Annotated in this window: 50 protein-coding genes (1 of these 50 cut by a window edge); 23 read left to right on the forward strand and 27 right to left on the reverse strand. The window is 37.7% G+C overall.

Annotated features, from left to right (window positions below; all coding sequences use genetic code 11):
• The 4 genes in view from PSH50_RS12545 to PSH50_RS12560 are tightly spaced (at most 25 nt apart) and all read left to right on the forward strand, a layout consistent with a single transcriptional unit that may run on beyond the window.
• On the forward strand, window positions 1-80 hold the end of the coding sequence (locus PSH50_RS12545) for an aminotransferase class III-fold pyridoxal phosphate-dependent enzyme (protein WP_273587627.1). It extends 1141 nt beyond the left edge of the window; the window shows 80 of its 1221 coding nt (coding positions 1142-1221); its start codon lies beyond the left edge, outside the window; the stop codon is at window positions 78-80.
• A 25-nt stretch (window positions 81-105) separates the two neighbouring features.
• Window positions 106-672 carry an NUDIX hydrolase gene (locus PSH50_RS12550; RefSeq protein ID WP_273587628.1) on the forward strand — a complete coding sequence of 189 codons (567 nt, stop codon included), beginning with the start codon at window positions 106-108 and terminating at the stop codon, window positions 670-672.
• Between the two features lie 14 nt (window positions 673-686).
• Entirely contained in the window at window positions 687-1517 is an 831-nt protein-coding gene (locus PSH50_RS12555; RefSeq protein ID WP_273587629.1) for a hypothetical protein, read from the forward strand.
• On the forward strand, window positions 1510-2319 hold the full coding sequence (locus PSH50_RS12560; RefSeq protein ID WP_273587630.1) for an inositol monophosphatase family protein: 810 nt from the start codon (window positions 1510-1512) through the stop codon (window positions 2317-2319). The genes PSH50_RS12555 and PSH50_RS12560 overlap by 8 nt, the downstream gene beginning before the upstream one ends.
• Window positions 2320-2637: 318 nt before the next feature.
• On the opposite strand, the gene PSH50_RS12565 is transcribed toward PSH50_RS12560, so the two are convergent.
• The gene (locus PSH50_RS12565; protein ID WP_273587631.1) at window positions 2638-2799 is read right to left on the reverse strand and encodes a hypothetical protein; all 162 of its coding nucleotides are present in this window, start codon (window positions 2797-2799) and stop codon (window positions 2638-2640) included.
• Between the two features lie 276 nt (window positions 2800-3075).
• On the opposite strand from PSH50_RS12565, the gene PSH50_RS12570 reads away from it, so the two are divergent.
• The 4 genes from PSH50_RS12570 to PSH50_RS12585 all read left to right on the forward strand — a co-directional run bounded on the left by PSH50_RS12570 (window position 3076) and on the right by PSH50_RS12585 (window position 4276).
• Window positions 3076-3342 (forward strand): helix-turn-helix domain-containing protein, encoded by a 267-nt coding sequence (locus PSH50_RS12570; RefSeq protein ID WP_273587632.1) that lies wholly within the window; start codon window positions 3076-3078, stop codon window positions 3340-3342.
• 40 nt (window positions 3343-3382) lie between these two features.
• Window positions 3383-3613, forward strand: a complete 231-nt coding sequence (locus PSH50_RS12575; RefSeq protein ID WP_273587633.1) for a hypothetical protein — start codon at window positions 3383-3385, stop codon at window positions 3611-3613.
• A 73-nt stretch (window positions 3614-3686) separates the two neighbouring features.
• Entirely contained in the window at window positions 3687-4028 is a 342-nt protein-coding gene (locus PSH50_RS12580) for a hypothetical protein (RefSeq protein ID WP_273587634.1), read from the forward strand.
• Between the two features lie 23 nt (window positions 4029-4051).
• Complete coding sequence (locus PSH50_RS12585) at window positions 4052-4276, forward strand: hypothetical protein (RefSeq protein ID WP_273587635.1); 225 nt, start codon at window positions 4052-4054, stop codon at window positions 4274-4276.
• Window positions 4277-4880: 604 nt separating this feature from the next.
• Here PSH50_RS12585 and PSH50_RS12590 read toward each other — a convergent pair.
• Together PSH50_RS12590 and PSH50_RS12595 are read right to left on the reverse strand one after the other, a co-directional pair.
• Window positions 4881-5180 (reverse strand): hypothetical protein, encoded by a 300-nt coding sequence (locus PSH50_RS12590; RefSeq protein ID WP_273587636.1) that lies wholly within the window; start codon window positions 5178-5180, stop codon window positions 4881-4883.
• A gap of 8 nt (window positions 5181-5188) precedes the next feature.
• Window positions 5189-6376 carry a DGQHR domain-containing protein gene (locus PSH50_RS12595; RefSeq protein ID WP_273587637.1) on the reverse strand — a complete coding sequence of 396 codons (1188 nt, stop codon included), beginning with the start codon at window positions 6374-6376 and terminating at the stop codon, window positions 5189-5191.
• A gap of 255 nt (window positions 6377-6631) precedes the next feature.
• Between PSH50_RS12595 and PSH50_RS12600 the strand changes: the two genes are divergently transcribed.
• Together PSH50_RS12600 and PSH50_RS12605 are read left to right on the forward strand one after the other, a co-directional pair.
• A complete protein-coding gene (locus PSH50_RS12600) occupies window positions 6632-9973 on the forward strand; it encodes a hypothetical protein (RefSeq protein ID WP_273587638.1) in 3342 nt (1113 codons plus the stop codon).
• A gap of 23 nt (window positions 9974-9996) precedes the next feature.
• Window positions 9997-10455: a hypothetical protein gene (locus PSH50_RS12605; RefSeq protein ID WP_273587639.1), complete on the forward strand. Its 459-nt coding sequence runs from the start codon at window positions 9997-9999 to the stop codon at window positions 10453-10455.
• On the opposite strand, the gene PSH50_RS12610 is transcribed toward PSH50_RS12605, so the two are convergent.
• The 6 genes from PSH50_RS12610 to PSH50_RS12635 all read right to left on the reverse strand — a co-directional run bounded on the left by PSH50_RS12610 (window position 10447) and on the right by PSH50_RS12635 (window position 14055).
• Window positions 10447-10854, reverse strand: coding sequence for a hypothetical protein (locus PSH50_RS12610; RefSeq protein WP_273587640.1), 408 nt, complete (start codon window positions 10852-10854; stop codon window positions 10447-10449). The genes PSH50_RS12605 and PSH50_RS12610 overlap by 9 nt on opposite strands.
• Window positions 10855-10947: 93 nt before the next feature.
• Window positions 10948-11142: a hypothetical protein gene (locus tag PSH50_RS12615; RefSeq protein ID WP_273587641.1), complete on the reverse strand. Its 195-nt coding sequence runs from the start codon at window positions 11140-11142 to the stop codon at window positions 10948-10950.
• A gap of 105 nt (window positions 11143-11247) precedes the next feature.
• A complete protein-coding gene (locus PSH50_RS12620) occupies window positions 11248-11496 on the reverse strand; it encodes a hypothetical protein (RefSeq protein WP_273587642.1) in 249 nt (82 codons plus the stop codon).
• Window positions 11497-11521: 25 nt separating this feature from the next.
• A complete protein-coding gene (locus PSH50_RS12625; protein ID WP_273587643.1) occupies window positions 11522-11860 on the reverse strand; it encodes a hypothetical protein in 339 nt (112 codons plus the stop codon).
• 57 nt (window positions 11861-11917) lie between these two features.
• Window positions 11918-12451, reverse strand: a complete 534-nt coding sequence (locus tag PSH50_RS12630) for a DUF1566 domain-containing protein (protein ID WP_273587644.1) — start codon at window positions 12449-12451, stop codon at window positions 11918-11920.
• Window positions 12448-14055 (reverse strand): DUF1566 domain-containing protein, encoded by a 1608-nt coding sequence (locus PSH50_RS12635; protein WP_273587645.1) that lies wholly within the window; start codon window positions 14053-14055, stop codon window positions 12448-12450. Before PSH50_RS12635 ends, PSH50_RS12630 begins: the two co-directional genes overlap by 4 nt.
• 164 nt (window positions 14056-14219) lie before the next feature.
• On the opposite strand from PSH50_RS12635, the gene PSH50_RS12640 reads away from it, so the two are divergent.
• Entirely contained in the window at window positions 14220-14654 is a 435-nt protein-coding gene (locus PSH50_RS12640; RefSeq protein ID WP_273587646.1) for a hypothetical protein, read from the forward strand.
• Between the two features lie 862 nt (window positions 14655-15516).
• Here PSH50_RS12640 and PSH50_RS12645 read toward each other — a convergent pair.
• The 3 genes from PSH50_RS12645 to PSH50_RS12655 all read right to left on the reverse strand — a co-directional run bounded on the left by PSH50_RS12645 (window position 15517) and on the right by PSH50_RS12655 (window position 18783).
• A complete protein-coding gene (locus tag PSH50_RS12645) occupies window positions 15517-17799 on the reverse strand; it encodes an EAL domain-containing protein (protein ID WP_273587647.1) in 2283 nt (760 codons plus the stop codon).
• A 134-nt stretch (window positions 17800-17933) separates the two neighbouring features.
• Window positions 17934-18359 (reverse strand): OmpA family protein, encoded by a 426-nt coding sequence (locus tag PSH50_RS12650; RefSeq protein WP_273587648.1) that lies wholly within the window; start codon window positions 18357-18359, stop codon window positions 17934-17936.
• A gap of 10 nt (window positions 18360-18369) precedes the next feature.
• A complete protein-coding gene (locus PSH50_RS12655; protein ID WP_273587649.1) occupies window positions 18370-18783 on the reverse strand; it encodes a protein-disulfide reductase DsbD domain-containing protein in 414 nt (137 codons plus the stop codon).
• 172 nt (window positions 18784-18955) lie between these two features.
• Here PSH50_RS12655 and PSH50_RS12660 point away from each other — a divergent pair, with 172 nt between their 5' ends.
• Both PSH50_RS12660 and PSH50_RS12665 read left to right on the forward strand, forming a co-directional pair.
• Window positions 18956-19153, forward strand: a complete 198-nt coding sequence (locus tag PSH50_RS12660; RefSeq protein ID WP_273587650.1) for a hypothetical protein — start codon at window positions 18956-18958, stop codon at window positions 19151-19153.
• Between the two features lie 55 nt (window positions 19154-19208).
• Complete coding sequence (locus PSH50_RS12665) at window positions 19209-20219, forward strand: DNA replication terminus site-binding protein (RefSeq protein ID WP_273587651.1); 1011 nt, start codon at window positions 19209-19211, stop codon at window positions 20217-20219.
• Between the two features lie 86 nt (window positions 20220-20305).
• Here PSH50_RS12665 and PSH50_RS12670 read toward each other — a convergent pair whose 3' ends face one another.
• Window positions 20306-21115, reverse strand: a complete 810-nt coding sequence (locus PSH50_RS12670; protein WP_273587652.1) for a toll/interleukin-1 receptor domain-containing protein — start codon at window positions 21113-21115, stop codon at window positions 20306-20308.
• A gap of 510 nt (window positions 21116-21625) precedes the next feature.
• Here PSH50_RS12670 and PSH50_RS12675 point away from each other — a divergent pair.
• The 6 genes from PSH50_RS12675 (at window position 21626) to PSH50_RS12700 (ending at window position 28487) form a co-directional block, all read left to right on the forward strand.
• Window positions 21626-22861 carry a hypothetical protein gene (locus PSH50_RS12675; RefSeq protein ID WP_273587653.1) on the forward strand — a complete coding sequence of 412 codons (1236 nt, stop codon included), beginning with the start codon at window positions 21626-21628 and terminating at the stop codon, window positions 22859-22861.
• An 85-nt stretch (window positions 22862-22946) separates the two neighbouring features.
• Window positions 22947-24734 (forward strand): hypothetical protein, encoded by a 1788-nt coding sequence (locus PSH50_RS12680; protein WP_273587654.1) that lies wholly within the window; start codon window positions 22947-22949, stop codon window positions 24732-24734.
• A gap of 127 nt (window positions 24735-24861) precedes the next feature.
• Entirely contained in the window at window positions 24862-26355 is a 1494-nt protein-coding gene (locus tag PSH50_RS12685; RefSeq protein ID WP_273587655.1) for a hypothetical protein, read from the forward strand.
• 306 nt (window positions 26356-26661) lie between these two features.
• Window positions 26662-27279, forward strand: a complete 618-nt coding sequence (locus PSH50_RS12690) for a hypothetical protein (RefSeq protein ID WP_064668585.1) — start codon at window positions 26662-26664, stop codon at window positions 27277-27279.
• An 87-nt stretch (window positions 27280-27366) separates the two neighbouring features.
• Window positions 27367-27822, forward strand: a complete 456-nt coding sequence (locus tag PSH50_RS12695; protein ID WP_273587656.1) for a hypothetical protein — start codon at window positions 27367-27369, stop codon at window positions 27820-27822.
• 38 nt (window positions 27823-27860) lie between these two features.
• The gene (locus tag PSH50_RS12700; protein WP_273587657.1) at window positions 27861-28487 is read left to right on the forward strand and encodes a hypothetical protein; all 627 of its coding nucleotides are present in this window, start codon (window positions 27861-27863) and stop codon (window positions 28485-28487) included.
• 433 nt (window positions 28488-28920) lie between these two features.
• On the opposite strand, the gene PSH50_RS12705 is transcribed toward PSH50_RS12700, so the two are convergent.
• The 8 genes from PSH50_RS12705 to PSH50_RS12740 form a co-directional block, all read right to left on the reverse strand.
• Window positions 28921-29280, reverse strand: coding sequence for a DUF6488 family protein (locus PSH50_RS12705; protein ID WP_256845803.1), 360 nt, complete (start codon window positions 29278-29280; stop codon window positions 28921-28923).
• A 19-nt stretch (window positions 29281-29299) separates the two neighbouring features.
• Complete coding sequence (locus tag PSH50_RS12710) at window positions 29300-29812, reverse strand: hypothetical protein (RefSeq protein WP_029774405.1); 513 nt, start codon at window positions 29810-29812, stop codon at window positions 29300-29302.
• Between the two features lie 20 nt (window positions 29813-29832).
• On the reverse strand, window positions 29833-30531 hold the full coding sequence (locus tag PSH50_RS12715) for a HupE/UreJ family protein (protein WP_029774404.1): 699 nt from the start codon (window positions 30529-30531) through the stop codon (window positions 29833-29835).
• Between the two features lie 4 nt (window positions 30532-30535).
• Complete coding sequence (locus PSH50_RS12720; protein ID WP_273587658.1) at window positions 30536-33682, reverse strand: efflux RND transporter permease subunit; 3147 nt, start codon at window positions 33680-33682, stop codon at window positions 30536-30538.
• A 12-nt stretch (window positions 33683-33694) separates the two neighbouring features.
• Entirely contained in the window at window positions 33695-34930 is a 1236-nt protein-coding gene (locus PSH50_RS12725) for an efflux RND transporter periplasmic adaptor subunit (RefSeq protein WP_273587720.1), read from the reverse strand.
• 11 nt (window positions 34931-34941) lie between these two features.
• A complete protein-coding gene (locus PSH50_RS12730) occupies window positions 34942-36210 on the reverse strand; it encodes a TolC family protein (RefSeq protein ID WP_273587659.1) in 1269 nt (422 codons plus the stop codon).
• A gap of 73 nt (window positions 36211-36283) precedes the next feature.
• Entirely contained in the window at window positions 36284-37228 is a 945-nt protein-coding gene (locus PSH50_RS12735) for a M56 family metallopeptidase (protein ID WP_273587660.1), read from the reverse strand.
• 9 nt (window positions 37229-37237) lie between these two features.
• Complete coding sequence (locus PSH50_RS12740) at window positions 37238-37624, reverse strand: BlaI/MecI/CopY family transcriptional regulator (protein WP_004588401.1); 387 nt, start codon at window positions 37622-37624, stop codon at window positions 37238-37240.
• 711 nt (window positions 37625-38335) lie between these two features.
• Between PSH50_RS12740 and PSH50_RS12745 the strand changes: the two genes are divergently transcribed.
• Together PSH50_RS12745 and PSH50_RS12750 are read left to right on the forward strand one after the other, a co-directional pair.
• Window positions 38336-39322: a DNA-processing protein DprA gene (locus PSH50_RS12745; RefSeq protein ID WP_273587661.1), complete on the forward strand. Its 987-nt coding sequence runs from the start codon at window positions 38336-38338 to the stop codon at window positions 39320-39322.
• Between the two features lie 9 nt (window positions 39323-39331).
• Window positions 39332-40576, forward strand: coding sequence for a hypothetical protein (locus PSH50_RS12750; RefSeq protein ID WP_273587662.1), 1245 nt, complete (start codon window positions 39332-39334; stop codon window positions 40574-40576).
• A 539-nt stretch (window positions 40577-41115) separates the two neighbouring features.
• Here PSH50_RS12750 and PSH50_RS12755 read toward each other — a convergent pair.
• The 4 genes from PSH50_RS12755 to PSH50_RS12770 form a co-directional block, all read right to left on the reverse strand.
• The gene (locus PSH50_RS12755) at window positions 41116-41553 is read right to left on the reverse strand and encodes an N-acetyltransferase (protein ID WP_273587663.1); all 438 of its coding nucleotides are present in this window, start codon (window positions 41551-41553) and stop codon (window positions 41116-41118) included.
• Window positions 41554-41568: 15 nt separating this feature from the next.
• On the reverse strand, window positions 41569-42063 hold the full coding sequence (locus PSH50_RS12760; RefSeq protein WP_273587664.1) for a GNAT family N-acetyltransferase: 495 nt from the start codon (window positions 42061-42063) through the stop codon (window positions 41569-41571).
• 312 nt (window positions 42064-42375) lie between these two features.
• The gene (locus PSH50_RS12765) at window positions 42376-43161 is read right to left on the reverse strand and encodes a hypothetical protein (protein WP_273587665.1); all 786 of its coding nucleotides are present in this window, start codon (window positions 43159-43161) and stop codon (window positions 42376-42378) included.
• Between the two features lie 864 nt (window positions 43162-44025).
• Complete coding sequence (locus PSH50_RS12770; protein WP_273587666.1) at window positions 44026-44658, reverse strand: hypothetical protein; 633 nt, start codon at window positions 44656-44658, stop codon at window positions 44026-44028.
• A 325-nt stretch (window positions 44659-44983) separates the two neighbouring features.
• On the opposite strand from PSH50_RS12770, the gene PSH50_RS12775 reads away from it, so the two are divergent.
• Both PSH50_RS12775 and PSH50_RS12780 read left to right on the forward strand, forming a co-directional pair.
• A complete protein-coding gene (locus PSH50_RS12775; RefSeq protein WP_273587667.1) occupies window positions 44984-45367 on the forward strand; it encodes a hypothetical protein in 384 nt (127 codons plus the stop codon).
• Complete coding sequence (locus PSH50_RS12780; protein ID WP_273587668.1) at window positions 45360-46022, forward strand: EAL domain-containing protein; 663 nt, start codon at window positions 45360-45362, stop codon at window positions 46020-46022. Before PSH50_RS12775 ends, PSH50_RS12780 begins: the two co-directional genes overlap by 8 nt.
• 126 nt (window positions 46023-46148) lie before the next feature.
• Here PSH50_RS12780 and PSH50_RS12785 read toward each other — a convergent pair whose 3' ends face one another.
• Window positions 46149-47111, reverse strand: a complete 963-nt coding sequence (locus PSH50_RS12785) for a hypothetical protein (protein WP_273587669.1) — start codon at window positions 47109-47111, stop codon at window positions 46149-46151.
• Between the two features lie 102 nt (window positions 47112-47213).
• Window positions 47214-48492 (reverse strand): hypothetical protein (locus PSH50_RS12790; RefSeq protein ID WP_273609706.1); only part of this gene is annotated, 1279 nt, incomplete at its 5' end.

Here is a 48492-nt window from a genome sequence, read left to right on the forward strand (position 1 = left end):
TGGCTCATGAATCAATTGATTTTGAATTATTAGAAAGTAAATTGCACTCAGCGTTATCAAGCTGGAAAAGTACCCTTTAATTAAAATATTTATTGGATTAACACGATGAACTCATTAACTGTTAAAAATGACCTTGAAGAAATACTTTTAAATTATTCCACTGAAAGTTCGGTAGAAATTCAGTATAAGCAGAAAATGCTGAATTTTTTAAGATCTAACGAAAACCCAATATATCTAACTAATACAGCTGGCCATTTTACAGCATCTGCTTGGGTGGTATCTCATGACGGGAAATCTGTTTTACTAACCGAGCATGCTAAATTAGGTAAGTGGTTTCAGTTAGGTGGCCATATAGAAGAACAAGATAGTAGTTTTTTAAATGCTTGTTTGCGTGAGGCCATAGAGGAAAGCGGTATCGTAGGTTTGACTCTGGATGGCTCTTTCATAATTGATTTAGATATACATGAAATTCCAGAATACAAAGGTATTAAAAGTCATCCACACTTTGATGTGACCTGCTATATCGTAGCTCCTGAAGATGCCAAAGTAACAATCAGTCAAGAATCAAAAAATTTAAAGTGGGTTCCCTTAACGGAAGTAAAAGCTTTAACTGACGACGAAGCTATACACAGAATGGTAGATAAAACTTGTTGCATTGAGTGCGCCTACTGATGTTCAAAGGTCACTTGAAAGCAATTATTGCTAACGTGATTTGGGGGTCTTTGCCGATATACTTTTATTTTATTGGCAGGTACCCACCCTTAATTTTACTGTCTGTTCAAATGATTTCTACCTTTTTAGTTGTCTTATTATTCTTATTAATAAGCAAAAGAAATGTATTTTCGTTTTTAGATCTAAAACGCAGCATTGTACCGGCATGTTTATTGGCAATTAATTGGGGAGGGTATGCGGTAGCAGTTAAATCTGGCTATGTTATCGAAGCAAGTTTTGCATACTTAATATTACCAGTACTTCTCATTACTGTTGGGCATATGTTGAGTCGAGTAGTTCATAGAAGTTCAATTATTTGCATACTATTATGCTTGGCAATTATTGCATTCGAGTGCTATCTCAAAGGCGTTTTCCCGATTATAGGGTTTGCTATAGCAGCACCATTTGCGGCCTACATACTGTGGCACTCTAAGTATAACTTAGAGCCTATAAAAGCATTATTCTATGAAACAAGCTTAATGCTCCCTATTGGAATAATTATACTTCCAACTGTTGATTTTGCGCTTATTTCAGATTGGGAGTTAATAGAAATGTTATACCTATCAATTTTAGGGATACTTACTCTGCTTCCTTTATTATTGTTTGTAAGTTCTACCAAGGAGGTAAGCTTTGACATACTTTCAATATACCAATTACTCTCACCTGTTCTTGGGATATCAATAGGTATAGTTTTATATAATCAAAGCATCGAAGGACATACATATATATCGTACTCAGCATTAATATTAATATTAACTTTATATAATTTATATTTATTCAGCACAAAGGCTAAAAATCATGTATGAAGACCTAATGTTTAAAGTTCTTAAAATAGCAAAAGATGCATCTAAAATGATTGAAGCATCTAAAAATAATGCTAAGTTCTCTCTTAAAAATGATAGTTCATACGTAAGTGAAGTTGATATTAGTGTTGAAAAGTTTATAAGCCTAAATTTAAAATCAATTGACCCTAACACGCCAGTTTATGGTGAAGAACTTGGCTCTGAAGGGGTTGAGTCAGAGGAAACTTATTGGCTGATCGATCCAATTGATGGTACTGCTTGGTACAAAATGGGTATACCCGTTTATGGTTCGCTTATAAGCCTTATTAAAAATGGTGAGCCGGTTATAGGTTGTATTAGCTTACCAGGTATTAACAAGGTCTGTTATGCATTCGAAGGAGGTGGGTGCTTTATTGAAGAATATAATAAAAGTGTAAAAGTACCTACAAAGTCCTCTTTAGTTAACCATATTAAAGATGCAACTATTTCAGCGTCTGGGATACATGGGACCTCAACTTGGCTAGAAAATGGCTCTACCCCATGGGAATTGCAAAGAATATTTAGAGATGCAAAGTTATTCAAATTTACAGGGGATTGCATACAGCATGTACAAGTAATTCAAGGGCAAGTTGATGCGGCGATAGATACAATAATGAAGCCTTGGGATAGTGCAGCACTAATCATTTGTCTAAGAGAGTCTGGTTCAGTGGTAATGAATTTACAAGGTTGTACGAATAACCTGCTATTCAGCGAAACTTTATTATCTGCATCTTCAGAAGAGCTAGCTCTGGAGATTGTCAAAAAAATAAAACCCTTGGCTCGTTAAATAGCTTAAACATAATAAACCCGCTGGTAATCAAATATTATAAATATTTTAATCCCTAAAAGTATTAATAATCACTGGAGTACACAGATGACTGCAATAAAAGTTGATATGGAGCAGAGTACTCTAATTTTGGTTACGCAGTTCTAAAATGTCTCCCAGTACACCGTGTAGGTATTTATAAAGATTTTATATTGTTCACGTTGATCCCGATAGCGGAGTGCTAACATTAGGCTATATATCAAAGCACTTTAGTTAAGCTGCACTTCGCCACCACAAGATTATTAAAATAAATACTGCATTAAATATAAAAATTAAAAATTAAAGAATATTATATTTTTTAAGGTAAACTTGAATTGCTTGAGGTGTTCCAAACGCCCCTAGTAGCATCTTTTCAGCACGCTGCTTACTTGATTCATTTTCTGCGTTTGAAAGCAGTTCATACCATGTTTTAACTAAAACTAAAGGTGGCTCTTTTATCATAATATACCTATTAAGTTAACGCTTATTTTAAAGACGTACTTTCTGTAGATAACTGTAGGCGTCTACAGAAAGGTTATAATTCACTATGAATTTTAATGAACTGTAGCAGCTAATTCAATTAGGGCTACCCGACAAATAGTTATGACCCCATACGCTTATATTGCGTAGCTTCAAATATCACTCAACGCATGCCATTATTGTTGTGCTATTATCCACATTATTTATTTTTAGGTGATGCCTTCTAAAATAAGCGCTTAAAATTTAATGAGTTAATAAATGAAACATAGTAAAACAAAAACCAGTTTATACAGGCGAGCTTATGTGACTTGGCTCATAAGTACAGGGATAAATACAGTACCCACTATTATTGAAGTCACTGGTATGCCGCGTCGAACGGTTCAAGACACGTTAACTGCTATAACGGAGATTTCAGTTGTGCTTGAAAATGATGGTGGCACGTTTAAAGTGATTGATTGGGGCTTAATAAATAAAACTTGGGTTCAAATCAATTTACAGCACGTTATTGACGTGCTAAATTCTTAGGTGGATAAAAATATAACGTAATTTCAAGTGGAGTAAACACATGATAAATGATGATAATGTCAAAGAGGGATCACAGTCTGCCTTTAAATCGATTATTCCTGAAGTGATTAAACCAATTATAAGCACAGTATGTACATTTGGATTTTATGCTACAGCTGTCACTACACCTGCTTTTGCCACTGAAAGAATACTTTCCTTGGCAGAAATATGCATTGGTTTATCTCTTATCTGGTTGTTTTTTGCCACTGCAAAGACGTATAAAAGTCGGTAGTTAAAAATCGATTGATTGATAAACTTTGTGCTTATTTCTCATTTAATGCACAGCCTTTAGGAGTAGGTGAACTTTGGATATTTTTAATAAAAATTTAATTGCAAAGCTTGAACGACAACTATCACTTAAAGAGAGGGAATGCATATCTTTAAAATCAGATTTGGAATTTCTAGAGCGAGAAAATGATGAGTTGAAAAGCAGGTTGGGTGAAAACTTTAAAGTAGTGGCCGCAGTGAAGAGTTCTGAGCCTTATTTTATTAAAGATGCGAAGAATGTTAACAGTGCAGATAGGCCTACACAAATAATTAATCGAGCTTCAGAAACAAAGGCCAGTGACTTAATATTTACTGCTGCTATAGGGGGAATAGTGAATAGCACTCTTTTTAATAGCGTTGATTCGGAAAGTTCGGAATAATAAATTAAATTGGAATTATAAAAATGATGGAAGATTTATTAAGTAAGTGGGTAGTTGTTTGGAGTGAGCAGCAGCAATGCTTTAATTATGAAAGTGTAGAAAGAATGCTTGACTCAAATATCAACTCTTTCAAAAGAAAAAAAGCAAACCAGTATGTGCCGCTGGCATTCTTTGAATCTTCTGAAGAGGCCCGCAATGCAATACAAGCCTTTAAAAAGCATCGACCAGATTTGAATGAGTTTGAATAATTATAATAAGTTTATGATTAGTCTATGGAAATAAATCATAAAAATAAAGTTGCTTCAAGCTTGTTAGGCAATAACTCGGAAATTCAAAGTGTCTTAAAAGAGCTCTATCCGGCCCCAACACTAACAGATGTAATCTGTAATTTCTTTATTATGTTGGGTATTGCTTGTGGTTTGCTAGGGATGCCGGTACTCCTGATTTTGCAGAAGCTTCTGTAGATTAGGCAGCGCGTTTTGCCTTGGTCAGTTAAATCGCTTAGTCCGAAAAAGGGCATTTCACACCTCATAACCCACCAGCGAGAGCGTCAATACGAAAGTGAGCAAAAGAAAAGATGCTTTCAGTCTAAATTGCACAGACTGCGCGCACACTTCAAAATTTGTTTTTAATTTAAACCCTTAAAGTTATGCCACGGCAACACAAAAAACAGGTATAAAAATGTATATTTTAGTGATGCCAATAGTAAAATGTAACGATTGCTCAATTCTACGCATTCTAAAAACAATTAAATTAACTATGAGTTTGTAAAGCGCCAGCGACTTTAATCCAATATTACACGCTTCCTAAAGGTAAAGGCTTTTGGTTGTAATAAACCAAAAGCCTTTTTTGCTATGTGTTATGTTTCTCTATTTTAATAAAGCTTATTTGATCAACATCGCCAAAATCATCTTCGTCGTAATCATTTTGCCATGCTTCAATATGTTCATCGCTAATAACACACTCTTCAATATCATTGATTGAAATTGACATCTCATAGTGAGCAATACGTTCTTTAAGGCTTCTCAGCAATGAAGGTTCAATTGTAATAAGTGTAACGGCTTTTATCTCTGAATTTATAAAGCCTTCTAAAATCATATTTAAGTAAATTTGCGCGTTGGGGCATCGGCGCGCTTCAAAATCAATCTTCATGGCCTCTCCTAAGCTAACAACTCAGTACATGGGTAAATACGCAATTCCCTACATAGTAACGCGCCAATTCTACGCTCTGTGCCTTTTATAATAGTTATTTTCCCCTCATCGCTGTGGGTGACTTTGTTAGAAATCCAAAACTTATCTAATTTGTCTTTCAAAATAAGCTTAAGCGATAGTTCATCCCACGTTCTTTCATAATCAATTAGCATCTCATCAAGTAATGAGCGACCGACAAAGCCAAGTGCATTAGCAAACACGGCCTTTGTATACATCACTTTTTCATGCACTACTAAGTAGTTATCTGTATCTAATTCAGTAAATGGAATTTGAGAAAATATTTGCTTCAAGAAGTTACTGCATAACGCCAAAGTGCTCGTATAAATTTGCTCATCGACTAATTGTTTATTGGCTGAAGCTGGCGTTAGTTTTAAAAACTTTTGAACCAGGCTATTTAACTGTACGAAATTCCACACTTGGCCTCTTTTAATTCTACCGTTTAATGAAATAACATCTTTTAGCTGGTTGCTATCGTCTAGTTGTATTTCAAGCAATGCATTCATCAATCGACTGAAAGGTGTGCTGCTATCGAAATACTTAGAAATTGATTGTGAAGGTTTGACCATATTGCTGTGGTAATCTGCAAATAGCTGCTTGATAAGCTTGTTAGATTTTTCGCAAGTGAGTGTTGCCGTGTTAGTTACTATCAGCTTATAAGCAATCGTGTGACTTTCAAACTCAGTCGCTTTCTCTTGAGCTAATAGCCATTTTATAAATGTGGTTCTACCTTGGCCATCTGATATTAGGCGTGAACTTTCCGACTTTAAAGTGGCGCTAACAAGCGTTTTGCCACCGTAATACACTTCTTCAATTACGTCAATTTCATTCACAAAAATTGTAATATTAGGGAACACCGTTGCTTTACTCGTTTCCCAATAACTTTTAAACCCATTTATTCTGCGTGTATCAACGTCACGCTGGCGCTTATACTTCTCATCAACTAAATCACTATTGGGCTCAATACCGAACGAGTTTGAAAGCTCTTTAAATGTCATTACACCCTCATACGTATTAACATCTTGGCTCGTAATACCTTCGTTAGACTTAAACATGGCCAGCGCTAAATTAGTGCCGCTTGGTGAGGTAATAGCTAGCTGTGAGTTTATATCGCTTAAATCAGTAGTTATTGCGTTCATTTCATATCCAGTTGTTTCTGCAATTGCGGCTATAGTGCCAAATTCTAAAAATGGCGCTACCAACTAGGATTGTAAGATAACCAAATAGACGAAAAATACACAGCGCACTACATCTGGTATGGTGGTGGGTAGGCTGCACACTTCATATGGTATTACCTACTTAAATTACAGAAACACAGAACGAAATTCTGAACGGTAGCGAGAATTAAAGAAACATTTAAGATGACCTCATTGTAAACGATATGAGTAAGACCAATGGGCGCTGTAAACATCTTTAATCCTGCAAATACAATAGACGTAACTGATATTACATCGGTAAATACTCAAGAAAATGAACGCCTTAAACACGTTCTGGACTTGTTTAATGCTGGGGTTAAAGAAGTACGCGAGCTAATCGAAACGACTAAATCTATTGCTGTAATTAAAAGCTCAATGGGAAAAGATTCAACTGTAACATTACTAATGGTTATAGAAGCTTATAGGCAATCAATTGCTGAGAATAAAATAGAAAAAGAGCGCCCATTGCTCGTAAGCACAGTTAATACGCTTGGCGAAATTTTCGCGATGAATATGTTTGTCGCTTACTGTCGAAAACGACTATTAAAATACGGAAAAGACGCGGGCATAAATATTAGCCATGAGATTGTTACACCAACGCTTCAAGATGAGTTTTTTGTTAAGTATGCCGGTGCTCAAAAATTCGTTAGTAACAGCACACGCGCGGGTGATTGTACGATTCAGTTAAAACTCAATCCAAGCGAAAACTACGTGAAAAAAACACTGCATGGTTTCAAAACTGGTGGCTCAAAATACGCGAATTACAATGTAATAAGTTATGTGGGGTCACGTTTTGGAGAGGGTAATCGTAGGACGAAAAACATAAATAAATCTAACTTATCTCGCAATATCAATGAGTTAATTGCCGATGTTGATGAGGTTAAAGTAGGCACTTATAAGATGCAAAGTTTTGCCCCTATCAAGCACATCACTACCGATGAAGTTTTTGACTTACTACGCATAGCAGGAAATAAACCGCTTAAACGCATTAAAGGTATGTCAGCCCCATATATTCCAGCTTTCCTAGATGACTTTGGCTTGTTGATTGAGCTTTATGGCAATGGTGCTGGCTCAAAAGAGACATGTGACATTTCAATTGGGCAAACGACAAACACCGCATGCAATGGTAAATCTCGCTTCGGATGCACTTTTTGTACAATTTGTGGTGACAAGGACGAAACTTCTATATCGTTATCTAAGCTCCCTAGATGGGAAGTATTAGGTAGTGAAAACACCCTAAGAGTAAGGGATTGGCTGTACCGTATAAGTATCGATGTTTCTTATAGGGCCTTTCATGCTCGCTCACACGACCCACTCGTTATGAGGGCTGCACTTCAACCCAACACCGCTAAGCCTCAAGTGCTAGAAAAAATGGTTCGTTTTGCCAGTCAATTAACAATCGACTCTATCAATCACGCTAAGGAATTTAAAAAACTGTGTGACCAAGGACGTGAACTTGAGCACCCAGGCTATAAAGACATACACGATGATCAGTTTATGACGCCGAAAGTCAAACGAGCGTTTCTTGAAATGTACAAAGAGTCAGTGCAAAACCCTGCGACGCTAAATACGTTATTTGGTCTAAAACATGCCATCTTGTTATCTTTTCGCTGGTCTATCGACGGCGTAGGTGGCGCTAGGTTTCGCCCTTTAGCTATCTGGAAGCAAATTGAACGCGGTGAAGGCCGTATACCTTACCCAAAACTAAACAGTGAATACGAGGCCATTCACGGGAAAATCAAGCTGACAGGTAATGCACCGCTACCTGAAGCCGTTATGTTTCCACTAACAGCAAATGAAAACCTTGGGCATCTGGCATTAAATCCATTCAACCTAATGGACTTTTGGACCCGTCCTGTAGACCACACAGACGTATTTGAAGAAGACTTTAATTGCAGTGTTTCACGCCAAGCGGATACATATGCGAATATTGAAGCGAGCGTTAGGTACAACTATTCAATTTCAAAGATTAACAATGAGTGCATCCTTGATTATAAAACGCCTGAGATAGCGTACATAAAGCTGGATGGAAAAGTATTAAATGGCCTAGCCAAAAACAAACTCTTAACGAATGGGTTCTACCGTGAAATTGAATCAAATTTTTACAGTCGTTTTGACGCTGTATGCACTGAAAATGATGATGCCACTGTAATCGAAGGCATTATGAATAAAGTATTCTCTCAACCAGTTAAAGTAAGTAGTTCAGTTCCATATTTACAGTCACAGTCGTTGTTTTGTGGTTATTCTGCTAAATCAAAAGCCGCTGAACCCGCGAAAAACTTTACACGCAGAACAACTAAAGTAAAAAAAGGAAAGTTTGTACGTGGTAACACGAGACTCCGCTTCTATAGCAATCAACTCAACAGTCGTTTACATAATGCCCATGCACAGAATAAAACATTATTACTGCCAAACTATGAAACTCATACTCAAAAGTTTATCGGCGCGCACGATAAAACTCACTTCGCAGGCGACATAGAAAACTTGCAGATAGATGATGCAGCGCTAACAAATTGGATTGAATTAGGCGGCATAGAGGAAGCACTTCAGCTACACGATAACGATATTATTGAAACAATTAAAAAAAGGCACTTAAGAAAATATAGACCGCATCACGTTAGACGTTATAAGGGAACACGCCCAGCAGAATTACTTTTAGAGCGAGGTGTTATTTCAGTCGATAAAGGTTATTTCGAGCAGCTAAAGTTTATTTTAAAACGCACACAGATCTTTAATGAAATGGGATTGTTTCAGTTTCAGTCAATGAAATTATCGGAAGTAGCAAACCACCCAAAAGCTATATCAATGACTCAGCACAGACAAGATAAAGCAAATATGCTTCAAATTGTACGTAAGCATCGCAATGCGCAACGAAAAGCTGTTACTCGTGGATTTACGCAAAGTATTGAAGATAGCGCCACCAGCAACCTTACGGTGCTGTTTAAGTATGCTATAGAGTCAATTAAAGTCGCTGTACATGTTAAAAACATGGAATATTTTAAGCTTAAATTTAATACCAGCAATGTACCCGCACTAGATAGAGCTAATACAAGCTCTATCTGGCTAGCCTTGACGTTTGGCAATGTAAGTTCTATTGATGATGTTTTATGCCTAATAATGACCCAGCAGCAATTAATAAGCTTAAAAGGCTGCCCCAGAAGTTACATTAAATTAAGTAAGAAAGTGGCTGACTCGCTACGTGAACTTTCGTTTGAAATAGAAGACGCGCTTGGCCAATGGAGTGAACTAATTTCAATGCTGGAAAATACAAGCGAAGTAACGGACTTCAAATGCGCAATTCAAAAATACGCGCCTCCCGGCAGTTTAGTTGATGACTTACTGGGCTCATGGAAGCCGGGTATTAAATATTTCAATGAATATAAAGCGAATGCTGTGGCTGATATAAAGCAGGTAAAAAGTGAGCTGGTGGAATTAAAAACCCAATTACGTCGAATAGGCCACACTTCGCTGAAAAAAATGGGAAGCAAGATGACTCTTTCTGATAAATTGACAGTCTTAAATAATATGGTAAAAAATTAAGTATATACAAAGAAAGGATAAAAATGACGAAAATTTTTATAACAGCGGTGACCATAATTTGCATGGTATGCACTTTATGGGGGGCTTATGAATTAGGCATCAGAGCTGATAACGCGCTAAATAGTAATGGACCTGAATATTCAAAAATTTTACGAAATATCAAAGCTCGCGATTGCAAATACGAATATCAGCAAACGGTCTTAGTGGATGAACCACAAATACAGGTAACCGGCACTCAAATAGATGACTTAATCGAAAAAGTAGCAATACGAATTTGCACTATGAAACAGCACAATCAAATGCATGATACAGCGGTAGAAGCTTTTAAGTTAGTTAATATTAAGGGCGTGAGTGGAGCGGCAGTGACCATCATAGATCAATTCAAAGGTAAAGAGGTTGATAAGTGTGAAGCCAGCATGGATTTGTTGAAATTAATGTGCCCGAATACTTTGAAAAATGCCGGTTATAAGGACTTAGATTGAGTACATACCCATGTACGCTTTATTTTCCGAAAAAAATAACCTGTCTGCTGCCATTAGTTGCTGTTCAGCATTAGAAACAGGATAAAAGTACCCCTTTTTAAAAGGGTTATAGGTTATTTCATTAGTTAAAAAGTCAGACGATATTGGTTCTATGCTATTTAATATGCCTTGAGCGTATGAGTGAACATTTCTGACCTTAGAAGCTTGCGCTCTTGCTAAACCTGCTTTACTTATTACAAAGTCTACAGTGTTCAATGTAACGTGATCTACATGCGCGACGACTCGACCTTTATTTTCGCCGGACATGGCAAGTATAGACCATCCACCCTTATTTAAGTTTCGGTAAACTCTTACTTTATCACCAAGATTATACGTTCTCCCCTTGAAGCCCTTTAACATGAGTAAACACCTAAATTATCAATTTTATGAATGGTATAAAAATCGTATATTTAGGCTACTGACTTGGTTTAACTATATTGCGAATAGGCAAACTCAAACAAGATTAATTGTTTTATCAATCATTAAGGAGGTATCGACGTACTGCGCAATTGAAAGTGCGATTTCTTTCATTTTAATTGACTCAGCACCTTGGGTGAGAAGAAAGCGTTTGCCTGTGTTGGTTAAAACACAAATCTCACCACTTTGAAAGGGTGCATCAGGCGATGAATGTTTTTTTGAGTAGTTCAATTTGCTGTATATCATTGAAGGGGATAGGCTGATCCAGTCCGTACAATACCCTTTGCGAGCCATTAAATTGATAGGATTTTCTATCTCTAGCTGAGCGTTTACTAATTAAATAAAGCGACCCCCACCGACCGACAAGCCAAACGCTGCGGTTAAATCCCCAATAACGAAGATAAAATAAATCGCTGAAATTAAAAGAGCATATCCGAATAATGAACAACCTATATATAGGCTTGTATTGAACATTGAGGGGGTTAACTGCAAACCACTTTTAGTTTCCTTTAATCTGTAAGTTACATGCAGAGTACCTTCATCCGTGAACGGTTTTAGATTTATTTCATGAATTTGAAATGCCATATTTAGCTTTCTCTCATTCGATTTATTATTTAACTTTTTGGGGGCTAAAGCACCTACTGTACTCTTGTAATTCGTCAGTCAGTATTTGGCAGACTGATTTTACATCATAGTCAGCCAATATAACTTTAACCTCATCTCCCTGATTTATATATCCGTCAGCATCGACAAGTGTATAAAGCTCTCCACGCAATTTAATTAGATCACCGCCGAATATATTTTGAAAATAAGTTAAATGGTAAGGTGACTTATCCATAAACGTGATTTTTTCTGTTGTTTCGGTCAAGACTATTTCGTTATCTGAGCAAGCGGCAAGCGTGCTAACTGTGACGGCTGCAAGCAGTATATTTTTAATTGTATTAAACACTAACCTTATTCCTTTTTAGTTACTAAAGACTGGCGTTTAAGCGCCAGTCTTTGGCTTTTAATTTAATGCTTTAACAAAACGAATTAATCGGTGTGTATTCACATCAGTTAAAAACTCACTGCCGTTAGAGAAATCAACTATCAGGCCTTTTACGCTTTCTTGTGAAGTTAAATTATGAGCGTCTAAAGTATTAGACCAATATGCAGCAGACGGAGTGCTAGGAAATAGTGCAAGGTTGATTGCAGGCGATACACAGCTTCTTTCTACCAAAATCGCCAACTGCTTAATATTTGGTAAGTGCCAACCATCTTGGCCGTATTGACGTGAATTTTCATCAGCGATTTTCAACGCACTTTGCCAGGATTCAATATTGGTAGGGGTGCCAATACAATTACCATTTTCATACGTTTGGCCATAAGAACACTTGCTCCACAGCAACCCATTGACAATATCGGTCACAGTGCCATCTTTATTATCTAAAAAATGACTGTCTGGTTGTGTTGCCTCAATCGATTCTGTTTTGCATGTTTGTGCGGCTAATCCTGTACTAAAAAGTGCGGCCATAGCGAGTGTTGTGTAAAGAGTTTTCATTGTGCACCTCCTCTTACTGCGCGAATGTGGTAGGGAATATTTTTGTTGCAGAACTTAGCTTGACCAGTCTCAGTATCGAGGCACCAAACGGCTCCTTCAGCATCAGCAACAGGCGTCGAACTTAATAACTGACCTGTAGGTTGGTTTGGAAAGTAAGTGTTCAGAGAGTCGGCTGCATCAACCGCAAAATTATGTATAGACTGTAATTCACTTATTGTCGGTAGGCGCCAGTCCTTAAAGCCGGATACTGAAGTTGCATTCAGTTGATTTAGGTAATTATCAGTGTTGCAATATCTAAACTGGGTATTGTATGAAGTTATAGTTTCATCGGGTGCTGCACAGAGCATGCTGATTGGGTACTGTGTATCGATAAAGCTATTACCCGTTGCACCATTAGCGCCACCGTTTGTTTTTGTATTCGTATTATACCAGTAGTATGTGTAGTTCGACGCGCGCCAATGTCTATGAGCACTCCAGTAGTCATAATTTCCTTCTCTTATAGCTTCAGTTATATAGTTCCTAAGCTCGTTAGCTGAAATTGTAGGTAGTGTTTGGGCATTACTTTTTATTTCCCAGAACAAGCCTGTCTGATTATCAAGTACCGACTCATATGACTGCGCATTAGAAGGAAGGGCATTACCTGATACATCTATTTTTGTCAGTGTGAAACCGCTGTGACCGTCAAAAGATACCGTGTCATCTGCATCCCGACCGAACTCAGCATCTTGAGACGGATAATCGGAGGTAGGCGAGGTAGCATTAAAATTTGTACCATCAAACCAGGTTGTAACACCAGTGTCGTTCATACCTAAATCGCCATTTACAATAACGGTTAGTTTATTTTCGTCACTTAACACTGCATTTGATGGTTCAAGTAGCTCTATTACTATCGATTCTCCACCTTCGGGCACACTGTCTTTCAAAATCTCAAATTCGATAAGGCCACTTGTTTGGCCAGAAGCAACAATTACAGGGCTTTCAGTGAGTACATTATAATCTTGTGACTCGGTGGCTAAACCACTCAGCATGAAAGGTAATTGTATTTCTTTACCTGACGCGGTATCTACTTTCAATTCGACAGAAAACAGGCCAGTGTCTTCGGTAACACTCGCCACATCCGTCGTAAACCCGGCACTTGGTGTTGGATCAGTATCACGTATTGTTACTATGCTTTCAGTAAACCCTGTTTTTAATGTTGCATTTTTAGGGTCTGAGATTGAAATCAAAAATGTTTCATCTTCTTCATCAAAACTATCGGGTAGGACGTTAAATGAAATGGTAGAACTCAACGATCCAATTGGAATTGTTATATCCCCCGCACTGATCTCAAAATCAACACCGGCAGTAGCCGTTAAGGCTGTTACTTCATAGCTTAATGTAACTTCTTCTTTAGCTGCTTTTGATAACGACAAGCGTACAGAGCTTTCTAATAATGCATCAGCGGGTTCATTAAGTAGCTTTGCTTGTTCTATTGACATTGATGGAGGGGTTGTATCTTCAGGAATATTAATGGCTGTGCTTTCTTCATCTTCGCCACTGCCACACCCGTTCAGGGCAAGCGCTGCAGCTAATGCAATTGCCAGATTGCTCTTGGTAAGTTTCATAGTTTCTTTCCATTATTTGAAGTAAATAACAATGTGTGCCTCAAACAGTATCAACCTAATCATGCATCAAATAATTTTACAGAGGGTAAAAATGGTATCTGTAATTATTTTAAAACAGAAAAAAATAAGTAAGATTAGAGAAAATATAAAATGGAAGGGTTTATATGAATAACTTCAAATTAGGCTTGCTTGCAGCGAGTCTTGTTTTAGCTTCGTCGGTATCAGCGTGTGAAAAGTGGCAGGTGATAGTTACGGCGGAGAGCCCGTTATTGTCTTCAACACTCGAAATTGAATTTGACCCAATTGAGCATACTCAAAAAAACATTACAGATGAGATTAATATTAAAAGCGAAATTGAAAGTGAGCTTGATTTTAGCGATAAAGCAATCGCTATAAATTTCATCATTAATAACTCAAACGCACATATAATTAGCTACACATTAACCGGTGAACTTCCAGTAATAGATAAAGATACGATTGAATTAAATCAAATAAATATCGTAGACAGAGCCCCACTTAGAGATGGTTACATGAATTACCACCAGCGCGCAGATACAAAAATTACGCTTTATGGGCAAAAAATTTCCTGCCTAAACTAACGCAGGAAAAATTACTTCAACCACTAGAAATAAAGCCACTCGCTTAGCTCTAATACTAAAAGCTAACGTGTTTGGTTACATTTTGGAATTTAGTTAAGAGAAATCTATGAGTATAAAATCATCCGTAATAAACAAATTGCAATTACTTGTTAAGCATTTAGTAGGGTTTCTAAAGTACACATTATATATGGGAATGCCATTTATAATTTTATATGCACTTGGTAACTTAATTTGGCTGCTCAATGAAGAATATGGGAGCCTCATATTTTTTATTTTAGTTATATATTTGTATATAGGTGTAGCTCAGAACAAGGTAGATAAAGATGAATTCAAAAATAACTCAATTAATGTGAGTTTGATGGTGAATTTATGGATAAATATCATTGCGTGGCCCTTTATCAGAAAAAAAAAGTAAGCGTAAAATCTAATATAAAACGGATGTTTAAAAGTGGCATCATCAGGTGCTCTATTTTTTAAACACAGTGAACGTAATGAATAACAATACCTATATTTATAAAAATAGGTATAAAAATCAAAACCATGACAAAAGCAACACTATTACTGGTGGCTTATCAACTAATGTATTTGCAGAGCTTTTAAAAATAAGCTATAACGACTCTAATCAAGCAATACGTAATATAAATCTAACCTACGCGTACATTGGCAACCATGCGGAAATTCGATTTGCGTTTAGGGAGGGTGTTACTCCCAAAAGGGGCTAGCTAATTGGCGGGAATGTCTGTTGGCATAACTAATCGTGGTCTAGTTGCTGTTGATGATACATATGCGAATTTAAAAATTCATGAACCTGCGCGCACTCACAAGAAATAGCACCGTCAGACCTAAATTAGCTAAAAAGCTACTAGAGCACAGCCAGCTTTAAGTTTGACTGATAGAAAGTTAATTTCCTATTTGAAATATAATCATATAAATCAGTTAAGGATAGGGGCTTTGAAAAGTGATAGCCCTGAAATAAATCACAACCGGCTTCAGTTAGTTTTATTAACTGTTCAGGCAATTCAATCCCTTCTGCCAGTATTGTTAAGTTTAGGTTTTTGCCAATCGATATAATACTTTCAATCATCTTAAGAGAAACAATATCCTCTAAAATATCTGCAACGAAACTCTTATCTATTTTGAGCTCATCAATTGGTAATGTTCGTAACATACTTAAAGATGAGTATCCGGTACCAAAATCATCGAGAGAAATACAAACACCCTCAGCTCTAAGTTGTTTGAGAAGAGGAATGACGTCGTTTATATCATCTATAAACAGGCTTTCAGTGATCTCAATAGTGATCGTTGAAGGTTCTATGTTATTTACTCTTATAGCTGATCTAAGTATTTCAAAAAACTCAACGTGGCATAGCTGTTGCGCTGAAATATTGATAGCCATTTGAAAGGTGGTACTCAGCTCTTTTTGCAGGATACTCAATTGGTTTAGTGAGGTTTCAAGAATATATTGGCCAATTTTAGGCATGAGTCCGCAGTATTCAGCGATAGGAATGAATTTATCAGGTCCAATTGTACCCAATTTATCATCATGCCAGCGAACACGTGATTCAACACCATAAAAATTACCGTTTGCATCTAATTGTGGTTGGTAAACTACATCAAAGGCCTCAAGTTCAGTGGCTATACGTAAGCGCTCTTCTATAACTAGGCGATGCATATAGCTTTCTTCCATAGAGAATAGGAATACACTAGCTTTATTGCCTTGTTTTTTTGACTTATACATCGCTATGTTGGCCGCACGTAAAAGTTGCGTAAAAGACTCACCATGTTCAGGTGCTTTTGCGATACCAATACTACCACCAAGGCAAATTTTATTCTCACCGATAGCATAAGGTAAAGCCATGGCTGAGAGAATTAGAGAAGACTTGTGGCGCAATTGTGAAGAGTGAATGACGGGAGTTAGTAAAATAAACTCATCACCAGCGTAGCGTATAAGTAAGTCTCCTTTAGATTTAATCTTTTTTAGCCTATATGCCACTTCCTTCAAAACGCGGTCGCCTGATATGTGGCCATAGCTATCGTTAATTAGTTTAAAGTGATCAATATTAATTAAAATCATTGAAAAGCCACTTTTGCTATTCATCCATTTAGGTATGCTGTGTAGCAAGAACTGCCGGTTAGGAAGTCTTGTTAATTCGTCATGGTGAGCTTGATAAAACAAATCCTCATCTCGTTGCCTCTGCTTGGTTGCTAATAAACGGATAATGAAAAGGGCTACAATGTTTATCGCAATATAAAGGGATAACTGGACTAGAAAAGGGGTTAAAAACAGTGCCATTATGTCGCGTTTTAAAATACTCGACTTAAGCCACAACCCATATTTTTCAAGGCGTGCAGTAACGACTTGCGCGTTATCAGTATAATAGAGGTGAGGTATTAAGGAATTTTTGTCATACGGGTAGTTATTTGCGATATTTTCGACGGCCAAAATTGCATTGCTTGTATTTCCAACATAGACAAGTGGTTTCTTAGAGTATGCGCTAGGGTAATCGACGTTTGAGGATAGAAATTGGCGGTAACCATCATCGCGAAGCAATGTGACAGTATTATATGATGCGTAATGCTGTGAATTAGTAAATAACTGCGCATGATTTATTTTAAGGCCAAGAGAGATAACCGCTTTGACCTCACCAGTCTCAGTTCGCAGTGCTTTTCGAAGTGGTATCATTAGCTTGCCATCAATACGATAAGTACGCCCAAGTGTCATGTGATAATTGTTTAAGGTATTGATAAAGCTGTCGCGTGTGTTTGGATTATCGAGTAAATTAAGCGTAACTCCAGGCGCACGTTGAGGTACAACTAATTCAGGAACACCTTCTGTGTTCAAAATGCCCATCATCGATATATCAATATTGGCATTTAGCACTTTTTCAAACTCAGATGTTACTTTTTCTGCATCATAAGGTTCATTGCCACTTAGTATGTGTTGCTCTATAAATGAAAGCACCATAGCTTGAGTGGCAAAGAATGAATCCAAGTTGGTAGCAAATCGATTAATAGTCGATATTTGTCTTTCCTCATGTATCGATTTTAAATTATCCCATTGACACCATATAGCAGCTGAAAATAGCGCTGTTGTAGCGCCAAAGATACATAAGAACCCAACGGGCAGGCGTTTTGTTATGGTCATACTTTTTCCTCAACGACGCATCCATGTAGACAGGTAGAGCCATATGGCAAATTAAACAGGGTGTCACTTTTACCGAGTTCAGCAAGGTGTGTGCAATATATACTTTATTAATCTAAGCAGCTAGTTACGATTAATTAATAGATTAAATGAACTGTTCGAGCGTAAGGCTTTAGGTGGCTATTGGCCTTTGAAACCGAACTCACACGTATTTGCCGCTGTAATACACCATGCTCTAGCAGATAGCGTTCAATAAAGGCTGCCCGAGCCATCCCGAGCTTAAAGTTATACTCGTATGAACCGGTATCATCGCCAGCCCCTTGCAATAAAACCTTATGAGTAGGGTTCGAGGTTAAATGCTCGATATGCGGAGCGAGTTGTTTGGCCATGGTTTGTAGGTGAACGGGTTCAGCCAAATCAAATTCAAATTCAACAAAGTGATACGTGGGGGAGTAAGGTTTAACGGCGGTTTTAATGACCTTTTTATGCTCTTCGACAACGATGGTATTTGAGCAAGCAGACAGCACGACCGCCAAAGATAAAATAGAAAGTGTTTTGTACATCGTTTAGTTCCTACAGAGTAATTTCAACGGTAACCGGCGGATAACATAAACCAGCTTCAGCACAACCGCGATATGTTAGAGAGAAATGAGATTGTTCTAGCGCAGCCTTTGGAAAGAATGCTTCAGCATGCTCTTTTAAAATTAACGTGGTACCGAAATATTCATCATGTGTCGTAGTGGGGGAGGTGGTAAAGGTTAACGCTGAGTTAGTAACGTCTTTAACCTTGATAGTGTTTTGGTAAAGGTAATAACCAGGGGCTACATCCCAAGAAAGAACAACATTTTCATCAGTGACATCATAAGACAAGATAAAGGCTTGTTCATGATGTAAAAATTGGGGTTTATCGTTAGGTAATGCAGAGTCAATGTTGATAGCTGTTGAAGCCAACATGACTAGGGAAGCATTAAGGATAGTCGTAAGCATTTAAACTCCAGTAGGCATTAGTAGTTAGGAATAGGGCCATAATAAAGACAAACAGGCAGATGAAGAAAAAATACAGATACCAAAAAAGGGTGCTGTAAAATTTAATGACACTGGGTAATTACCGTAAAGTGGTTATATAAATTCAGGGAATAACATTCAGAAAACTACATTAATGACTACAACATACAAGATAATGGAAGACAGGGTTAAAGAGCTTAACCCTGCGGGTAGCTGTTTTTATGCTAACTCTCTGCCCCGTGCGGCACTTTCGAAAAAGATAAAAGAAATAAAAAAAAATAAGAAAAAAAATAAAGAAGTTATCAAGGCAAAACAAAATAAATTTTATACAAAAATGTGTCAGCGCGCCTAATAACTGGTATATACTTCATGTATGTTGTAGTCATTACTGGACAATAAGAGGCTTTATGAAAAACGATTTCAAGACGACTCGCGGTGATTTTAAGTTTCAATATAACGAAATGCTTAATGCAACATCGTCATTAGTTGCTGCTCTTCGTGCTAATACTGACACACTAAGCGCACACACCTTTACACTACCAACTATCACTAAAGCTATGGCCGATGAGCGCAGCATGGCTCATAACCGTATTCGGTTAAAATTCAATGATGAAAATCAAAAGGCAATTTTAGATGCCCCCTTTGATGTGATCCATTGTTCCGGTGATGAAGCCGTAGAAAATACTATTAACCATATTAAAAAATTCCGCGTGAGTGATAATGAATCAACTCGCTATTCAATTAAACTTCCCGGCCTTATCAATGTTCAGTGTGACTTCGCCTATATGCAGAAGTTAATGACGTTATTTGAAAACCTTAATAACGAAAAAGTTAAACTTAAAGACGTCATTCATCGTCTATCTAAATCAGTTGATGAACGATTTGAAATTGTTCACGACATTGAACCTGGGCTCATCTTCTCAATGGCTACCAGAACGCACCCAATATTTGTCCAAAAAGACATTTTAAGCGCGCGATTTTCATGGGAACATAAATCTCAAATTAAAGTGCTCACCAAGCAACAAGTTATTGAAAAAATTGACCGCTCATTAGCCTATTCGTCAAACCATGGTCATGCTTCTGACACGGTGGCGGGGTTTGCTCTTCGTATTCAAGAAGAACGTAAGCTTATCAGTCATTTTTCTAGTAACGCGCTATTTAACATAATTAGAGAAACACCCGCAGCTCCGATTTTGAAGCTGCGCTTTAACGAACCGAAAAATCCAAATAACAGAGGTACCGAAATAACGCTTAGAAAAGATATACACGCACACTCACCTGTTTTTCTAATAAACTGTGTAGATACGTTTAAGTTTAAACCATTAGGGAATTATACTGGGAGAAATGAAATCAGTAGCAAAGGGGAGCCGTTAATACCTCGTCTGCACATTTACCTAAAGGAAAAAGGTAAGCAGTAAAGCAAGTTATCTTTACTGCTAATATGAGACTCATGAGCCAAAATTTGCTCTCATTATCTCTTAGGGATTTTCTAATTAATTAGCTTTCACGCGTTGTTTACGGCATCTGCAACTTTTTCTGCAATTTCATATACCGTATTAGTTGCTGAATTAAGAGCAAACTTATCCACAAGCGAAGGACTCAACTTCATAATCTCATCTTTACTAATATTATGCCAAATAGGAAGAATGACTTTTTCACCCTCCATCTCTTTTGCGACTAATCCATTTAGTTCATATTGTGTCCAGTTTTTTTCGAAAAAACTTTTAGATAAAATAATTAAACCAAACCTAGATTGAGAAAGGCCTTTATCAATGGACTTCCTTAAACTATCACCAATTCTTAGTGCGTATTCATCATACCAAACTGAAACTCCCTGTTTTATGAGCTCATCTGCTAATGATTTCACAAAATCAGCTTTATCTTCAGAGGCGTGTGAAATAAATAAGTCGGTTGCTTTACCATCTTGCTTAGTTAAATCCTTAGCAAAACTGATCGGCATATTTTTTAATTGAGACAATATGTTTCCCTGAATTTTTAATTCTTCATTTAATGATTGATTAAGTGCAATATTCTTTCTTTTTTGAACTTTACCACCAAATTTTTCTTTATTTCGCTCAGCTAACTTTCTGGTTTTTTGAGCTATTTTTGACTTAACTTGTCGTCTAGCTTTAATAACAGACTTTTCTTTACTTTTTAAGGCCTTCCTTAATTTATGTATATCGTCATAAGGATCTGCATTTTTTAATTTTTTTACTGCCCACTCGAACTCTATCTCTCTAGTAATTACATTTTGTTCAAGTTTTCGTATTTCTGCATCTAGAAAACTAACACCTTTATATTTGGGATGTTTCAAATTTATTCCTTAAATGCTTAACATTTAGTATTCGAAGGGCATACCTGAGCGGATATAAAGCTCGCCTTTATAATCTATATAGTTTTAACAAATAACTCTAGATATTACTATCTCAGTTTTCAATTGTAATAACCAACCTCAATGAACGCTCTTTGCCGAAGTTCGGTTTAGCGCTATCAGTCGTAACTCGTTTCTGCCCCAAGATGAGTTAACTTAATTACCCTATAGGTCGGCTTTGAGCTATCAGATACAGTCTTATTCATCTAATGATATTGGCTCTACTCCATAATCTGATATTCCACTAACTTTTATGTTGTTGTGCTCCCAAATTCAAGAAAATGAGCGACGAGCGCATTTTCTTTTTTTTAATCTCTTTAGCGTCAATAAAATATTATAGTTGGCAATGCATTACGGTATTTGTTAAAAATACATTTATTAATACATGCGCGTAACATCGGCAGAAAGATGCGCGACGGGCGCACTATAAAATTGTTAGGCACTAGGTAATTTATGGATTCAAATCTGAGCATGTTGAAATATTACAAGAGGCATATTTTTACCTTGAAAGATATGCTTGATGAAATTGATCCATCAAGTAATGATTTTACTCCTCTGCTGGAAGCTCAAAAATACATTCTCGATAGGATATTGGATACAGAACTAAGGATAAGTAAAAAGAAAGCCGAGCTAAGAGAGCTAAAGAAATCCCTGCGAGCAAACAGAAATGGTAAAGAACGATCTATTGAAATTAAGTCGAAGATCTCTAACGTAAATGAATCATTAGCTGGCTATAAATTTCTGCTTTATGTTTGGAGATGTTTTGGTGATGGTATTGTTTTTAAATACATTAGCAAATGGAATCTCAAGCGGCTTCTCTTTGAAGTAGATTCACCTGAAATAAAACAAAAATCCGGGTTTATTGGTGGGAAAGAAGGAATAGAAGAGGAGTGGAAAGTTGTCATGAGTGCCGTTGACCACAATGTACCTGCTGTCCTTTGTGATATCACCAACTCGATAAGGCATGGTGATGTTTGTCTTCTAGGTGCAAGTGACCCTCACGTTATTGAGGTGAAATCTAGTCAAAACTCGAATAAGCGAGTAAAGCGACAAATTGAATCGATTGAAAAAATACATTGTTATTTTGAAAATGATCTAGGATCTATTGGCGGCTTAGACGGTATGAGGCGTGTAGCATTCCCAGAAGATGAAAAACATCATAATGCAGAGATAAATGATGTTATTCGTACTCTTGTAAATGAAAAGTCCTGCAAGATTTGCCCAGAACCAGGGTTGCATTATATGGGAATTCAAACGGGGACTATTACCGATTATGATAATCTATTCGATGGAATTAAAGAGCCTTTGGTTTATATGCTAAACCAAGCTAAAACAGATGGTCGATGGGACAATTACTATCCATTTACACTTTCTATAAGAGATGCAGAATCTCTGTACCGTTTTTTGACTGGTGAGGTGTATCTATTTGTTGTTATTGATGGTTCTATTCTTAAAGCAATGTTTAAAGACATTGGTTTCGACTTAGATATCGTGATGTCTGAAGATGCTGGCTTTGTTTTTTCTAAGGTGGTTGATGGTTATGAAGAGCCCTTTGTTTATATTGCATCAGAGCATTACGTTGGAAGACTAGGGTTGGAATTTATCTCTTTAAAATGGTTCTTAGAAAAGGAGGAGTTCATGCTAAAAGAAATGGAAGATGAGCTTCTTGGTCAGCTACAAAATGCCTAACAAACGCAATCACGCGGAACAAATTTACGCTGCGCTCCAATTTCTCCGGTGTTGCGGGCGTTATACCTATTTAAAAGGATTTTAGATGTTTGGAAGAAAGAAACAAGATTCAACGAAAGAGAAAGAAGTCAAAGTGGAAACAGATGAAAAATCTATTCATGAATCTCCTCAGATCTGTCTGTTTGATCTAGATGAATCAGTCCTAGAAGGTTTCAAAGATGCTTCGTACAACTGTAGCGAAGGCACATTAGGTAAAATGGTTCGAGTACCCAATGATAGAAGAGACCAGCAACACTTTTTAAAGCTAAACTATTCTCTGCCTGTTAACTTACATGAGCACGATATTCTTGTATTTAATATGGATTTCTATGAAGAGGTTGATTACGAGAGTATTCAAATTTCACTGGATAATGTAACAGGGCACTCTGCACATGCTCTTCTCAGTGCGTTCCCGGAAAAAATATTTAACCCGAGAGCATATGCGACAAGAATTCTTTCTAAAGAAGTCAATGAGATACTGAAGAAGGAATCAATAGTTATTGTGTTTGCTAGCTCACAGGAGACTGTCAGATACCAGCAAGTTGAGATAAACTCCTACGAAAATAGAATTACTAACCAAACGGACATTAATAACACTCAGTTTTATAACGCTTTTCCTTATTGCTACAATAAAACTGGTAAAAAAATGAAATCTCCAGATAAGGATACAAAATTAACATCCTTACTTCTGAAATATTCTGTTGGTTCAAATTATGAACTAGCATTTCATCACCCAACCCATTGGGATAACAGCAATAAGCAGATTAAAGATAACAATTTCATACCCCTACTGCTCAATAACGATGGTGAAATAATCTCATTTTATCATGCCCATTCCAAAGGTGCTGTCCTAGTTTTTCCTTGCATTAAGGATAAGAGGTCTTTTTTATTAGAGTTGTTCAATAATTACTTGTCGGAAATTTTCCCAAACCTCTTTCCTTATCATGGGCAGTTTGGTTGGCTTGACAACGGAGAGTACCTGTTGCCTGGCGAAGCGGAGTTGATTGATGAGAGGGCTGATATCGAAAAGTGGTACATAGCTGAAGTTGAAGCTAATGAGAAATCAATTGAAACAGTTAAGGAGAATTACTCCTTTCTACGAGACTTGATATCAGAGTCTGGCGATAAACTTGTTTCGGCTGTAGAACACTATCTAAAGTGGCTTGGGTTCCCTAACGTTCTTAATCTTGATGAGACGACCCCAGATTTGCTTGAAGAAGATATTCAGGTAGATTGCGAGGATAGGTTTTTAGTTGTTGAAATCAAAGGGGTTGGCGGAACATCAACTGATAAAGATTGTTCTCAAATTAGTAAAATAAGATATCGACGTGCAGAGCAGAGGAACAAGTTTGATGTTTACGGGTTGTATATTGTAAATCATCAAAGGTATATGCCACCAAAAACAAGAAATAACCCTCCATTCACTGAAAACCAAATAAATGATGCTGTATTAGACAAGCGAGGGCTGCTTACCACGTATGATTTATATAATGCATATTTTTTAATTGAAAGCGGAGTGATTCTAAAGGACGAAGTTCGTGATTGCCTTTTTGAATACGGGCTTGTTGAATTAAAACCAAAGAGCCTTGTATCTATAGGTATTCCTCAGGAATATTTTTCTTCTGGCACTGTAGCTATCATAGATCTTAATGGAATTAGGCTGACTAAAGGAGCAAGTTTGTACGTCAAGAAAAATGATCAATACAGCAAAGTTGAAATAATATCTCTTAGAGTAAATGACCAAGATTTTGATGAAGTAGAAACAGGAGAGGTTGGTGTTAAGTTGAGCTCTTCAGTAAAAAGTAAATCTGAATTTTTCGTGAAACAGGTATAGCAAGTTGCTGCACGCGGAAAAATTGCTCGCTGCGCTCCCAATTTTCCGGTGAGCAAGGCGTTACCGAATAAATACTCTAACGTGTTTTTGTCCATAAATATAACTCGCCTTTGCTTGAAATAAAATAATGAAACCTATAAAAGCCAAATATACTGAAATTGTCTTACTCCTAGCCAGGTTAATTCCTTGGGTATTCCCTAAGTGGCTTCGATTTATTGCCAAGAGCTATTCTCGAAAAGAGCAAGAGTCGATCCAGCATCTATATGAAAAAGAGGATCGAATTAAATCTGCCAGTCTTTTTGATGGAAGCTTCACGTGGAAAGCTATAAGCGTAGTTGTAAAGGTTGATCATGATGATTTGGATTCGATTCGCCGATGGCTAAAGTCCAATGCATCTCCTATTGATTACAACCCTAGGAGAGATGATTCCGCTTTTGAAAACAAGTATGACCATGGTGGCGGGTACAGAAATTTAGGTTGGATTCATTTTCATAAAGAAAACAGGCTGACTTCGCTATTGAGAATGGAGGAAGAAACAGAGTTTTGCGATTCTTGTTACGTGTCTCTGTCCAAGTACTCGTATGGAATTAATTATTTGTCACTATATTTTTTCCTGAATGAGTCAGCAACAGGAATGGTCTCCAGTGTTGATGTTAGCGAGGTAAAGAGATACGACGCCTTTGCTTCCGTAAATCCATTTTCACAGCAATTTAGAGCTATTCAACATCATGATAAACGAAACCTAATTGAAGACCTTATAAATGAGAATATAAATAAGGTTTGCAGCGATGTGGTCGGTATGGCTAAAAAAGTCCTTAGTCTATGGCGAATAACTAAGGATGAATCGAAGTTAACGCTAATTGCAGATATCTATAGAAATACTAATGAGCCTTATTTTGTTGAAGTTGATGAATGCGAGGATGATATCCATGTTCACGTTTGTCGACGAAGTCTTGGATTTTTTGATGAAAAAATAAGTAGCGATAATTCAGAGCATTTTTTAAGCCGTTACGTTGTAGAGAAGAATGATCTAGATGCGCTGTTTATAAAGAGCAAAAGCTTAGAAGAGTTTGACCAGTTTGATAATTTTGCTCGGAAAGGGTTAACTCTATACGACTCACATATATTTATTTCAATGTTTATTGATGTAGCAAGGCAACAGGTAGAGGTTTCGGAGTACGCTAATTCAGCATTATTGAAGAACACAAACAAGGTTGAAAAAAACTATGACATACTTTTCGAGTCTACAAACCAGCTAGAATCATTGAGGGAAAATATTCTGGCGATTCAGAAAGAGATTCCTCATAGCTGTCGCGAGTCTTACTCGGATAGCGCAAAAAGAATTGCAAAATATAGGCTTAAGCTTGCTGATGAATTAAAGGCATCTATAGACCGTAGGCTTTCCGGATTAAATAGTGAAATGCAGGTTCAAAATCTTCGTTTTAATAGGAAATATTCATTACTTGTTGGGGTTTTGATTGTAGTTCAGATTTTACTGGCAGCGCTAACGATTGACTGGGATAACTTAGAAGAAAGATATAATTCGAGTTTTCTTAGGCAGGAGGACGTTGATCTGAAACAAAGCTCAACGGAGACAGATGAACATAACAAACTACTGTAGCCGACCACTAACGCGTCGGCTGAGTCGGGCGTTAGTTGCCACATCACACAGGTAAAGTGGAGAAGGCAAAGACAGAAAACGTAACACTGATACCGCATTGGCCTTGCCAGCATTGTAAGGCAGGTATCTTATGGTTAATTGGCGTATTCAAGTTAGATGTAACAACGATTAAAGTAGAGCGAACGAGTTAGCAGCTAGGTAGCTTGTTAAAATCAATTAGTTAACTGTGCGCGTTTTCACTGGCCCAACGAGGTAAACGCGCATGTGCACGAATAAAATGTTAGCAACCAACTAGGAGTTGAGTATTTGAATGATGGAATCATCTGGTTTTGCTGTTTAGCAATACTAGTAATCGGTATGATTTTTGGGATTAGTCTTGATAGTAGTTCTGAGACATTAGATTCTTTATATAAAGTGTTTGGTATCGTTTCTGGTATTGGAGCTTTGTTAACAGTAATTGTTGCTATCTCTGCTTTGCGTACTTGGAAACATCAATTTAGCCATGCCGAAAGGTTCAAGGCTTTTAAAGAGCTTGACCGTATTGCTTTAGATTGTATCAGTAATATTGAACAATACTGGGGGGTATTCAAAGATGAATATTTTTTTCTGAATACACCAAAATATTACCAAGACCATTCACAAGCAAAGAAGGAAAAAATGGACTTATTTTGGAAATCTAAAGATCGTTATAGAGTAAATGTTGATTATGCTCAGTCTTTGCTCTCTGCAAAAGAACAGAAAGAATTCAAGTATACATATGGGCACTTTGATACAAAAGTACATGAAATTATTAACGGAATAACTAATTCATATAATAATCTTGAAGGTGAAGAGAGACATGAAGGTTTGATTAAAGTTGAAGCTGATGTTTTAAACTTAAAAATTGATCTTAAAGAGAGTTTGAGAAAGTTCAGAGGACAATAAAGGTTGTTAACAAAGTCATCAACGCGGACAAAAAACTTGTTGGCTGTTACAACGGCGTTATAGCGCAAGCCAGTATTGGAGTTTCGTTTGAATAAAGAAGTTAAAAAAGAGATCCATCAAATTAGGGATATTTTGGCTAGTTTTGACAAATCAGACTTTGATAGCATGACTAGTTTTTATAACTCTTCTGGCTTCCCAAGTGGTTGCTGTGGAGATGCTACCGACTTACTCGGTTTGTATTTATTGCAGCATAAGGGTTTAGGTAGTGAATATGTCTGTGGAGTTGGACTAGGTGAAAATTCCAACCAATCCCATGCATGGTTGCATTGTAATGGTTATATCATTGATATTACGGCAGACCAATTCAATGAAGATGGTTATGAACTGCCCTCTGTGATAATTGAAAAACAAAGTTCATTTCACGAATTGTTCCATGAAACTACAAGTCGCATTAGCAATATTAGTTACTTTAAAGATACGGGTATTCCTGACGTATTATCAAAAGTATTGTCGGTAATGCACGCGTCGGAAGATGCGCTATAACAAATTAATTAAACAATGAACGTAAAACAGGAGTATCAATGATTAAAACATATCATTTTTCCCCAAACACTCCTGTGTTGAGGGATATAGCTATAAATACACAGAGGGTGGCAGCTCATGACCCTGCTCAAACTCTACCGTGTATTGTATTTTGTGCATCGGTTCTCGAATCATTTATAAATGAATCCTGTGAATATAGGCGGTATTTAAGTTCTGAAGCTAGGAGCTGTTATACATTGAGAGATTATTCGTTTGAAATGTATAGGATGGTCGCTGAAAGAAAGCGATTACAGGATAAATACTTTTATGCGTTGAAGCTATTTTTCGATAATGAAGACTTTAAGTCACAATCTGTATTTGAATCATTTAAAATCCTTGTCGAGGTCAGAAATGCGATAGTGCACAATAAGCCCGAGGTCATGGTTACTGACGGTGCTGCATCTAAGCCAAATATTGATTTAAAGTCTTACCCTAAGTTTATTCGACAGCTAAAATCCAAACGCATTATCTCTGAAGTTGATGGGGCGACTAGTTGGGTTGACATATTGCAATCCGCAGAGTTGGCTGCTTGGTCAGTCAAAACTATGAATGACATGATTCAGTTATTTATGTCGGCTCTGGACGATGGTGAGTATAAAGAGTGTTTTGTTCGATACTACGGATGAAAATTTAGTATACTAGCATTTAAGAGTGATTCGCAACGCTCGGCGCTTTCGGTTTCAATTGGTTTAGTGATTACTGTGAAGTGTTTGAGTACGGTGGAAGCGTTGCTCACAACTTAATTGGGCGCTAGCCCATAGAAACTTTTATACGAAACTCATCTAATACAGCTGACGGCCTAACTCATTTTTGTCCAAAAACGAGTTTGTATGGACGTCTGCTTCTCGCTCTAAGCTGCACTTAGAAAAAGTGCAAAAAGAAAAAGGCTCCCCCTTTTGGGGTAAAAAAGTTTCTGAATGGCTTAGGGCGTAAAGCGGATATTAGCGATTTAACCACAGATAGCTTCTTAGAATCTAAAGCCACATAATACATACAAAGATAAGTCGGTAAATGCAGCTATTATTTTCTGCATTTACCATCTTCAACTGAGTTTAGAAATTAATGTGAATGACCATGTTCGTTCTTGAACATTTTTTCATCTTTAACATCCATAACTTTGCCAGCTTTACTTACGATAAATAGAAGCGTTTGACTATTCTGCGCATTTGTCGCTTTCAGCAGAACAGCATCACGAGTTTCCTCTACAACAGTAAAGTTGTCCTTAGTAACTTTGTTCCAAGAGCTATCTAGTTTGCCAACTGACATACCTTTATCTTTAAATGTTAAAGCTTTAGCAGAGGTTTGAGCTGCTTGTATAATTTTACTTTTTTCAACCTTTCCATGACCTTCGGAATGAGCCATTACAGAAGTAGTAAATACAATTATTGTAATAGCAGCTAGTTTAATTAGTACTTTCATTTTGTTTCCTTATTAAAGTTTATTTAAGACCTTCGATAACGTAATCGCCATTGAAGATAAGTTGAATGCTAATATCTTGATTAGTTGTATTTTTCCAATACCAACCATGAGAACCATCAAATGGTACTGTAAAGCTACCTTTCATCTCATTTACTGTGGCAATTGCATATGATTCAAAATAGCCTGTAGTGTCTCCTTTAGGCTCTCCATGTAAATCAACAAATAACTCTGCGCCATCAGTTGTCCATTCATAGGTTGCTTTTTGAAATTGCTTCATATCAAGTTTGTACTCGATACCTTCACCTGCGGGAACAGTAAGGATCACAGAGTCTTGTTCACCATCAGAGTACTGTTGCGCTGAGGGCGTTGAAGCCTCATCATTAAATACCGTTAAGCCAAGCTTTTCACCAATACCAGTAGGGTCAATGTTGTACTCCGCTGGCAAAATGAATAATACAAGTGTAATTATCGCTACCAAGAATGAAAGAATTGTCGCTTTGATTAATGAGCGACTGGTTTTATTTGATTCCATAAATATATATCTCATAATAATTAACTAACAAAATATCCGGTTAGTTGCATACCAACTAACATGAAGCCACCACACATTAATGCTGTATTTGTAGCTTTGGCAAAACGGTTGAAGCTTTCGAATTGACGCCAAAAATTAATAGCTAGAAGAATAAACGCCAAAGCTAAGAATTGACCAATTTCAACACCAATATTGAAAGATAATAAGTTTGTAGCAAGCCCTTGCGACGGCAACTCAAATTCTTGAATTTTGGTTGCTAGACCAAACCCGTGGAACAGGCCAAAAATAAGCACCGCTTTTTTAGGATTTGGTTGCTTTCCAAAGAAGTGTTTGAATCCACCTAAGTTATCAAAGCCTTTGTAAACAACTGATAAGCCGATGATTGCGTCGATTAGATAAGCATTAACTTGAATATTGGCAAGTACTCCACCCATTAACGTTAAGCTGTGCCCAATCGTGAACATACTGACATAAAGTAAAACGTCTCGACTGCTGCGTAAGAAAAACAATACACCGACTAAGAACAACAGGTGATCATAGCCCGTTACCATGTGCTTTGCGCCTATGTATATAAACGGCAGAACTTGCACACCCGTATTATTTTGTAAAAAGTTGCGTGTACTATCATCAACCCCATGTGCGAAGGCTTCAATTGAAGCCATCGACAGTAGAATCAATAACGGGTACAGCAAATAAGAAAGTTTGAATTTTCCAAACATTTATTTACCCTTTATTTTCTAGTAATTGATTGTCATTTTGCTCAGCCAGGCTTTCGTCTTTTGAATGCAATAGACGATATAACGCAGGTAGAACAAATAACGTTAAGATTGTTGAAGAAATCACTCCTCCTATTACGACAGTAGCTAACGGCCTTTGCACTTCTGAGCCAATACCCGTATTTAACGCCATAGGTATAAAACCTAGTGAAGCGACTAATGCAGTGGTTAAAACTGGCCTTAATCTGGTTAAAGCCCCCTTAATAATGGCAGTTTCTAAATCATAGTTTTTCTTAACGAGATCTCTAATAAAGGAAACCATGACTAGGCCGTTTAATATCGCTATACCCGATAAAGCAATGAAGCCTACTGCCGCTGAAATAGAGAATGGAATGTCACGAACTATTAAGGCGAATATTCCACCTGTTAATGCCAGTGGCACGCCTGTAAATATAATCAATGAGTCTTTCAATGAACCTAATGCAAGTAATAGCAAACCAATAATTAAGACTAATGTTACGGGGACAACTATGCTTAATCTTTGCGAAGCTGATTGTAGTTTTTGATATGTGCCGCCATACTCAATCCAATAACCAGCAGGCAATTGAACATTAGCATCTATGGCTTGTTGCACATCTTTAACAAAGCTACCTAAATCTCGTCCGCGAACATTAGCTGTAACCACAACTCTGCGTTTACCATTCTCACGATTCACTTGATTTACGCCTAGAGCCATTTCGACATTCGCTAATTCCTGTAGTGGTAGATAGCCACCGCTTGGCAAGGTAATTGGTAGCTGTGAAAGAGCATCTACATCTTGTCTTTGCTCCTCTGGTAAACGAACCACTATGTCGAAGCGCTTATCACCGTCGTAAAACTTACCTGCAATCTCACCTCCCATAGCAACAGCAACTTGGTTTTGAAAATCAGAAATACTTAAACCATACAATGCTAATTGTTCACGTTTAGGGTCGAAAGTTAATACAGGTAAACCTTTAGTTTGCTCAACTTGAATATCACGAATGCCTTCAACACCTTGAATCGACTTTTCAAGCGCTTTCCCAAGCTCCGTTAAAGTATCAAAATCGTCTCCAAACACCTTAATAGCAAGCTCAGCACGTACTCCTGCTAATAATTCATTGAAGCGCATTTGAATCGGTTGTAAAAACTCGTAACGGTTTCCCGGAACTGGTGTTACTAAAGCTTCGAGCTCTTTAACAAAATCTGCTTTAGGTTTATCTGGATCAGGCCATTCACTACGAGGTTTCAGAATTATAAAATTATCGGCTACACTCGGTGGCATAGCGTCCGTTGCAACATCTGGCGTCCCCACTTTTGCAAAAACGCGTTCAACCTCAGGTAATGACTTTATTCTGTCTTCTAGCACCTTTTGCATTTCAATAGATTGGGTAAGCGACGTGCCAGGTATACGTAAAGCGTGCATAGCAATATCACCTTCATCTAAATTTGGTACAAACTCGCTACCTAACTTAGTACTCATAACACCGGCAACAGAAACTAAAGCAACAGCACCAATTACCACCACCCATCGAGCTTTTAGTACCAAGGATAAAATAGGCTTGTAAAGTGAAACACTGGCTTTCATGATCACGTTTTCTTTTTCAACGACTTTACCTTTGAAGGTTAATGCGATTGCAGCAGGTATGAAGGTGACCGATAGGATCATTGCACTAACCAGCGCAATTACAACGGTAATCGCCATAGGGTGGAACATTTTCCCTTCTACACCCGTTAAAGCAAAAATGGGAAGGTACACAGCAGTGATAATAAAGACACCAAACAGTGCTGGACGGATCACTTCTCGTGTGGCTTCGTACACAAGCAGTAAGCGTTCTTTTACTGGCAATGCGTTACCATTAGAAGCTTGGCTTAAACGGCGAAGGCAGTTTTCAACAATGATAATGGCACCATCTACAAGTAAACCAAAATCAAGCGCCCCTAAACTCATTAAGTTAGCACTGGTACGAGTTTGGATCATGCCTGTTACAGTCATAAGCATGGCAAAAGGAATTACAAGCGCTGTTAAAAATGCTGCTTTAAAATTACCTAGCAGCAAAAACAGCACAACAATAACCAAGATAGCACCTTCAATAAGGTTCATTTTTACTGTATCGAGAGTTTTGTTAACCAATTTAGTTCGGTCATAAACGGCATTAACAACAATACCCTCAGGTAGAGATTTATTAATCTCTTTTAATCTTTCACCTACGCCTTTGGCAACCTTTTGGCTATTTTCGCCTATTAACATGAAAACAGTACTTAATACGACTTCGCGACCATTTTGTGTCGCCGCACCAGAGCGAAGCTCCTTGCCTTCGGTTACCTCAGCAACGTCTTTAACACGAATAACTCGGCCACTAGATGACGGTAAAGGAATATTTGCTAGTTGCTCAACGGTTTCAATTTGCCCCGGTAAACGAATCAACCATTGCGCACCACTTTTCTCTATAAACCCAGCCCCTTTGTTTTGGTTATGTTGATTAATAGCTTCAATTAAATTTTGCTGAGAAAGGCCGAACATTAATAACTTATCAGGGTTCAAGGCGATAAGTATTTCACGCTCATATCCACCGATAGGGTTTACCTCGACAACGCCTTCAACTTGCATAAGCTGCGGACGGATAACCCAGTCATGAACAGTTCTTAGATCTGTAGGAGTGATCTCACTACCATCTTTGTTTGTTGCCCCTTCACGCGCATCAACCGTAAACATAAAGATTTCCCCAAGCCCAGTAGAAATAGGGCCTAATTCAGGCTCTAAGCCAAAAGGGAGCTCAGATTTAGCAGCGCCTAAACGCTCGTTAACCAACTGCCTTGCAAAATAAATGTCAGTCTCATCTGTAAATATAGCAATTACTTGAGATAGGCCGTACCGTGAGACTGAACGAGTATATTCAAGGTTTGGCACACCTGATAGAGCTGTTTCAAGCGGGAATGTCACCCTTTGCTCTACTTCCAGAGGGGTATAGCCGGACGCTTCTGTATTAATAACTACCTGAACATTGGTAATGTCAGGTACAGCATCGATGGGCAGTTTTTGAAAGTTCCAAACGCCCAACATACCGACAGCAAAAACAAAAATGAGTATTAATTTGCTTCGCTCTATGGAAAATTTTAAAATCGAATCCAACATATCTTCAATTCCTTAGTGGTCGTGTGATGCGCCAGACTTTTCAATGTCAGCTTTAATGATGTAACTATTCGTTGTCACATATTCCGTTCCTGAAGGAATACCACTAAGTACTTCTACCCATTGGCCTGATTTGCGACCGAGCTCTAACATACGCACTTCGTATTGGTCTTCGAACTTTCCGTAAACTACCGTAAAGTCACGAAAGCCTTGCAAGCTTTCTGCTTTAACCGCCATATCAACGGTATAGCTATCTACTAAAACTTGTCCTGTAACAAACTGACCTTGGCTAAATCGGTTATCTGAATTATCGATAACAGCGCGATAGACTTTGGCTTGTTCAGAGGTCAATTGATAAAGTGTGTCTGATAGTGATGTCTTTACTGCATCTTTAAAGCCCGGAATATGAATATCTACTTCAGTACCTAATGTGATCTTGCCCTGATCCATAGGGTAAACATTTAACTCAGCAACTAGCTTTTTGGTATTAGTAATGGTTAATAAAGTTCGACCAGAAGATTGCTCACCGATACCGACGTTTTGTGATGTAACCACACCATCTATTGGCGCAATCACTTTATATAGTTGTAAGCTTTCATTTGCCTCTATAGTCATCAAAACCTGCCCCTCTTTAACCGGCTTACCTAACTCAGTATTAAGCGATTTAATTTCTCCCGGAAAACGTGCTGAGATATTGCGAATAGCATTTGGTGGCAGAGTAAGCTCGCCATAAACCTTTAAGCGCTCTTCCATTTCTCGACTAGCAATAATTTCTGTTTCAATCCCCATTGACTCAGCCATGACATCAGCTATTTGTGTACGGCCTTCGTAATTGTCATAAGACCACTGATAAGTTTTACCTTTATACTTTGCCGTTACTGTCACGAGGAACGAGTGCGGCTCATAAATTTCCATGTCACCACGAAGATAATTGTTCTCAACATAGAAGTTAATATTGTCAGTGCCATCTCCTAAACGAGAAAGTTTAACGTTTAAATCAACATCGTTTGGGTTTATAGCGCTCCCAGCCTTAGTTACAAAAACACGAAACTCTGGTGGTACTCCCGTTTCAAAAATGGCAAGCTCGATAGCAAAGTCACCATTACGAAGCATACGACCATTATTAGGTCCTTTTTCTACTTCTTGTACAGCTTCAACATTATTTTGTGCACATGTGACAGGGCTATACATAGATAGCCCTAACCCTATTTGAGTCAACGCAATTACAGCGGCAATAGATTTAAGTTTCATCATTTTCTCTCTTACATTGACACAGATGTGCCTGTTAATCGTTCTAATTCGATATTAAATAACTGAATATTGGTATACGCATCAATCAAGTCCGATTGTGCTTTCACTAACTCTTGTTGTACGACGTGCCAATCGGTATAACGATAGCTGCCGAGGCGATATGCTTCTTCTGCCTTTTTGCTAGCTTCTTCAAGGTATGGAATAGATTTGTTTGTTAAAGCGTCTATAACATGACGATTGTGTTTAAGTTTATGAGTCAGCAATAATGCTTGTGTTGAAATACGCTGATAAAGCGCATCTGATTTAGCTTTACTTTGATTTTGCTTAGCTTGAAGAGAAGATATTTGACCTCTATTTCTATTATTTCCTCCTAATGGAATTGAGATCCCAGCAGTAAATGCAAAGTCATCTACCGCTTCATTTCTTCTAATACCAGTAGAAATCGACCATGATGGTTTTTGTTCGACAATCGCCAAGTCAATTTCGGATTGCATCACATCTTGTTCAATCAAAAAACGTTTTAGCTGTGGATTAGCCTTTAAACCTTCTAAAGCGGTATTTAAGTCCTTTAAGCTTGGAATATTCGCTAAATTACCATTGACTGCAAAACGAGTATTTCCTTCCCACTGTGCTGCAAGTTGAGACTTAGAAGCTTCTATTTCATGCGCTAAATCTTCCACTTCTAATTCAACTAGTGATAGCGCAGCTTTTGCTCTTAACTCATCAACAACAAAAGAGCTACCTGCTTTAACTTTACGTTTAATTTGCTCGAGAGCTTGTTGAGATTGTCTCTGTGCTAATTTTGCCAAATCCAATTTCATAATCTGTGAAAGCAACTTGATATAGATACGAGCCGTCTCTGATGCAACATCAATCGCTTTGACTTGTTGTTCAATAGACGCAGACGATACCTTGGCATTTGCCAACTTTACTCGCGAGTCAATGTGGTCTTTTTCTAACAGCCAAGAAATACTGAGTGTAGTTTGTAGGCCCTTAACTCCCGAGTAACTGCCTGTACCAAACGCATCTTCAGCTAAAGCGTTAACTATCATAGGAGTGCCAACACTTGCTTGTTCAACTAATGCTAATGCCGATTCTTTTTTATAAATGTAAGACCTTAGTTCTGGATGCTTTTTAAGCGATAAACTTATCGCTTCATTTAATGAAATTGTATTTTTTGCATGAGCAGATAACGTAGCGCTAAACAAACCGATACAACTAAACACCCTAAAAAACCGACTTACAATCGGTTTTTTAGTTGGATTTTTTCTAAAAAACATAAGTTTACCCTTTTAGACTTACTACCCATAAAACCGACCTTAGATCGGTTTTAAACTTAAAAAAATAAGCCACTTAGTGACCAAAGAAGGTTTCCATAAAGTGATGAATACCATCGATTGAAGCTGAAGAAACAATCACTAAAACCATAACTAACGAAAATGTTATACCTTTGTGAATTGGTTCAAGCTTCAATTTATCAAGCAGAAAATATATACGCTGCTCTAGTACATCTGCACCAAAATTTACCACTAAGCTTTTATTTTTTAATAGATCGCTTTGCGCATTAAGCTTAGCAACTTTTACTAGTGTACTGGCCACAAATAGTTTTGAAGTACCGCTTTTTATTACTGCGTTGTCGGCTTCTTGCTCCATTGCTAAAATCATATGTAGCTTCAGCCTTTGTGCTATCGGTTTTATAAAAAATAAACATAACAGGGTAAAAAGCCACTTCTTCGCAGGATCATTTGTCGCAATATGTGCCCTTTCATGTTTAATAACTACGTCGTACTCTTCACAAGTGGTTTGCTCAATAAGGGCAGTAGTGACAAAGCACTTTTTTGTAAAGAAACCACTCGTAAATGCAGATGCATCATCTGATTCTATTTGATATATATCCGTTTCTATATTCGTTGAAAAGCACATCAATGATTCGATTTCTCTTTTGTGGTTCCATAAAAGGCGCCCTTGACTTATTAAGACATACATTACGAAAAACAGCGCAACGCCAACGGTAAAGCCATGCCAGCTAAACCATTCAAAATGAGTCATATGGTGCCAATGTAAAAAAGCAAAATCATATAGGCTATCCCCGGTGTGGAAGGCCTGAAGTATTAAAATTGCTAGTACAAAGCTGAGGGCCCAAGGCAATGATACAACTGTCCAAAGCAAGAACTTACGGGACTTAACTTCAATTTTTATAATTTGCTGACCAATGAGCGAAAAAATCGCTGACAAAGAGACATTTGCCACAATAAAAGTAATTGAAAAGATAGCTAATAAATTAAAAAAAACAGACATATTTTTAAGCTACTCTTTTTCACTGTTGAGTTTTTGCTTTTGCTCTTCGATAAGTGATTCTAACTTATCCAACTGCTCAACATTGAAGTCTTTAGAAATTGAAGTAAAAGCTGCTATGAGGCTATTATCGTCTTCTGTTATAAAATCGCTTGTTACCGATTTAATAAGCTGGCCTATTAACTCATGCCTTTCAACTCTAGGCTGATAATGAAATGCATAGCCAATTTTCTCTCTAGACAAAAGCTCTTTCTTAAACAAACGATCTAACGTGCTTTGGTAAGTATTCAGACTTCCACCACGTAGCTTTTCAAAATGGGTATAGACTTGCTTCACATCTGAGGACTTATGCTGCCACAAATATTGAAGTACTAATTTTTCTAATTCACCTAACTTCATATGAGCCTCAATTTAAAACCGATTAATGATAGGTATTAAATCAAAAGTAAAACCGATGTTCAATAGGTTTTATTAAAATAATTCTGAAAAATAATACTTTAGTGAACAATTTGTAATTAACATACCATTGAAAAATTTGATTTATGAGCTTAAAGACCGAGCCGGAAAAGGCTTCTAAAGTGATACGAATTTACCTTTTCGCTCCAATAAGACCCCGAAAAGTGGCTCGTATAGCTATCTAGGTCAATGCTTTCAAAAAACAGAAGTATATTTCCGATAACTACCTTTGAAGTCCTAGAAACGGAAGCTTACTTCCGTTTTGTACTTTAAGATTATAAGCCGGTATCTAATGAAAGCTCGGAAGTCCAACTCGTTTCTGCCCCAAAACCATTTAGAAAGCACAACTACACAATATACTTTTCTAATGCAAAAATGTTTGGACTGTCACAGGTGAAGCTCGAAGCAGTTTTTGAGAAGCTAGAAAGTGTCTAGGTGATTAAGATCTAACTACACTCAGAATAACTAACTGTAAAATACTTGCTCAAGAGCAAAATAATCACACCTTTATTATTTGATTACTTGCTATACGCTATAAAAGTCAGGAAGATAGAAGCAATAAGAGCGTTTTGTCTTTAGCATTCAAACTAGCTTTAAACATACTGCTCTCAGTGCGAAAATCGGGTTTAGCCCAGCAATAACAAGGTATTCGAAATGGAAAAAGAGCAAGATTACTGGAAAGCTGAAACCGTCGCGTTTTTAGCATTACAGTCAATACGCGGTGTTGGCTTCAAAACCCTGTATAAAATCGCTGCTCAGAAAATCAGCTTTAGAGAACTAATTAAAACTGACGACATTGAGCATTTTGAAAAAATGCTTCGCCAAAAGCTTGATGATTCGATTAAAGAGTCAGCCGAGTCATGGATGCTGTTCAAGCTTGACCTATGGAATAAAGGTCTTGAGCTTGCACGTGAGTACACCAAGAAGAACATTCGTATTTTTTTCTATGACCAAGACCTCTTTCCGCAGCAGCTGAAGAGCATACCAGAACCACCTATGTGGCTGTTCGTTGAGGGTAACTACAAAGTACTTCACCAGCCATCAGTTGCGATTGTTGGTAGCAGAAAAGCTACGGAGGATGGTCTTTGGCTAACGAAATACATAATTGCAGCTATGGCAAATCAAGGCTTGGTATCTGTGAGTGGACTTGCTGAGGGCATTGACCAAAAAGCCCATATTGAGTCTATTCGCTTCAATGTGCCAACCATTGCAGTGCTAGGCACTGGCATTGATAGCAACTACCCTCGCGGCTCAGAGCATTTGCGAGCAGAGATTGTCGCTAACGGTGGTGCAATTGTTACTGAATACTTAATTCACCAAAGTTACAGTGCTCAAAACTTCGTACGTCGCAATCGCATTCAAGCTAGTCTTGCTCAGATTACAGCGCCTGTCGAATGGAAGATAAAGAGCGGTACAGCTCATACAGTGAACTTCACCAAAGACTACGGTCGATTCTTGATGATGCCGTATCTCTATCAGTCAGATTTAGAAAATGCAGAAATAAAAGCGGTCAGTGCATATAAACGCGGGCAAGTTTACATCGTCCCTGACCAATCTAGTGACTTAATTAAGTATTTGAAAAAGCCAGAGGAAAGTCAACCAATACAGGGGATGCAAGGGCAATTTTCAATGGATTTATAAGGAGTTTATATGGCTGCTAAACAGCTAAAAGGTGTGATTCTCAGTGTCGAAGATACGTTAATTAACACTGGGAAGATAAAGGGTGACATTTTCGCAGAAGTAGAGAAGCTAATGACTTTCTTCTCACTGCGTGGCATCAAGCCTGTACTGCTTGCTAATCGTAGTTGGACTATCACCGACAACGACGGTAACAAAAAAGACTTATATGATGCGTTAGAAGCTAAATTCAAAGATCTCGCTATCTTCACTCGACAACGCAATCCTGAGATTCCACCTAAGCCGCGTGCAGCAGCAACTCAGTACGTTCTAAACGAAATGAAGTGGGAGTCTAACGAAATCGTCTATATCGGCAGTAGCGATGATGACATGCGTACGGCTGTAAATGGCAGGATTTTATTCTTACGAGCTACTTGGTACAGTGATAATACTAACTACGGCTTCGAGTTCGGTAAACCAAAAGAGCTTGCTCGCTTCATAGATACGCTTTGTCTTCGTGAGCACTTCTGGAGCCATGAAATCAAAGACGGTGATTTCGAGTATTACGCGCTTGCACCGTTCAGCACATTCAAACATGCGTTTAAAAAGTACTCGGAGAATGGACGAGCAGCAGCTAAGGCAGGGCAAGGTGATGTTGACTTTTGGTTGGGTGCGCTAGTTACTAGTATGTACTTTACTGGTATTCATCAGCGTATTGATTTTATTGCCGCCTATCCAGGGCATGAAGCTGGCGTTGGCAACGACAAGATGAACGATGATCTCATGACTTTCGGGAAATGCTTCAACAAGGGCTATTTGCATAACTTGATTGAGCGTCACACAAAGGCTACAAAGTCACAGAACGCACGTCGCGAAGGTAAAGTGATTGACCATCACAATCAACTTAACACTATCAAGCTGAACAAGCTACCTACTAAAAACTACAACACAGAATACAAAAATCCACCTCTGAAACGCAGCAAAACAGTCTTGCTTGTTGATGATATTTGTACGAAGGGCTGGTCACTTGAAGCAGCTCGTAAGTACATTGAACGTACTGGCGCTAAAACAATCATGGTTACATGGTTGAAGACAATCAACACTGATATTGAAACAATCGGTGTTACGCCTGAGTTTGACCCTTACCAAGCAACCCTGTTTACTGGCATTCCGTCAGGTAAAACGTACGGCTACCATGCGTATCATGTAGATGGCGCTGCTTCTTTAGAGCTTAGTGAACAGTTACAACAATACATTGATTGGGATTGGCCTGTCTAGCCTTATCGAACACAATGCCCTAGTAGAACGCTAGGGTTTTAGTGGGAAATCAATTCTAGATATTATGCCTTTATATTTCTGTGCTCCTTGATAGCTAATTTTAGTCCAGCACTTTACGACCATTAGTAAAGCGTGAGTTATAGTAATATTAACCTGAGACTCAATTAGTAGAGCAAAAATCCTAACTCAAAAATGTCCAAAAACGCGCTAGAGTGGCCGTCTGCTTCTCGCTCTCGGCGGACATCGCCAAAGTGCCATGAGCAGTCATTCATGATTAACTCGTTTCTGCCGTAAATACTTTAAGGGCGGCTTTGAACGAGAAGGTGAAAGTCAAATACTGGTTTCTCCGTTGCCGTTTCAGACAAAGAGCCGACATTCGCATTTGGGGATACTTGAGTGCGGAATATAGCGGGATTTAAAACTCAACTACTGAAGGCTTAAGTGTTCACTTTGCTTTGTAAGCGGACAGTCAAGAACGCCCGTCACAAACGCAAGCAACATGTTTCGAGTCGAACCGCAAAGCGGCGTTTTGTTAAAGATCACAGTTTAATAACTGCCAATATGTCTTCACCATCTTTATCCAACCCCACTTCCTGAAAGCCAAAACTTGAATAAAAACCTTTGGCTACGGGGTTTTCAGGATCATAGCAAATTTCGATTTCTTTTACTTTGTCACTGGCTTTGATTTCATTCAGGGCCAAATTTAGCGCAGCCCTACCAATACCCGCTTTTTGAAAACCTTGATCCACCATAAAGCGCCAAACAGACACTTTTGCAGGCGTTTCAGATACCCACATCAAAAAACCGACAGGTTTATCGTTTTGATAGATCGCTCTGCAAGTATGCCCGTGGCAGTAATGTGACTCAAGCAGCGACCACATATTGCTCGCAACATAGTCCTGTTGCTCATCCGTGACGTCTAGGTCGCATACGGCTTCATAATTTGAACTTGTAACGTTTTCCAGTGTGATATTCATCGCATCCTGCATATTTTACTTATTTGTAATCACAAATTCATGAAAGCCTTCAGTCTCAGATGGCTCAACTTTTATTACATTCACGATTGGTAATATCGCAAAAAGTCTATCCCAAAACTTTAATGCTTCACGGTCTTTTTCATAAACGGCTACATGCCAATTTAATGAATTATCTAACATTAACTGGCGGACAACATACAAAGCAATACCTTTTCCTCGATACTTAGGTAAGATAAAAAGATCTGACAGCTCAGGCATTTCACGTTCTACTATCTCTGTTGGTTCCACAGTAATGAACCCTGCGATATTGCCCTCAACAAAGATTAAGTAAGCGTCACAATCTTCTTCATCAGCAGCGACATCACTAAGATATTCTTCATCAATATCAAATCGGCCAGAACAATTGATATCTTCGTTATCAAAAGCACTTTGGTGATATTGATAGAATTGCCAAAGCATTGAAAATACGGGTGAATCTACTTTGGTTAATTTTCGTAGTACTATGTTCATTTTTATCTCCAACAACTTTATCAGAGGACATTTTCCCTATTTTAGCTCGAAAACGTCCCTATTTTATTAACTTATATTAATAGCAAATAACGTAAATGATTGAAAATATGAATATTATGCTTTCTGTGGCATATATAAATATGTAAAAAAGAGGAAAGTTTTCTGTTATTCCTACTAAGTTGTGGACGACTCACCTGAATGACCGCTAATCGCTCTTTGCCGAATTTCGCCTGAGTGCCATTTGCAGACATTGGTAACATCAAGCTAAAGCGCGCCGCTTTTAGGCGTCGCCTTTGAGCTTTTTGTTATGAATTAATTGCTCGGCAGGTGACATTTTGGCCCCTTCCACTCAAACGCATTTAAGATATCTTGAAATATGGAGTGCAGCGCTTCCATTGATGCTGGAGATACATCGACTTCACCATAATGTCCGTCTGCCATCGTATTGCCATATTTAGTACCATTCAGACTATTCAGAACAAGCGCACCGCCTTCAGCTTTTATAAGCTCATTATCTATAGGTTTCAGTTCGAGCGGCTTCGGATTTCTTCCTGCACCAAGACCTCTTGAACGGTCTTCCATATGCTGCGAGCTATTTCTAACTCCACGTAGATGAGGAAACGCTTCTCCGAACCTTGTATAGAAATCTTCTAGCACAGGAGGAACGTTGGATTGTTTTTTTAAAACATTAAGAAATTTATCAAAAGAATCGAGCGCATACAGAAACGCACGAGCATGCATGAATGCTTGGTTATGCTCAAACTCCCTAGGGGTTTTTCCCGACTGCCATTGCTCTCTTTTAAATATTATTTCCGTCTCGAGAAGGATCTGATCCCACACCTCGTGATCGTGAGGGTTATCATACTTTATCTCAACTTCACGTCGAATCTCATTGCGTCGTTTCGATTCCGCTTCCCATTTTTCTTGTGAATGAGAATCGAGATCTCTTTGTATGGAGTTTAGAAACATGTTTAACGCAAGATTAGCCTCATAAAACTGACCTTCCAAACTGCGTAAAATGCCTTCAACTCCAAACGACCAATCACGATCTTCATAGTCTAACCAAATACCGGGTTTTATTATTTCAAAGATATACATAATTTCACTCTTGATTCATATCGAATTTATAGATTAATTCTAAGTGTTGTTATAGCACTAGGTAATGCATTTGGAACCCATAAAACAGGACATTTTTCTAAAACAAGTAACTCTACAACCTCAACACCTCACTAAGAGACAAATAATAGTTGGTTAAAATAAGCGACGAATGAGAAAAAACCACTGTTATTTCTGATCTTCATCAGATAAAATATCCAGCTAGCTATGAGTATACCTGAAATTGAAACTAATCCGATTTTATTTGATGTTGCTGAAAACACAGAAAAATGTTAAATAACATTTTCAAGTTCACCACCTTTAACATGATAAAAAGCTTCAAACTTTTGGATTATAGGGTTTGTACCAAGTCACATACCGTATGAAATTACAACTAAAATAGTTGTAAAACCAAGTAAGCCAACTGATTCAAGGTTACTACGAACCAAATATAAGAATATAAATATGGCGCCATAACCAAAAGAATAAAAATATTTTCGTTCTTTTCACTAATCAGTCTTAGAATCTAATCATGCCGAGCTCTATCTTCTTCTGAATACCATACTTCGGTTATTTATTTGCTCCAAGCTTGAATATATGACATAAGTGCTAGCAGTTTATGGTTCACCATTTTGGTGATTTATAACACAGCAAAATGGCGGTTAATAATATTATCGTACAAAATTAGACTTCTACTCAAAAATACGAGAATAAATTTAACTTTTTCAGTAACCGCTTATTGCACAGAACCGCCAGTTCACTCTAACTCATAATTGTCCAAAAGCGAGTTTACCCGACCGTCGGCTTCTCGCTCATGGCTGCTTTAAACTGTAAGGTTAGATATAGAATAGTACAGCTAATAAACAGCTATTCTAGACCATAGAAATCTTTCCACGTCGTGAACTCTGAATAGTAGTAATCTGGTGCACTCGGCAAGTTAGGTGGTCGGTTCCCTTGGCGAGATAACCAACGCCAGTCATATGCATTTTTAAGACCATACTCTATACGTATATTTTTTGCTGCTTCTTTCGCTTCAGGCCACTCTAAAAAACGCGATTTTTTTGGCGCAAGAAACGCCTCCCACCCTTCAAACTCTTCATAGTATGACTGGGGCGAGCTTGGAAAAGAGCCCGGCAACTCTTCATCTTTTACCACTTTTTTCCACTGCCGAATGGTAGTCACATTATATTTTCTAACAAGCTGTTTCAGATCAGCGTATGACATAACATCTAGTTCATCTTTATTTTTGTTGTCCGGTACTGCTTGAGCTTTACTGTCCTCGTTATCTTTTTCACCTAATGATATTAATTCAGAAAACGAATTTATCTCTTTAAAGTACATCATAGGATTAGACGGTATATCGGCAGGCCGCCCTTCATATCCATTGAATTCTCCGCGACACAACTTTTGGAAATCCGTTGCTGAACGAACCCCCATCTGGAAAAGCTTTACTGCTACTTCCTCTAACCCTAGTTTTGCTATTGAGTTTGTCGATGGCATTAATATAACCTTAATTGTTTATACTGTATTCAATGTATGCATCATATTTAGATTTACATGCATATAAACTTAATAATAAGCTAAATTTCTGACAAAAACTAACAAGGAGTGTAATATTTTTTAATTTGTTCACATTACAACCTAACAAAAGCGCTTTTATGTATATTACTCATCACTCAAATGTTAATACATAGTGCTTTAGGTACAACTCCTTCAATTTACATTTTCGAATATAATTGAACACTAGAGTGGTGATTTTGCATCTTTCTAAAATTTTTTGGCTTCAATATGGTGATTTATAATAACCAAAAATTAGGGAGCCCTTATGACAAAAACATACCACTTATTTTCTATTTCGCCACCTTATCGAGCTGTCGTATTTATATTGCTTAGCATTGGTTTATTCTGGCCTTTAATGATGATCCATTACTTTACAGGTTACCATCACCAGCCGCCCTTAGATTTAGCAATACCATTTTTTCTGTTTGTTTGCGCTTCGCTAGTACGCGTGAAACTCACGAATAACTCAATTACATTGAACATTTTTGGTATCAATGTATATAACTTTAATGCCGCTCTCATTACAACACGCCAAGAGGGAAGGTATCACCGAGTTTTTTTCCGTGAAAATGCACAAAGCAATTTAAAAGCAACATTATTTTTATTTAATCTCATACCTGTCGAGCTTATGGAGTATAGAAATGATTGAGTACGGATACCACTTTCAAGCTATAGTCGGTCTTCAATCCGGCAAGCCACTTGCCTGTGAGTTACTATTACGTAAAGACCCACGAACTGAACGATCAACTGCTACACTTAACTCAGATTTTTACACTGAAAATTTAGTGACTTTAACGAATACAAAAATCAAAGCCATTGAGTCGCTATCTAAACAGTATAATCAATGGGTTTTCATTAATTTTACTCGGTGTGAAATTTCGCATTTGTCATTTAACTTATGCAGAGGACGACTTTCTAAATTACTTCCACAAATACAATTAGTCATCGAAGTAACGGAATGTGGTAGCCAATACAATAAAGCTATTTTCGATAAAAACCTTTTAATTTTGAAAAAAAATGGATTTCAAATAGCTATAGATAATTTTGGCGCCCCAAATGTAGACATCGAACTTTTGAAACTCTTAGAGCCTGATTTTGTAAAATTAGATATTTCACTCATACGTAATGCAACGCATTCTGAAGAAAGTGCAATAAAGTTTTACCAGCTGGTGGACTTAATTAGACACCGGGGTCACAAGGTGCTCATTGTAGGAATAGAAACGAAAAAAGAATTATTAATTGCACAAAAAACCAGGGCCGAGTTTGCTCAAGGATTTCACTATCACAGCCCGGAACCAGTTTAATTTAGATCATTATTTTACTAAGTCTTAAAAAAGTAAAAATCTAAACTGATATAGCCTGTAAAATAAGCGTTTTACAGGCTAAATAAGCCATATTACAAATTTTCTACCATTTTGTAGATCACATATTTACCAACGGGCATTAGTATTTCTATCATACTTAATTTCCAGCAGCTCTTTTAATTCACTCTCTGGGTCATTCATTATGTGCGTTAAGCCTTCATTTCCATAAAAGCTACTACTATATTTATATGTAATTTTCCCATTTTTGTAGTGACTAACGTATGCACTCCATTTTTTCTGAAATGATAGATCCAATTTAGAAAAAAGAGGTTCATCTACACAAGCATTATTATAAGAATATGAAAATTTTGAATTATTTTGGTAAAAGAAGCCGTTCACAAGATCCATGCAATCGCTAGAAAGTTTTTCATAAAATTTACTAGCGTATTGGACTATGAGGCCATTTTGATTCACATCGACACTTACTGCCCTTAGTGAATTTATATAAGGGGTTATATACCTGTTCAATACATACGCTTCATAATCATTCTCTAACATCGTCTTAACGCGTAGTGAACTTTCAAAACTATTGCGCATATATAAAACGTTATAAACAGTATCAACCATCTCCATATCACTATTTACAGAATTTAAGTCATATTCTGTATTAACTTTCAAAATACTATCTAAGTTTTCATAAGCCTTACGTAATTGCTTTTGGAGCGTATTATTTTTAAGAAGACTCCCGAACATGCTCTCACTTATATCTGTATTCTGCGTGACATCTAATCTACTAGTTAATGTATGTGCCTCTTTATTCCAATACTCGCTTAAGACCGTTACATTCAATGCCACTGCCGATAAAGCCGTAACTTCTCGACGGTAGTCACCTGCGGCATTTATATGTTCTTTACCAGAAACTAGCAGCGGGAGCTCTTTAGCTGAATACCAACGAGCCTGTAACTTTACTTTTTCTCTTGCTTGATGATCCGTTAGTCCAACGGTTGAAACACTTACCTCTATTTCTTTTGCTTGCGAATTAAAGTGAGTCAAACTAAGTAAAACGAGCACGAATTTGATTTTATTCATTCTGAAGTACCTCTAAACTGAATTACTAACATAATAACAACTTTCAATAACAAGGCGACCGAATAGAAAAAAAGCCCTTCCGGGCTTTTTGGCTTTTGTAGTCTACTGTTTTACATAATCTATTGAGGATAAATCCCCATAGTCCTCCAGTTTTGAACTAAAACCATCGTTATAGAATGCATTACCTTCTGAGTTAACGTATACGTTGCCAATTGGGTCTTCTGCAGAACCCAGAGAACCAACCCTTGTATACTTTTCTCCCGACTCAGATTCAAACTCTTGAGGCCCAACTTCATTGTCTGTAAGAAATTGCATAGCATCAATAGGCAACTCTTCAGTTAGTTCATCATTTGCATGCGTATCGTTATTACGTGTACTTTTAACTTCATCATTACTTGCAATGTTAGTTGAAGAAAGCTCTACATCATTAGCCGAAGCTATCGACCCAGTGGCTAGATTTGGTGCATTAGTACCACCTTTTTCTTTACTATTGCTCTGGTTAATACTACTAGAAGCGCTAGTTGGTTCAACAGTGTTTACGCTTTCTGGCGAAGTAGTTGTAGGCGTGTTATTACCTTGAGACTCATTAACTGGCTGTAATGAATCACCTTGCTCAATGCTTGGTGTATTAACACTATCCGTTTTTACGTTTTCACTTTCTGTAGGTTTGTAATCCACTTGAGACTCGCCAACCTGCAGACTAGAAACATTAGTGCTCTCTGCCGAATCCGTATAGGCATTATTACCCTGAGCATTACTAGAAGCACTTGTGTTTGCTGGTGAAATAGTGGAATTAGCTGTAGTCGTGTTAATACCTTGAGACTCGCCAACCGGCTGACTAGAAACATTAGTGCTCTCTGCCGAATCCGTATAGGTATTATTACCCTGAGCATTGCTAAAAGCACTTGTGTTTGCTGGTGAAGTAGTGGCATTAGCTATAGGCGGGTTAATACCTTGAGATTCGCCAACCTGCAGACTAGAAACATTAGTGCTCTCTGCCGAATCCGTATAGGCATTATTACCCTGAGCATAGCTAGAAGCACTTGTGTTCGCTGGTGAAATAGTGGAATTAGCTGTAGTCGTGTTAATACCTTGAGACTCGCCAACCGGCTGACTTGAAACATTAGTGCTCTCTGCCGAATCCGTATAGTCATTATTACCCTGAGCATTGCTAAAAGCACTTGTGTTTGCTGGTGAAGTAGTGGCATTAGCTCTAGGCGTGTTAATACCTTGAGACTCGCCAACCTGCAGACTAGAAACATTAGTGCTCTCTGCCGAATCCGTATAGGCATTATTACCCTGAGCATTACTAGAAGCACTTGTGTTTGCTGGTGAAATAGTGGAATTAGCTGTAGTCGTGTTAATACCTTGAGACTCGCCA

Origin of the sequence: Pseudoalteromonas sp. Angola-7 (genome assembly GCF_028599255.1) — a bacterium.
GTDB classification, from domain to species: domain Bacteria; phylum Pseudomonadota; class Gammaproteobacteria; order Enterobacterales; family Alteromonadaceae; genus Pseudoalteromonas; species Pseudoalteromonas atlantica.

What these genes read in the sequence shown, in the direction of transcription:
- PSH50_RS12550 (WP_273587628.1), top strand. Translation starts at nt 106, where the DNA reads ATGAACTCATTAACTGTTAAAAATGACCTTGAAGAAATACTTTTAAAT.
- PSH50_RS12560 (WP_273587630.1), top strand. Translation starts at nt 1,510, where the DNA reads ATGTATGAAGACCTAATGTTTAAAGTTCTTAAAATAGCAAAAGATGCA.
- PSH50_RS12565 (WP_273587631.1), bottom strand. Translation starts at nt 2,799, where the DNA reads ATGATAAAAGAGCCACCTTTAGTTTTAGTTAAAACATGGTATGAACTG.
- PSH50_RS12570 (WP_273587632.1), top strand. Translation starts at nt 3,076, where the DNA reads ATGAAACATAGTAAAACAAAAACCAGTTTATACAGGCGAGCTTATGTG.
- PSH50_RS12575 (WP_273587633.1), top strand. Translation starts at nt 3,383, where the DNA reads ATGATAAATGATGATAATGTCAAAGAGGGATCACAGTCTGCCTTTAAA.
- PSH50_RS12585 (WP_273587635.1), top strand. Translation starts at nt 4,052, where the DNA reads ATGATGGAAGATTTATTAAGTAAGTGGGTAGTTGTTTGGAGTGAGCAG.
- PSH50_RS12590 (WP_273587636.1), bottom strand. Translation starts at nt 5,180, where the DNA reads ATGAAGATTGATTTTGAAGCGCGCCGATGCCCCAACGCGCAAATTTAC.
- PSH50_RS12595 (WP_273587637.1), bottom strand. Translation starts at nt 6,376, where the DNA reads ATGAACGCAATAACTACTGATTTAAGCGATATAAACTCACAGCTAGCT.
- PSH50_RS12600 (WP_273587638.1), top strand. Translation starts at nt 6,632, where the DNA reads ATGGGCGCTGTAAACATCTTTAATCCTGCAAATACAATAGACGTAACT.
- PSH50_RS12605 (WP_273587639.1), top strand. Translation starts at nt 9,997, where the DNA reads ATGACGAAAATTTTTATAACAGCGGTGACCATAATTTGCATGGTATGC.
- PSH50_RS12610 (WP_273587640.1), bottom strand. Translation starts at nt 10,854, where the DNA reads ATGTTAAAGGGCTTCAAGGGGAGAACGTATAATCTTGGTGATAAAGTA.
- PSH50_RS12620 (WP_273587642.1), bottom strand. Translation starts at nt 11,496, where the DNA reads ATGGCATTTCAAATTCATGAAATAAATCTAAAACCGTTCACGGATGAA.
- PSH50_RS12630 (WP_273587644.1), bottom strand. Translation starts at nt 12,451, where the DNA reads ATGAAAACTCTTTACACAACACTCGCTATGGCCGCACTTTTTAGTACA.
- PSH50_RS12635 (WP_273587645.1), bottom strand. Translation starts at nt 14,055, where the DNA reads ATGAAACTTACCAAGAGCAATCTGGCAATTGCATTAGCTGCAGCGCTT.
- PSH50_RS12640 (WP_273587646.1), top strand. Translation starts at nt 14,220, where the DNA reads ATGAATAACTTCAAATTAGGCTTGCTTGCAGCGAGTCTTGTTTTAGCT.
- PSH50_RS12645 (WP_273587647.1), bottom strand. Translation starts at nt 17,799, where the DNA reads ATGACCATAACAAAACGCCTGCCCGTTGGGTTCTTATGTATCTTTGGC.
- PSH50_RS12650 (WP_273587648.1), bottom strand. Translation starts at nt 18,359, where the DNA reads ATGTACAAAACACTTTCTATTTTATCTTTGGCGGTCGTGCTGTCTGCT.
- PSH50_RS12655 (WP_273587649.1), bottom strand. Translation starts at nt 18,783, where the DNA reads ATGCTTACGACTATCCTTAATGCTTCCCTAGTCATGTTGGCTTCAACA.
- PSH50_RS12660 (WP_273587650.1), top strand. Translation starts at nt 18,956, where the DNA reads ATGACTACAACATACAAGATAATGGAAGACAGGGTTAAAGAGCTTAAC.
- PSH50_RS12665 (WP_273587651.1), top strand. Translation starts at nt 19,209, where the DNA reads ATGAAAAACGATTTCAAGACGACTCGCGGTGATTTTAAGTTTCAATAT.
- PSH50_RS12675 (WP_273587653.1), top strand. Translation starts at nt 21,626, where the DNA reads ATGGATTCAAATCTGAGCATGTTGAAATATTACAAGAGGCATATTTTT.
- PSH50_RS12680 (WP_273587654.1), top strand. Translation starts at nt 22,947, where the DNA reads ATGTTTGGAAGAAAGAAACAAGATTCAACGAAAGAGAAAGAAGTCAAA.
- PSH50_RS12685 (WP_273587655.1), top strand. Translation starts at nt 24,862, where the DNA reads ATGAAACCTATAAAAGCCAAATATACTGAAATTGTCTTACTCCTAGCC.
- PSH50_RS12700 (WP_273587657.1), top strand. Translation starts at nt 27,861, where the DNA reads ATGATTAAAACATATCATTTTTCCCCAAACACTCCTGTGTTGAGGGAT.
- PSH50_RS12705 (WP_256845803.1), bottom strand. Translation starts at nt 29,280, where the DNA reads ATGAAAGTACTAATTAAACTAGCTGCTATTACAATAATTGTATTTACT.
- PSH50_RS12710 (WP_029774405.1), bottom strand. Translation starts at nt 29,812, where the DNA reads ATGGAATCAAATAAAACCAGTCGCTCATTAATCAAAGCGACAATTCTT.
- PSH50_RS12715 (WP_029774404.1), bottom strand. Translation starts at nt 30,531, where the DNA reads ATGTTTGGAAAATTCAAACTTTCTTATTTGCTGTACCCGTTATTGATT.
- PSH50_RS12720 (WP_273587658.1), bottom strand. Translation starts at nt 33,682, where the DNA reads ATGTTGGATTCGATTTTAAAATTTTCCATAGAGCGAAGCAAATTAATA.
- PSH50_RS12725 (WP_273587720.1), bottom strand. Translation starts at nt 34,930, where the DNA reads ATGAAACTTAAATCTATTGCCGCTGTAATTGCGTTGACTCAAATAGGG.
- PSH50_RS12730 (WP_273587659.1), bottom strand. Translation starts at nt 36,210, where the DNA reads ATGTTTTTTAGAAAAAATCCAACTAAAAAACCGATTGTAAGTCGGTTT.
- PSH50_RS12735 (WP_273587660.1), bottom strand. Translation starts at nt 37,228, where the DNA reads ATGTCTGTTTTTTTTAATTTATTAGCTATCTTTTCAATTACTTTTATT.
- PSH50_RS12740 (WP_004588401.1), bottom strand. Translation starts at nt 37,624, where the DNA reads ATGAAGTTAGGTGAATTAGAAAAATTAGTACTTCAATATTTGTGGCAG.
- PSH50_RS12745 (WP_273587661.1), top strand. Translation starts at nt 38,336, where the DNA reads ATGGAAAAAGAGCAAGATTACTGGAAAGCTGAAACCGTCGCGTTTTTA.
- PSH50_RS12750 (WP_273587662.1), top strand. Translation starts at nt 39,332, where the DNA reads ATGGCTGCTAAACAGCTAAAAGGTGTGATTCTCAGTGTCGAAGATACG.
- PSH50_RS12755 (WP_273587663.1), bottom strand. Translation starts at nt 41,553, where the DNA reads ATGAATATCACACTGGAAAACGTTACAAGTTCAAATTATGAAGCCGTA.
- PSH50_RS12760 (WP_273587664.1), bottom strand. Translation starts at nt 42,063, where the DNA reads ATGAACATAGTACTACGAAAATTAACCAAAGTAGATTCACCCGTATTT.
- PSH50_RS12765 (WP_273587665.1), bottom strand. Translation starts at nt 43,161, where the DNA reads ATGTATATCTTTGAAATAATAAAACCCGGTATTTGGTTAGACTATGAA.
- PSH50_RS12770 (WP_273587666.1), bottom strand. Translation starts at nt 44,658, where the DNA reads ATGCCATCGACAAACTCAATAGCAAAACTAGGGTTAGAGGAAGTAGCA.
- PSH50_RS12775 (WP_273587667.1), top strand. Translation starts at nt 44,984, where the DNA reads ATGACAAAAACATACCACTTATTTTCTATTTCGCCACCTTATCGAGCT.
- PSH50_RS12780 (WP_273587668.1), top strand. Translation starts at nt 45,360, where the DNA reads ATGATTGAGTACGGATACCACTTTCAAGCTATAGTCGGTCTTCAATCC.
- PSH50_RS12785 (WP_273587669.1), bottom strand. Translation starts at nt 47,111, where the DNA reads ATGAATAAAATCAAATTCGTGCTCGTTTTACTTAGTTTGACTCACTTT.